Source organism: Paracoccus sp. DMF (assembly GCF_004407025.1).
GTDB lineage: Bacteria > Pseudomonadota > Alphaproteobacteria > Rhodobacterales > Rhodobacteraceae > Paracoccus > Paracoccus aminovorans_B.
In genome coordinates this window covers 1-57671 of the sequence record NZ_SOKV02000008.1, presented here as the reverse complement: position 1 = coordinate 57671, position 57671 = coordinate 1, and the positions used below count along the sequence as shown (strand labels likewise).

Annotated in this window: 48 protein-coding genes and 1 tRNA gene; 27 read left to right on the top strand and 22 right to left on the bottom strand. The window is 67.5% G+C overall.

Features of this window, described 5'->3' with window-relative positions:
• Positions 1–173: 173 nt before the first annotated feature.
• From E3D03_RS06685 to E3D03_RS06665, 5 genes are all read right to left on the bottom strand, one after another.
• A complete protein-coding gene (locus tag E3D03_RS06685; protein ID WP_263566315.1) occupies positions 174–1244 on the bottom strand; it encodes a patatin-like phospholipase family protein in 1071 nt (356 codons plus the stop codon).
• A 130-nt stretch (positions 1245–1374) separates the two neighbouring features.
• On the bottom strand, positions 1375–2502 hold the full coding sequence (gene prfB / locus E3D03_RS06680) for a peptide chain release factor 2 (RefSeq protein ID WP_062563715.1): 1128 nt from the start codon (positions 2500–2502) through the stop codon (positions 1375–1377).
• 145 nt (positions 2503–2647) lie between these two features.
• Positions 2648–5185: a penicillin-binding protein 1A gene (locus tag E3D03_RS06675; RefSeq protein WP_263566314.1), complete on the bottom strand. Its 2538-nt coding sequence runs from the start codon at positions 5183–5185 to the stop codon at positions 2648–2650.
• 71 nt (positions 5186–5256) lie between these two features.
• Positions 5257–6486, bottom strand: a complete 1230-nt coding sequence (locus tag E3D03_RS06670; RefSeq protein WP_263566313.1) for an N-acetylmuramoyl-L-alanine amidase — start codon at positions 6484–6486, stop codon at positions 5257–5259.
• Complete coding sequence (locus tag E3D03_RS06665) at positions 6483–7631, bottom strand: pyridoxal phosphate-dependent aminotransferase (protein WP_263566312.1); 1149 nt, start codon at positions 7629–7631, stop codon at positions 6483–6485. The genes E3D03_RS06670 and E3D03_RS06665 overlap by 4 nt, the downstream gene beginning before the upstream one ends.
• 157 nt (positions 7632–7788) lie before the next feature.
• Between E3D03_RS06665 and E3D03_RS06660 the strand changes: the two genes are divergently transcribed.
• Entirely contained in the window at positions 7789–8535 is a 747-nt protein-coding gene (locus E3D03_RS06660) for a DsbA family protein (RefSeq protein WP_263566311.1), read from the top strand.
• Between the two features lie 73 nt (positions 8536–8608).
• On the opposite strand, the gene ispG is transcribed toward E3D03_RS06660, so the two are convergent.
• The 3 genes from ispG to hemA all read right to left on the bottom strand — a co-directional run bounded on the left by ispG (position 8609) and on the right by hemA (position 12418).
• A complete protein-coding gene (gene ispG, locus E3D03_RS06655) occupies positions 8609–9733 on the bottom strand; it encodes a flavodoxin-dependent (E)-4-hydroxy-3-methylbut-2-enyl-diphosphate synthase (RefSeq protein WP_263566310.1) in 1125 nt (374 codons plus the stop codon).
• 114 nt (positions 9734–9847) lie between these two features.
• Entirely contained in the window at positions 9848–11083 is a 1236-nt protein-coding gene (locus E3D03_RS06650) for a helix-turn-helix domain-containing protein (RefSeq protein ID WP_263566309.1), read from the bottom strand.
• A 105-nt stretch (positions 11084–11188) separates the two neighbouring features.
• A complete protein-coding gene (hemA, locus tag E3D03_RS06645) occupies positions 11189–12418 on the bottom strand; it encodes a 5-aminolevulinate synthase (protein ID WP_263566308.1) in 1230 nt (409 codons plus the stop codon).
• A gap of 170 nt (positions 12419–12588) precedes the next feature.
• Between hemA and E3D03_RS06640 the strand changes: the two genes are divergently transcribed.
• Both E3D03_RS06640 and E3D03_RS06635 read left to right on the top strand, forming a co-directional pair.
• Positions 12589–13974 (top strand): dipeptidase, encoded by a 1386-nt coding sequence (locus tag E3D03_RS06640; protein ID WP_263566307.1) that lies wholly within the window; start codon positions 12589–12591, stop codon positions 13972–13974.
• A 66-nt stretch (positions 13975–14040) separates the two neighbouring features.
• A complete protein-coding gene (locus E3D03_RS06635) occupies positions 14041–14862 on the top strand; it encodes an oxaloacetate decarboxylase (protein ID WP_263566306.1) in 822 nt (273 codons plus the stop codon).
• Between the two features lie 44 nt (positions 14863–14906).
• On the opposite strand, the gene E3D03_RS06630 is transcribed toward E3D03_RS06635, so the two are convergent.
• The 5 genes from E3D03_RS06630 to E3D03_RS06610 form a co-directional block, all read right to left on the bottom strand.
• Positions 14907–15416 (bottom strand): CarD family transcriptional regulator, encoded by a 510-nt coding sequence (locus E3D03_RS06630; protein ID WP_018000203.1) that lies wholly within the window; start codon positions 15414–15416, stop codon positions 14907–14909.
• 438 nt (positions 15417–15854) lie between these two features.
• Positions 15855–16193, bottom strand: coding sequence for a ferredoxin FdxA (gene fdxA, locus E3D03_RS06625; protein WP_018000202.1), 339 nt, complete (start codon positions 16191–16193; stop codon positions 15855–15857).
• A gap of 176 nt (positions 16194–16369) precedes the next feature.
• Positions 16370–16645 (bottom strand): RNA-binding S4 domain-containing protein, encoded by a 276-nt coding sequence (locus E3D03_RS06620; RefSeq protein ID WP_263566305.1) that lies wholly within the window; start codon positions 16643–16645, stop codon positions 16370–16372.
• The gene (locus E3D03_RS06615; RefSeq protein ID WP_263566304.1) at positions 16642–19557 is read right to left on the bottom strand and encodes a helicase-related protein; all 2916 of its coding nucleotides are present in this window, start codon (positions 19555–19557) and stop codon (positions 16642–16644) included. The genes E3D03_RS06620 and E3D03_RS06615 overlap by 4 nt, the downstream gene beginning before the upstream one ends.
• The gene (locus E3D03_RS06610; RefSeq protein ID WP_082724953.1) at positions 19557–20087 is read right to left on the bottom strand and encodes a tetratricopeptide repeat protein; all 531 of its coding nucleotides are present in this window, start codon (positions 20085–20087) and stop codon (positions 19557–19559) included. Before E3D03_RS06610 ends, E3D03_RS06615 begins: the two co-directional genes overlap by 1 nt.
• Before the next feature lie 238 nt (positions 20088–20325).
• On the opposite strand from E3D03_RS06610, the gene E3D03_RS06605 reads away from it, so the two are divergent.
• The 4 genes from E3D03_RS06605 (at position 20326) to E3D03_RS06590 (ending at position 23964) form a co-directional block, all read left to right on the top strand.
• On the top strand, positions 20326–20610 hold the full coding sequence (locus E3D03_RS06605; protein WP_062563704.1) for an SCP2 sterol-binding domain-containing protein: 285 nt from the start codon (positions 20326–20328) through the stop codon (positions 20608–20610).
• A gap of 4 nt (positions 20611–20614) precedes the next feature.
• The gene (locus E3D03_RS06600) at positions 20615–21559 is read left to right on the top strand and encodes an alpha/beta fold hydrolase (RefSeq protein ID WP_263566303.1); all 945 of its coding nucleotides are present in this window, start codon (positions 20615–20617) and stop codon (positions 21557–21559) included.
• An 81-nt stretch (positions 21560–21640) separates the two neighbouring features.
• Positions 21641–23494: a M3 family oligoendopeptidase gene (locus E3D03_RS06595; protein WP_263566302.1), complete on the top strand. Its 1854-nt coding sequence runs from the start codon at positions 21641–21643 to the stop codon at positions 23492–23494.
• Positions 23491–23964: a GNAT family N-acetyltransferase gene (locus E3D03_RS06590; protein ID WP_263566301.1), complete on the top strand. Its 474-nt coding sequence runs from the start codon at positions 23491–23493 to the stop codon at positions 23962–23964. Before E3D03_RS06595 ends, E3D03_RS06590 begins: the two co-directional genes overlap by 4 nt.
• 144 nt (positions 23965–24108) lie before the next feature.
• On the opposite strand, the gene E3D03_RS06585 is transcribed toward E3D03_RS06590, so the two are convergent.
• The gene (locus E3D03_RS06585; protein ID WP_263566300.1) at positions 24109–25740 is read right to left on the bottom strand and encodes an acyl-CoA synthetase; all 1632 of its coding nucleotides are present in this window, start codon (positions 25738–25740) and stop codon (positions 24109–24111) included.
• 226 nt (positions 25741–25966) lie between these two features.
• Between E3D03_RS06585 and E3D03_RS06580 the strand changes: the two genes are divergently transcribed.
• The 14 genes from E3D03_RS06580 to E3D03_RS06515 all read left to right on the top strand — a co-directional run bounded on the left by E3D03_RS06580 (position 25967) and on the right by E3D03_RS06515 (position 40778).
• Entirely contained in the window at positions 25967–27256 is a 1290-nt protein-coding gene (locus E3D03_RS06580; protein ID WP_263566299.1) for an efflux RND transporter periplasmic adaptor subunit, read from the top strand.
• Positions 27257–27289: 33 nt separating this feature from the next.
• Positions 27290–30415 carry an efflux RND transporter permease subunit gene (locus E3D03_RS06575; RefSeq protein WP_263566298.1) on the top strand — a complete coding sequence of 1042 codons (3126 nt, stop codon included), beginning with the start codon at positions 27290–27292 and terminating at the stop codon, positions 30413–30415.
• A 79-nt stretch (positions 30416–30494) separates the two neighbouring features.
• Positions 30495–31904: a LapD/MoxY N-terminal periplasmic domain-containing protein gene (locus E3D03_RS06570; RefSeq protein ID WP_263566297.1), complete on the top strand. Its 1410-nt coding sequence runs from the start codon at positions 30495–30497 to the stop codon at positions 31902–31904.
• On the top strand, positions 31904–32587 hold the full coding sequence (locus E3D03_RS06565) for a response regulator (RefSeq protein ID WP_263566296.1): 684 nt from the start codon (positions 31904–31906) through the stop codon (positions 32585–32587). Before E3D03_RS06570 ends, E3D03_RS06565 begins: the two co-directional genes overlap by 1 nt.
• A 3-nt stretch (positions 32588–32590) precedes the next feature.
• Positions 32591–33874 carry a helix-turn-helix transcriptional regulator gene (locus tag E3D03_RS06560; RefSeq protein WP_263566295.1) on the top strand — a complete coding sequence of 428 codons (1284 nt, stop codon included), beginning with the start codon at positions 32591–32593 and terminating at the stop codon, positions 33872–33874.
• 22 nt (positions 33875–33896) lie between these two features.
• Positions 33897–34253: a response regulator transcription factor gene (locus tag E3D03_RS06555; RefSeq protein WP_263566294.1), complete on the top strand. Its 357-nt coding sequence runs from the start codon at positions 33897–33899 to the stop codon at positions 34251–34253.
• The gene (locus E3D03_RS06550) at positions 34250–34504 is read left to right on the top strand and encodes a hypothetical protein (RefSeq protein ID WP_263566293.1); all 255 of its coding nucleotides are present in this window, start codon (positions 34250–34252) and stop codon (positions 34502–34504) included. The genes E3D03_RS06555 and E3D03_RS06550 overlap by 4 nt, the downstream gene beginning before the upstream one ends.
• On the top strand, positions 34494–37151 hold the full coding sequence (locus E3D03_RS06545; protein ID WP_263566292.1) for an ATP-binding protein: 2658 nt from the start codon (positions 34494–34496) through the stop codon (positions 37149–37151). The genes E3D03_RS06550 and E3D03_RS06545 overlap by 11 nt, the downstream gene beginning before the upstream one ends.
• Positions 37152–37301: 150 nt before the next feature.
• Positions 37302–38393, top strand: a complete 1092-nt coding sequence (locus E3D03_RS06540; protein WP_263566291.1) for a FliM/FliN family flagellar motor C-terminal domain-containing protein — start codon at positions 37302–37304, stop codon at positions 38391–38393.
• Between the two features lie 172 nt (positions 38394–38565).
• Complete coding sequence (infA, locus tag E3D03_RS06535; RefSeq protein ID WP_010397442.1) at positions 38566–38784, top strand: translation initiation factor IF-1; 219 nt, start codon at positions 38566–38568, stop codon at positions 38782–38784.
• Between the two features lie 13 nt (positions 38785–38797).
• A complete protein-coding gene (locus E3D03_RS06530) occupies positions 38798–39421 on the top strand; it encodes a Maf family protein (protein ID WP_062563788.1) in 624 nt (207 codons plus the stop codon).
• The gene (locus E3D03_RS06525) at positions 39418–40479 is read left to right on the top strand and encodes a ribonuclease E/G (RefSeq protein WP_263566290.1); all 1062 of its coding nucleotides are present in this window, start codon (positions 39418–39420) and stop codon (positions 40477–40479) included. Before E3D03_RS06530 ends, E3D03_RS06525 begins: the two co-directional genes overlap by 4 nt.
• Positions 40476–40625, top strand: a complete 150-nt coding sequence (locus tag E3D03_RS06520) for a DNA gyrase inhibitor YacG (protein WP_263566289.1) — start codon at positions 40476–40478, stop codon at positions 40623–40625. Before E3D03_RS06525 ends, E3D03_RS06520 begins: the two co-directional genes overlap by 4 nt.
• A 77-nt stretch (positions 40626–40702) precedes the next feature.
• A tRNA-Phe gene (locus tag E3D03_RS06515) sits at positions 40703–40778 on the top strand.
• 444 nt (positions 40779–41222) lie between these two features.
• Here the strand turns inward: E3D03_RS06515 and E3D03_RS21375 are convergent.
• From E3D03_RS21375 to E3D03_RS06490, 5 genes are all read right to left on the bottom strand, one after another.
• Positions 41223–41384 carry an ATP-binding protein gene (locus E3D03_RS21375; protein ID WP_411969800.1) on the bottom strand — a complete coding sequence of 54 codons (162 nt, stop codon included), beginning with the start codon at positions 41382–41384 and terminating at the stop codon, positions 41223–41225.
• A 223-nt stretch (positions 41385–41607) separates the two neighbouring features.
• Positions 41608–43107: an NCS1 family transporter gene (locus E3D03_RS06505; RefSeq protein WP_263566288.1), complete on the bottom strand. Its 1500-nt coding sequence runs from the start codon at positions 43105–43107 to the stop codon at positions 41608–41610.
• A 91-nt stretch (positions 43108–43198) separates the two neighbouring features.
• Positions 43199–44980 (bottom strand): hydantoinase B/oxoprolinase family protein, encoded by a 1782-nt coding sequence (locus tag E3D03_RS06500; RefSeq protein ID WP_263566287.1) that lies wholly within the window; start codon positions 44978–44980, stop codon positions 43199–43201.
• A gap of 1 nt (position 44981) precedes the next feature.
• Positions 44982–47057 (bottom strand): hydantoinase/oxoprolinase family protein, encoded by a 2076-nt coding sequence (locus E3D03_RS06495; RefSeq protein WP_263566286.1) that lies wholly within the window; start codon positions 47055–47057, stop codon positions 44982–44984.
• 86 nt (positions 47058–47143) lie between these two features.
• Positions 47144–47866: an isochorismatase family protein gene (locus tag E3D03_RS06490; protein ID WP_028718944.1), complete on the bottom strand. Its 723-nt coding sequence runs from the start codon at positions 47864–47866 to the stop codon at positions 47144–47146.
• 173 nt (positions 47867–48039) lie between these two features.
• Between E3D03_RS06490 and E3D03_RS06485 the strand changes: the two genes are divergently transcribed.
• Complete coding sequence (locus E3D03_RS06485) at positions 48040–48936, top strand: LysR family transcriptional regulator (RefSeq protein ID WP_263566285.1); 897 nt, start codon at positions 48040–48042, stop codon at positions 48934–48936.
• 3 nt (positions 48937–48939) lie between these two features.
• Here E3D03_RS06485 and E3D03_RS06480 read toward each other — a convergent pair whose 3' ends face one another.
• A complete protein-coding gene (locus E3D03_RS06480) occupies positions 48940–49848 on the bottom strand; it encodes a LysR family transcriptional regulator (RefSeq protein WP_263566284.1) in 909 nt (302 codons plus the stop codon).
• 145 nt (positions 49849–49993) lie between these two features.
• Between E3D03_RS06480 and E3D03_RS06475 the strand changes: the two genes are divergently transcribed.
• Genes E3D03_RS06475 through E3D03_RS06455 form a run of 5 tightly spaced genes read left to right on the top strand, consistent with a single transcriptional unit; the run spans position 49994 to position 54924 of the window.
• Entirely contained in the window at positions 49994–51058 is a 1065-nt protein-coding gene (locus E3D03_RS06475; RefSeq protein ID WP_263566283.1) for a PotD/PotF family extracellular solute-binding protein, read from the top strand.
• A 43-nt stretch (positions 51059–51101) separates the two neighbouring features.
• Complete coding sequence (locus E3D03_RS06470) at positions 51102–52010, top strand: ABC transporter permease (RefSeq protein ID WP_263566282.1); 909 nt, start codon at positions 51102–51104, stop codon at positions 52008–52010.
• The gene (locus tag E3D03_RS06465) at positions 52010–52822 is read left to right on the top strand and encodes an ABC transporter permease (protein ID WP_263566281.1); all 813 of its coding nucleotides are present in this window, start codon (positions 52010–52012) and stop codon (positions 52820–52822) included. Before E3D03_RS06470 ends, E3D03_RS06465 begins: the two co-directional genes overlap by 1 nt.
• Positions 52823–52833: 11 nt before the next feature.
• Complete coding sequence (locus E3D03_RS06460; protein ID WP_150350655.1) at positions 52834–53904, top strand: ABC transporter ATP-binding protein; 1071 nt, start codon at positions 52834–52836, stop codon at positions 53902–53904.
• Between the two features lie 18 nt (positions 53905–53922).
• On the top strand, positions 53923–54924 hold the full coding sequence (locus E3D03_RS06455; protein ID WP_263566280.1) for a dipeptidase: 1002 nt from the start codon (positions 53923–53925) through the stop codon (positions 54922–54924).
• Between the two features lie 155 nt (positions 54925–55079).
• On the opposite strand, the gene E3D03_RS06450 is transcribed toward E3D03_RS06455, so the two are convergent.
• Positions 55080–56498: a hypothetical protein gene (locus E3D03_RS06450; RefSeq protein WP_263566279.1), complete on the bottom strand. Its 1419-nt coding sequence runs from the start codon at positions 56496–56498 to the stop codon at positions 55080–55082.
• Positions 56488–57627, bottom strand: a complete 1140-nt coding sequence (locus E3D03_RS06445; RefSeq protein WP_263566278.1) for a hypothetical protein — start codon at positions 57625–57627, stop codon at positions 56488–56490. Before E3D03_RS06445 ends, E3D03_RS06450 begins: the two co-directional genes overlap by 11 nt.
• Positions 57628–57671: the final 44 nt, after the last annotated feature.

Here is a 57671-nt window from a genome sequence, read left to right as displayed (position 1 = left end):
GAGATCCGGGACGCAACCGGCAATTGGATGCAGACGAATGGAGGCGAAAGGCCGATCCGGTTCCATCGCCGCGCGGCATGCCGTGGCGCGTCTGAAAGCGCCGCAAGCGCCTGATCCGCAGCACCCGACCACCAAAGCCACGGCTCGACCGCGGCTTTGCAGCCCGCCCCCCGTCAGCGCCCCGAAACCGCCGTCGTCGGAAACAGCTGCGCCAGGTCATAGGAATCGCGGATGCCGATATTCTGGGCATTCTGCGCCAGGAACGCCTCGGCCGCGATGACGCCGGCGTCGTGCAGCCGTTCCAGCAGGCCCGGCGCCGGCACCAGCTTGGTCGCGGCGCTGAGCGAATTCATCAGCGCGTCGTCCATGATCGCATGCAGCAGCACGTTCTTCATCGGCCGCCCGGTCAGCCGGCCCTCGGCATGCAGCTTCTTGACGAAATTGATCGCGCGCAGCTCGGCCAGCAGCGCGGCGTTGAAGCTGATCTCGTTCACCCGGTCCTGGATCGCGGCCGGCGAGCGCGGCAGCACCTCGCGCAGCATCGGGTTGATGTTGACCACGACGATGTCGCGCGGCAGATCGGCGCGATACAGCGGGAACAGCGCCGGATTGGCGGAATAGCCGCCGTCCCAATAGGCCTCGCGCCGCCCGGTCAGCGGATCGTCGATCTCGACCGCGCGAAAGATCTCGGGCAGGCAGGCCGAGGCCAGCACCGTGTCCACCGTCACCTCGGCGCCGCCGAAGACCCGCACCAGGCCGGTGCGCACATTGGTCGCGGTGACGAAGAAGGCCGGCCCCTCCTCGCGGCCCAGGCGCGGATGCGGCATCTCGCGCAGGATGGCGGCCAGCGGGTTGGAATAGAACGGCCCGCTGTCATAGGGGCTGAAAATCCGGGTCAGCGAGCCAAGCCAGGCCACCGGAGAAAGCAACTCGGTCAGCCGCTGCCAGCCCCTGGGCGACGGGAACATCGAATGCAGCCAGCGCACCATGGCATTGTCGCTGACCTGTCCGACCTGCGACCAGATATAGGCCAGATTCTGCCGCGCCGCCTCGCGTCCGCGGCGGCCGGGACCGCAGGACAGGCCCGCCGCCAGCGCCGCGCCATTCAGCGCCCCGGCCGAGGTGCCGCTGATGCCGCGGATCTCGATCTCGGGCTCGTCGAGCAGCCGGTCCAGCACGCCCCAGGCAAAAGCGCCATGCGCGCCGCCGCCCTGCAGGGCCAGATTGATGTGCTTGACCGCCATGTCGCCTCCAGCGTTTCAGCCGCATTTTGCACATGCAGCATAACATGCCGCAGCGCAGCATGAAACCGCCCGGCTCCGGCTTTCTCTGTTTTGCAAATACCCCGCCGACCGGGCCACAGGCGCGGCCGGCTCAGTCCTCGGCCTGCGCCTCGGCCCGGCTCTTGCCGGCGACATCCAGCGCCAGGGTCGCTGCCATGAAGGCGTCGAGGTCGCCGTCCAGCACGCCCTGCGTGTCCGAGGTCTCATGCGCCGTGCGCAGATCCTTCACCATTTGGTAGGGATGCAGCACGTAGGAGCGGATCTGGTTGCCCCAGCCGGCATCGCCCTTGGCCTCGTGCTGGGCGTTGATCGCGGCATTGCGCTTGTCGAGCTCCAGCTGATACAGCCGCGCCTTCAGCGCCGCCATGGCGTTGGCGCGGTTCTGGTGCTGGGATTTCTCCGAACTGGTCACCACGATCCCGGTCGGCAGGTGGGTGATGCGCACCGCCGAGTCGGTGGTGTTGACGTGCTGTCCGCCCGCGCCCGACGAGCGATAGGTGTCGATGCGGATATCCTTGTCGGGGATGTCGATCTCGATATTGTCATCCACCACCGGATAGACCCAGACCGAACTGAACGAGGTATGCCGCCGCGCCGCCGAATCATAGGGCGAGATGCGGACCAGCCGATGCACGCCGGATTCCGATTTCAGCCAGCCATAGGCGTTCGGCCCCGAGATCTTGTAGGCGGCCGAGCGGATGCCGGCCTCGTCGCCGCCGGTCTCGCTGAGCAGCTCGACGGTGTAGCCCTTTTTCTCGGCCCAGCGGACATACATCCGCGCCAGCATCGAGGCCCAGTCGCAGCTTTCGGTGCCGCCGGCGCCGGCATTCACCTCGAGAAAGGTGTCGTTGCCGTCGGCCTCGCCATTCAGCAGCGCCTCGAGTTCCTTCTGCGCCGAAAGTTCGGCCAATGCCTTCAGCGATGCCTCGGCATCGGCGACGATCTCGGCGTCATCCTCGGCCTCGCCCAGCTCGATCAGCTCGGCATTGTCCTTGAGCTCGGTCTCGATGCGGCGATAGGTCTCGACCGCGTCCGAGAGCATCTGGCGGTCGCGCATCAGCTTTTGCGCGCGGGCCGGGTCGGACCAGATGTCGCCGGCCTCGATCATGGCATTCAGTTCCTCCAGCCGGTGCGGCGCGGTTTCCCAATCCATGCGCTGCGCCAGAAGCTTCAGCGACTTGCGGATCGCATCGATGGTGGCTTGGGTTTCGGCGCGCATGGGTCGGTCTCTTTCAGGTCGGAACCGCAGACAGATAGCGCGGGCGCGCGTCGCGGGCAAGGGATGCGCGCGGGGCACGGCCGGCGCCGGGGGCTGCCTGCCCCCGGACCCCCCGGGGGTATTTTCGGAGCAAAGAAAACCTGGGCTAGTAGAGGCCGCCCGAGGAGAGGGTGCCGAAATCGGCCTTTTTCGGGATCACCTTCTTCTTGCCGGTCGAGGTGGTGACCGCCTGGCCACCATCGCGGGCCGAGGTGAACAGCGGCAGCGTCGCCGGGTCGGCGCGGCCGAAGCCGCCGTCGACCAGGCCGAGACCGCTGAGATCCTGGCCGTCGCGGAAATATTCGGCGATGACATTGTCGCCCTTGGCGTCGGGGCCAAGGATGGCGCCGCTGAAGCGGTCGATGTTGACGAAATGCCCGCCCGGCGGAACGGCGAAGGCGGTGCCGCCGAATTCCTTGACCGCTTCCTTCATGAATTCGTTGAAGACCGGGACGCAAAGCGTGCCGCCGAAGGCGTTCGAGCCCAGCGTGCGCGGTTGGTCGTAACCCAGGTAGCAGCCGGCGACGAGGTTCGAGGTGAAGCCGATGAACCAGACGTCCTTGGCGTCATTGGTGGTGCCGGTCTTGCCGGCGACCGGCACCGGCAGGCTGACGCCGCGGCCCGAGCCGCGCTTGACCACGCCCTCCATCATCGAGGTCAGCTGATAGGCGGTGATCGCGTCCATCACCCGCTCGCGGTTCGAGACGATCTGCGGCGCGGCGCCGGCCGGCAGCGTCGCCTGGCCGCAGGTCACGCAGTCGCGGCGGTCGTGGCGATAGATGGTGCGGCCGCGGCGGTCCTGCACGCGGTCGACCAGCGTCGGCTCGACCCGCTCGCCGCCATTGGCGAACATGGCATAGGCGGCGACCATCTTGAACAGCGTCGTCTCCTGCGCGCCGAGCGAGTTCGCGAGGAAATGGCCGAGATGGTCGTAGACGCCGAATTTCTCGGCATATTTCGCCACCGTATCCATGCCGATGTCCTGGGCGATGCGGATGGTCATCAGGTTCCTGGACTGCTCGATGCCGGTGCGCATCGGCGTCGGGCCGTAGAACTTGCCCGAGGCGTTCTTGGGCGTCCACAACCCCTGCGGCGTGTTCACGGTGATCGGCTCGTCAACGATGATCGTCGCCGGGGTAAAACCCGAATCCAGCGCCGCCGCATAGACGAAGGGCTTGAAGCTGGAACCCGGCTGGCGCTGCGCCTGGGTGGCGCGGTTGAAAACCGAGCTTTGGTAGCTGAAGCCGCCCTGCATCGAGATCACCCGGCCGGTGTTTACGTCCATGGCCATGAAGCCGCCCTCGATCTCGGGCACCTGGCGCAGCGTCCAGCGGATCAGCGCGCCGGTCTTGTCGTCGGTCATCTGCCGGACCAGCACCACGTCGCCGACCTCGAGCAGGTCCGAGGCGACGCGCGCCTTCGGGCCGAGCTTGCCGTCCGAGAGCCGCTTTCGCGCCCATTGCACGTCCTTGGCGGGGATGGTCTGGGTCGCCTCGTGGTCCTCGATGCCGATGGTGGCGTCGGTGTCGCCGAGCGCCAGCACCACGGCCGGGAACCAGCCCTCGATGTCGCGCGGCACCTTGGTCTCGGCCAGGGCGGCGCGCCAGTCGGCCTCGGTGGCGAGCTGTTCGGCCGGGATGGTCACGCGGGTGCCGCGCCAGATGCCGCGGCCGCGGTCGTATTGCTCCAGCGCCTTCTGCAGCGCCCGGGCCGCGACCTTTTGCAGCCGCGGATCGACGGTGGCGCGGATGGCGAGGCCGCCCGAGAAGAACTCCTCGGCGCCGAACTGGGCCGAGAGCTGGCGGCGGATCTCGTCGGTGAAATAGTCGCGCGGCGGCAATTGCTGCTGGAAGGCCGGGAAATCGCCGTTCTGCACCGAGCGCAGCGGCAGTTTCGATTCCGCCTCCCAGGTCGCCTGGTCGATATAGCCGTTCTGCCACATCTCGCGCAGCACGTAGTTGCGCCGTTCCGTGACCCGCTCCTTGGCGCGGACCGGGTGATAGCGGCCGGGCGCCTGCGGCATGGCGGCCAGCGTCGCCGCCTCATGCGGGGCCAGTTCGGTCAGCGGCTTGTTGAAATAGGTCTGCGCCGCCGCGGCGACGCCGAAGCTGTTCTGACCCAGGAAGATCTCGTTCAGGTAAAGCTCCAGGATCTGGTCCTTGGACAGCGTCGATTCCAGCCGCGTGGCCAGGATCAGCTCCTTGATCTTGCGCTCGACGCTGCGGTCGCTGGACAGCAGGAAGTTCTTCATCACCTGCTGGGTGATGGTCGAGGCGCCGCGCACGTTCTGGCCGCGCGACTTCACCGCCTCGACCATGGCGCCGATCATGCCGCGCGGGTCGAAACCGTGGTGGTGGTAGAAGTTCTTGTCCTCGGCGCTGACGAAGGCCTCGCGCACCAGGGGCGGGATCTCGTCGATGGGGACGAAGATGCGGCGTTCCTCGGCGAATTCGTCGATGATCCGGCCCTCGCCGGAAAAGATCCGGCTGATGGTCTTGGGCGCGTATTGCGCCAGCTGCTCGTGGCTGGGCAGGTCGCGCGAATACATCCAGAACACACCCCCCACCGTCAAGGCGATGAAGAACACGGCCGTCACGAACCAGGAAAAGATCGCGCCGAAGAAGGACAGGACGAAACGCAGCAACGGGCAAGGCCTCTCGGGGAAAACAGGGCCTCTATAGACAGCGCCACCGCCCCCGTCAAAGCAACCTTGCGCTACTTGCGGGAAAGTGCCGCCCGCGCCGCGTCGTCGCGCGCCCAGAGGCTGGCTGCCTGGGCGATGGCCCCGGCCGTGCGCGCCCGCCATTCCGGGTCGAAGAGGTTCGCGCGGTCGCCGGGATCGGTCAGGAAGCCGAGCTCGATCAGCACCGAGGGGATGTCGGGCGATTTCAGCACCGAGAACGCCGCGCCGCGCATCGGGCGGCGGTGCATGACGATGCCGGCGCGGTTCAGTTCCGACACGGCAAACTTGGCGAAGGCCTCGGATCGCGGCTGGGTCTCGATGCGGGCCATGTCCATCAGAACGTCGGCGATCTGGTCGTCGATGCCGGCCAGGTCCAGCCCGGCCAGCAGATCGGTGCGGTCATGGCGCATCGCCAGTTCGCGCGTGGCGCGGTCGTCGGCCTGCGGGTTCCAGGTATAGATCGAGAGCCCCGCCGCCTCGCCGGCCGGCAGGGCATCGGCATGAAGCGAGATGAACAGGTCGGCCTGCCCCGCACGCGCCAGGGTCATGCGCCGCTCCAGCGGCACGAAGCTGTCGTCGCTGCGGGTCGGCACCACTTCGAAACCGGCACGGGTCAGGATCTCGGACAGCTCGCGGGCAAAGCCCAGCATCACCGCCGCCTCATAGATGGCGCCGACCTGGGCGCCGGGATCATGGCCGCCGTGGCCGGGATCCAGCGCGATGCGTAGCGGTCGGTCGGCGGCGCGGCGCGGCGGCAGCGGCGCCACCGCCGCCGGCGCCGGCAGATCCCACAGCGCCGAAAGCGCATTGCCGCGGGTGGCGAATTCGTCCTGCGGCACCGGCTCGATGCGCAGCTTGACCAGCGCACCGCCGGCGCCGCCCTCGGCCGGGCGCTGCACCGCCATGCGTAGCGCATAGGGGCCGGGCAGTTCCATCACCAGCCGCGACCAGCCCGGCCGGAACCGGCCCCAGCGCAGCGCCGGCACCAGTTCGCGCCCCGGCAGCGCCTGGGCGTCGGTGCCGGCAAAGTCGATCTCGCGGAAATCCACCACCAGCCGCGGCGGGCCGTCGAGGAAATAGACCCGATAGGGCACCGGCTGGCTGACCGCCAGTTGCAGCTCGAGCGGCCGCGGCTTGCCGCGGTCGCGCCCCTCGGCCAGCAGCGCGGAATGCGCCAGGTCGATCCGCGCCAGCGCCGAGCTGTCCTGCGCCAGTGCGGGCCAGGCGAGGCAGACCAGCAGCAGCGCGAAAAGCCACCTCATCGGGCCGCCCGGTATTCGTCCATGAAACCCGCAAGCCGGTCCAGCCCCTCGGCGATGTCGGCGGTCGAGCGGGCATAGCTGAAGCGCAGCGTCCGTGCCCCGCGCACGGGGTCGAAATCCAGCCCCGGTGTGACAGAGACCCCAGCCTTTTCAAGGATCTCGGCCGCGAAGTTCAGGCTGTTGTCCGTCAGTTCCGAAACATCGGCATAGATGTAGAAGGCGCCCTCGGGCGGGGCGATGCGGTCAAAGCCGATGCCGGGCAGCCGTTCCAGCATCAGGCGGCGATTTTCCGCGTAAACAGCCAGGTTTGCGTCGGCTTCCTCGACGCAATCCAGCGCTGCCAGCGCCGCGACCTGGCTGGCATGGGGCGGGCAGATGAACATGTTCTGGGCAATGCGCTCGACGGTGCGGATCATGGTCTCCGGCACCACCATCCAGCCGACGCGCCAGCCGGTCATGCTGAAATATTTCGAGAAGCTGTTGATGACGAAGACCTCGTCGGTGACCTCCAGCGCCGAATGGAAGCCGGCGCCGTAGTCGAGCCCGTGATAGATCTCGTCCGAAATGACATTCATCCCCAGTTCGGCGGCCCGCGCGGTCAGCGCCGCCAGTTCCTCGCGCCGCAGCACGGTGCCCGAGGGGTTGCCGGGCGAGGCCAGGATCAGCCCCCGCGCATCCCGGGGCAGGTCCTGCGGGCGCGGCTGATAGCGATCCTCGGCCCGGGTCGGGATGCCGACGGGCTGCAACGACATGGCGCGCAGGATCTGGCGATAGCTGGGATAGCCCGGCTCGCCCAAGGCCACGCGGTCGCCGGCATCGAACAGCGCCGCGAAGGCCAGGATGAAGGCGCCCGAGGAGCCGGGCGTGACCACGACGCGCTCGGCGTTCAGTTCGATGCCATACCAGCGCCGGTAAAGCCCGGCGATGCCGCGGCGCAGTTCCGGCAAGCCAAGCGCGACGGTATAGCCCAGCGGCTGGTCCAGCGCGGCGGCGAGCGCCCGGCGCGCACCCTCGGGGGCCGGGGTCGAGGGCTGGCCGACCTCCATGTGGATGATGTGGCGACCGGCGTCCTCGGCCTTGCGGGCCGCCTCCATGACATCCATCACGATGAACGGATCGACCTGCCCGCGCTGCGAATGTCTCATCTCTGCCTCATGGTTTTGGCCGGGTATCGGGCCTGGCGCCCCCCGGGTCAAGCGCCCGAGGTCAAGCCCGCGTGAAAGCGCGCCTGAAACCAGGGCCTGCCGCTTGCAACGGCGGGCGTGTCGGGCCAAGCTTTGCGGCAACTGGAAAGGACCACCTATGAAAGCCATTCTGACCGCCGCGGCTCTGACGGCGACCGCCCTGCCCGCCCTTGCCTTCGACCCGGCGAACATGAGCGAGGCCGAGAAGGCCGCCTTCGGCGAAGCGGTGCGCGACTATCTGATGGCCAATCCCGATGTGCTGGTCGAGTCGATCAACGTGCTGGAAGAGCGCCGCGTGGCCGACGAGGCCAAGAACGACAAGCTGCTGGTCCAGAACAACAAGGACGCGATCTTCGACGACGGCCACAGCTGGGTCGGCGGCAACCCCGAAGGCGACGTGACGCTGGTCGAGTTCATCGACTATCGCTGCGGCGTCTGCAAGAAGGTGAACCCGGACCTGGAGAAGCTGATCTCGGCCGATGGCAATATCCGCTGGATCCTGAAGGAATTCCCGATCCTGACCCAGGAAAGCGACCTCGCTGCGCGCTTTGCCGTGGCGGTGCAGCAGGAGGCGGGCGCGGATGCCTATAAGAAGGCGCATGACGCGCTGATGGAATCGCGCGGTCCGGTGAACCTGGAAAGCCTGACCGCGCTTGCGGGCGAGCTGGGCGTCGACGACAAGGCAGTGCTGAACCGCATGAACACCGAGGAAGTCTCGGCGGTGCTGCGCAAGAACCGCCAGCTGGCCGAGCAGATGAGCGTGATGGGCACGCCCACCTTCATCATCGGCGGCGAGATGCTGCGCGGCGTGCCGGCCGACGGGCTGCAGGGCGCGATTGCGCGGGCGCGGGCGGAAAACGGCTGAACCGGCGCGCCGGCGTCGCCTGGGTATTTGCAGAGCAAAGAAGCATGGGGGCGGTCCGGCGGGCCGCCCCTTTTCATTCGGCGGCGGCGGATTGCGCGGATTCGATCTCGGCGGCGCGTTTCTCGACCAGTTCGACGATGTGATCGACCATCTGGTCGTTGGTCATCTTGTGGTTCTGCTTGCCGGCCAGGTAGACCATGCCGGCACCGGCGCCGCCGCCGGTGAAGCCGATGTCGGTCATCAAGGCCTCGCCCGGGCCGTTCACCACGCAGCCGATGACCGACAGGCTCATCGGCGTCTTGATGTGTTCGAGGCGTTTTTCCAGCGCTTCCACGGTCTTGATGACGTCGAACCCCTGTCGCGCGCAGCTGGGGCAGGAGATGATCTGCACGCCGCGGGTGCGCAGGCCCAGCGATTTCAGGATCTCGAACCCGACCTTGACCTCTTCGACCGGGTCGGCGGACAGGCTGACGCGGATCGTGTCGCCGATGCCCATCCACAGAAGGTTGCCCAGACCGACGGCGGATTTCACCGTGCCGGCCATCAGCCCGCCCGCCTCGGTGATGCCCAAATGGATCGGCGCGTCGGTCGCCTCGGCCAGCTGCTGATAGGCGGCGGCGGCGAGGAAAACGTCCGAGGCCTTCACGCTGATCTTGAATTCGTGGAAGTCGTTGTCCTGCAGGATCCTGATGTGGTCGAGACCGGATTCCACCATCGCATCCGGGCAGGGCTCGCCGTATTTTTCCAGCAGGTGCTTTTCCAGGCTGCCGGCGTTGACGCCGATGCGGATCGAGCAGCCGTGGTCGCGGGCAGCCTTGATGACCTCGCGCACCCGGCTTTCGTCGCCGATATTGCCGGGGTTGATGCGCAGGCAGGCAGCGCCGGCCTCGGCGGCCTCGATGGCGCGCTTGTAGTGGAAATGGATGTCGGCGACGATCGGCACCGGGCTTTCGCGGCAGATCTCGCGCAGGGCGCGGGTCGAGGCCTCGTCAGGGGTCGAGACGCGCACGATGTCGGCGCCGACATCGGCGGCGCGCAGCACCTGGTCCAGCGTCGCCCTGACGTCGCTGGTGTCGGTGTTGGTCATGGTCTGCACGCTGATCGGCGCGTCCCCGCCCACCGGCACCTTGCCGACCATGATCTGGCGCGACTTGCGCCGGTCGATGTTGCGCCAGGGGCGGATGGGGTTATGCGACATGGCGGCGGCCTTTTCCTGCGCAAGAGGCGGGTTCGTCCCCGACAGATAGGCGCATGCGGCCGGGTCGGCAAGCCACCCCTCCGGCGATGTCGCATCCGTGACCGGCGAAGACGGCTATTCCTGCACCGGCGCCGGGGCATCGCCCGGGGTCGCGACCATGGCCACCATCTGCGCCAGTTCGGGATCCTTGGTCAGGTCGGCAAAGGCGAATTTGGCGGTCAGCGCCGTCGGCGACAGTTCGACGTTCTTGACCACCTTGGCGCCCGGCGCGGCCGGGCCATAGGTGCGGCCGTTCACCGCGAAATAGACCGCGCCCGAGTTGCCGGCGCGCAGGATCGGCGGCGCTTCCAGCTTGGGCAGGGCGAAGCGTTCGCCGGCGTCCATGGTCTTTTCCAAGAGCACGGTGCCGTCGGCCGAGGTGACGCGGACCCAGGCCGGGCGGGCGGCCAGGATCTCGATCTCGGCGGCGTCGGGGGCGATGGTGCGCACGGCCAGCTGCTCGGCCGGCATCTCGGGGCCAAAGACGCGCTCGGCCTGGGCGGCCTGCCCCGGGGCGGTGACAGCCTGGGCGATGGCGGCCTCGGGTTGCGCCGCGACCGGGGCGGCCAACCCCGGGTCGATGGCGGCGATGGGCCCGTCGCGGGCCACCAGCACCGGCACCTCCAGCGCCTGCGGGCGATAGGTGCGGTCCAGCCCCTCGGGGCGCGGCAGGTTGACCTGGGCCGATTCCACGGTCTCGGGCTCGGCCGCCTCTTGCACCGGGTCCAGCGCGGCGATCATGCCGGGCGCCTGGTCGCCGGGGGTCAGGTTGACCTTCTGCACCTCTTGCAGCACGGCCCAGCCGCCATAGCCCAGCCCGCAGGCCAGCGCGACCATGACCAGCAGCGAGCCGATGGCACGTGGCTCGATCGAGGACCACATGCTTTCCGGCTTGGGCAGGAAGATCGGATGCGGATTGGCCAGCGCCTCGGCCGGGTCCGAGGGCCGGCGCTGCGGCTTCGGCCCCGAGGCGGCCGGCGCCATGCCATGCGTGGGCTGGAAACCGGATTCCTGGCAGAAGCGGTGGAAGGTCCAGTCCGAATCCATCCCCAGGTAGCGCGCATAAGAGCGGACGTAGCCGGCGATGAAGCTCGGCGTGTCGAAGGCCGAGATGTCGCAATTCTCGATGGCGGCGACATAGGAGGCGCGGATGCGCAGCTCGCGCTGCACGTCCAGCAGAGACTTGCCCAGCGTGGCGCGTTCGCCCCGCATCAGGTCGCCCAATCTGATATCAGGATCGTCGAAGCCATGCGGCAAAGCCGCAGCCTCGTCATGGCCATGCGACGGGGGATTCCCCCTCAGCCCGATCATCACGCCTGCCCCATTCTCTTCTGCCCTCCCGAATCGGGAGATTCTCACGGATTGATTAAAGCAAGGTTATCACGGGCGCGAGAGCTGTTCACCCTGAAACCGAAATCAGGCCGCAGAAGTTGAACGATTGAGCTTGCACTGGGACCACAGGTTGTCCATGGCGCGCACCAGCTGGTCGATCTGGCGCGGATCATGCACCGGCGAGGGCGTGAAGCGCAGCCGCTCGGTGCCGCGGGGCACGGTCGGGAAGTTGATCGGCTGCACGTAGATGCCGAAATCGGCCAGCAGCATGTCCGACAGCGCCTTGCAATGCACCGGATGGCCGACATGCACCGGCACGATATGGCTGCCATGGTCCATGATCGGCATGCCCAGGCCGCGCAGGCGCATCTTCAGGATGCGGGCGTTCAGCTGCTGCTGGTCGCGCAGCACCTGGCCCTCGGCCGTTTTCAGGAAGGCGATCGAGGCCGCCGCACCCGCCGCCACCGCCGGCGGCAGCGAGGTGGTGAAGATGAAGCCCGGCGCATAGGAGCGGATCGCGTCCACCATCTTGGCCGAGGCGGCGATATAGCCGCCGAAGACGCCGAAGGCCTTGCCCAGCGTGCCGTTGAAGATGTCGATGCGGTCCAGCAGCCCGTCGCGTTCGGCCACGCCGCCGCCGCGGGGACCGTACATGCCGACGGCATGGACCTCGTCGAGATAGGTCAGCGCGCTGAATTCGCGCGCCAAGTCGCAGATCGCGGCGATGGGGCCGAAATCGCCGTCCATAGAATAGATCGATTCGAAGGCGATCAGCTTCGGCGCCTCGGGATCGTCGGCCTCCAGCAGCTCGCGCAGATGCGCGATGTCATTGTGGCGGAAAATGCGCTTGGCGCCGTCGAAACGCTTGATCCCCTCGATCATCGAAGCGTGGTTCAGCGCGTCGGAATAGATGATCAGGCCGGGGAACAGCTTGCGCAGCGTCGAAAGCGTCGCGTCATTGGCGATATAGGCGCTGGAAAACACCAGCGACGCCTCTTTGCCGTGCAGGTCGGCGATCTCGGCTTCCAGCTTCTTGTGATAGACCGTGGTGCCCGAGATGTTGCGCGTCCCGCCCGAGCCGGCACCGGTCGAATCCAGCGCCTCGTGCATGGCGGCAAGCACCACCGGATGCTGGCCCATGCCCAGGTAGTCGTTGCCGCACCAGACGGTGATCTCGGTCTCCGAACCGTCGGGCCGGGTCCAGATCGCCTGGGGATAGGCCCCCTTGCGCCGCTCGATGTCGATGAAGGTGCGATAGCGCCCCTCCTCGTGCAGCTTCCCGATGGCTTGATCGAGGGCGGCTGAATAATCCATCTGCGGTCCCTTGCCTTGCTTGAACTTGCTCGCTTGGGGGATCATGGTCCGATCCCGCGGGTCATGACTTGATACGTGTCAATTCAGAGAAAATATAGGGCAAAATTGTCGCATTGCGACCATCGAACCAGCCGAAATCTCTGAGCAAATCATTCAGGAATAGGGAAAAGATGGCTGACAGTACCCGAATCGACGAAGTTCTTTCAACGCTGGACGCGGAATTGCCGCAGGCGCTGGAGCGGCTGAAGGCGTTCCTGCGCATCCCCTCGATCTCGACCGATCCGGCGCATCGCGGCGACGTGCGCCGCGCCGCCGAATGGCTTTGTGCCGAACTGGCCGGGCTGGGCTTCGAGGCCTCGGTCCGCGACACGCCCGGCCATCCGATGGTGGTGGCGCATTCGCCGAAGGGCACGCGCCGGCCGCTGCTGTTCTATGGCCACTATGACGTGCAGCCGGTCGATCCGCTGGCGCTGTGGGACCGTCCGCCCTTCGAGCCCGAGGTCCAGGACACGCCCGAGGGCCGCGTCATCCGCGCCCGCGGCGCCGCCGACGACAAGGGCCAGCTGATGACTTTCGTCGAGGCCTTCCGGGCCTGGAAGGCGGTGCATGGCGCCCTGCCCTCGGACCTGGTGCTGCTTTTCGAGGGCGAGGAGGAATCCGGCTCGCCCAGCCTGCAGCCCTTCCTGCGCGAGAACGCGGACGAGCTGCGCGCCGGCATCGCCATGATCTGCGACACCGGCATGTATTCCGACGGCCGCCCGGCGATCACCACCCAGCTGCGCGGATTGCTGGGCGAGGAAATCGTGGTCCGCGCCGCCGACCGCGACCTGCATTCGGGCAGCTTCGGCGGCCTCGCCGCGAACCCGATCCAGCTGCTGGTCGATGTGCTGGCGACGATCAAGGATGCCGACGGCCGCGTCACCCTGCCCGGCTTTTACGACGGCGTCGAGGAACTCAGCGACGAGCTCGCCGCCGACTGGGACGCCCTGGCCTTCGACGCCGGCGACTTCCTGTCCCGCGTCGGATTGCGCCTGCCCATCGGCGAGACCGGCCGCACCGGGCTCGAAATGGTCTGGAACCGCCCGACCTTCGAGATCAACGGCATCACGGGCGGCTATACCGGCGAGGGCTTCAAGACCGTGCTGCCGACCGAGGCGCGCGCCAAGGTCAGCTTCCGCCTGACCGGCACCCAGAACCCGCAGGCGATCCGCGAGACCTTCCGCGCCCATGTCCGCGCCGCCATCCCCGCCGATTGCACGGTCGCGTTCCACGGCCATGGCGCGAGCCAGGCCAGCCGCATGGACATCCGCGACCCGGCCTTTGCTGCGGCGAAGCAGGCGCTGTCGCAGGAATGGGGCCGCGAGGCCGCCTATATCGGCGCCGGCGGCTCGATCCCCATCGCGGGGGATTTTAAAGCGATCCTCGGCATGGATTCGATGCTGATCGGCTTTGGCCATGACGACGACCGCATTCATTCCCCGAACGAGAAATACAATCTGGAGAGCTTTGCCAAGGGCGCGCGCAGCTGGGCGCGCATCCTCGCGGCGCTGGCCTGACGCAAACGCTGTTCCCTTTCCGTTCCGATCCGCTAGACTGGCGGCGGCATCGGCAAGGGGGCGGCAATGGCGGATCAGACAGCGAAGTTCCAGCAGTTCAAGGCGCTGCATGCGCAACCCGGGGCCTTCGTCATCCCGAATCCCTGGGATGCGGGTTCGGCCAGGCTGCTGGCGAGCCTTGGCTTTCCGGCCTTGGCGACGACCAGTGCGGGCCTGGCCTTCTCGCGGGGCCGGCCGGACGATCCGGGCGCGCTGGGGCTCGAGGCGGTGCTGGCCAATGCGGCGGAAATCGTGGCCGCAACCGGGTTGCCCGTCTCGGCCGATCTCGGCAACGGCTTTGCCGCCACGCCCGAGGGCTGCGCCGAGACCATGCGCCGCGCGGCCGCAACCGGGCTGGTCGGCGGGTCGATCGAGGATGCGACCGGCGATCCCGCCGCGCCGATCTTCGACTTCGCCGAGGCCGTGGCGCGGGTGCGGGCGGCGGCCGAGGCGGCGCGCGGCCTGCCCTTCCTGCTGACCGCGCGGGCCGAGAATTTCCTCTGCGGCCGCCCGGACCTCGACGACACCATCCGCCGGCTCCAGGCCTTTTCGCAGGCCGGCGCCGATGTGCTTTACGCGCCGGGCCTGCCCGACCTCGCGGCGATCCGCCGGGTCTGCGCCGCGCTCGACAAGCCGGTGAACGTGGTGATGGGGCTGCGCGGACCCAGCTACAGCCTGGCGGAATTGGCCGAAGCCGGCGTGCGCCGGGTCAGCGTCGGCGGCTCCTTCGCGCGGGCAGCACTTGGCGGGCTGATGCGGGCGGCGCGCGAAGTGCGCGACTTCGGCACCTTTGCCTATGCCCGGGACGCCCTGCCGGGGGCCGAGATCGAGGCGATCATGCGGGCATGAAAAAGGGCGCCCCAAGGGCGCCCAGCAGATCTTGCCGTGCCGGATCAGGCCGCGCGGGCGGTCAGCACCGTCTCGACCTTCTTCTGCGCGCCGGCCTCGTCCATGCCGGCCACGGCGGCGACTTCGCGGGTCAGCCGGTCCAGCGCCGATTCATAGAGCTGACGCTCGGAATAGGACTGCTCGCGCTGGTCGTCGCTGCGGTGCAGGTCGCGCACCACCTCGGCGATGGAGATCAGGTCGCCGGAGTTGATCTTGGCCTCGTATTCCACGGCGCGGCGCGACCACATCTGGCGCTTGACGCGGGCCTTGCCCTTCAGCGTGTCCAGCGCGCGCTCGACCAGGTCCGGGGTCGAGAGGCCGCGCATGCCGATCTCGGAGGCGCGGGCGGTGGGCACGCGCAGGGTCATCTTGTCCTTTTCGAACGAAATCACGAACATCTCGAGGCGCAGCCCGGCGACCTCCTGCTCTTCGATCGAGACGATGCGTCCCACGCCATGGGTCGGATAGACCACGAAATCATCGGGACGGAACTCGGTCTTCTTGACTTTCGACATTGGGCTTCCTTCGCAGTTGCGCCGCGCTGCGGCACAAAAAACCCCAAGGCGGGACGATCCCCCCTTACGGGCCAATTCATCGTTTTCGCGGATCTGGCCGGATTGCGGACAGAATAGGCAGCAACGCCGACCAAGCCACCAAGGCGGCCTGATCGGCGCGATATGCCGGCATCATATCATAAAATACGCCGCGATTCAAAGCCTCGCTGCAAAGCGGCATCGGTTCCGCCGTCTGTGAAAAACCATCGTAAAATCAGGAACTCGCAACCCTTCACCGGCAGAACCGATGCGTGGACGGGGACGAATCGCTCGTCCTTGTCCACAAAGCGCCATCTAACGATTCCCGCCGCCTTACGCTACGTCCTTGCAGACAAATGCGACGATTTATGCCCATCGACCACAGTCGCCGCAGCGCAGCATGACCGGTCGGGCGCGGGCTCAATCCCCCTCGCCGGGCGCTTCCGAGAAATATTTCTCAAGCTTGCCGGGCTGGCCGTCCATCTCCTCATAGCCGGGCATCGGGTCCTTCTTGCGGGTGATGACCGGCCAGAGTTCGGCATATTTGCGGTTGAACTCGACCCAGGTCTCCATGTCCGGCTCGGTATCGGGGCGGATGGCGTCGGCCGGGCATTCCGGTTCGCAGACCCCGCAGTCGATGCATTCGTCGGGGTGGATGACCAGCGTGTTCTCGCCCTCGTAGAAACAGTCGACGGGACATACCTCGACACAATCGGTGTATTTGCACATAATGCAGTTATCGGTGACGACGTAGGTCATGGGGCGCTGTTTCCTGCTTTCCTGAGCGGGTAGTTACGCCTGACGCGATCATCATTCAAGGCCGGCGCCGGTGAAAAGACGGGCATCACAGGCAAGGCCGGGGCCGCGGGACGACATTCCAGACCAGCGCGCGGGCGCGGAACGGGGTTCCGGGAATGCCGCGCCGCAGCGCCGAATCAGGGGCCGATTTCCTCGTAAAGCGTCGCGGCCTCGGTTGCCGGGCCGCGTCTTTCGCCACAGTTCAGCACCCGCAGCGCCCGGACCCGGCCATGGGCCGAGACGGTGACCGTGTCACCATGTCGCACCGGCTGGGCGGGCTTGCTGCAGGGCTGGCCGTTCAGCCGGATTCCCCCGCCGACGATGGCATCGGCGGCAAGGGTGCGGGTCTTGAACACCCGGGCGAAATGCAGCCAGCGGTCCAGCCGGACCGTGTCCGCCCCCGCCTCGCTCACGGTTTGTTCTTGAGCGAGGCCAGGATGGCGAAGGGGCTGTCGGGATCGATCGGCTTCTCGGCGCGCGGCGGGCGGGCCTCGAAGCTTTTCGGGCCCTCGTGGCGGGGCTTGCCCTTGTCGAAGCGCGGCTTGCCCTTGGGTCCGCGCTCGCCGCGATTGTCGTCGCCGCGGCGCTTGCCCTCGAAGGGCTTGCCGCCTTCGCGCGGCTTGTCGCCGTCGCGGTCCCGGCGCGGGCCGCGCTCCCCTTGCGGCCGCGGCGCGCGTTCACCCTGCGCAGCCTGGCCCTGACGCTCGCCGCGCTCGGGGCGGCGATGGCCACCGCGCGGACGCGGCGCCCAGGTGAAGGTGTAGAACACCTCCATCTCGGGCGCGGCTTCCTCGGCCGCCTCGCCCGCCGCCTCGGCCTCGGCGGCCTTGCGGGCGGCCTGCTCGGCCTCCCACCTGGCGCGGGTCTCGGCGGCCAGCGCGCTTTCCTCCTCGGTCAGCGGATGCTCGTGATCGGCCGGCTCGGGCGCGGGCGCGGGCGCCGGCGCCTCGGCGCGGGCCTTGGGGCGCTCGCCGCGCTCGGCGCGATAGCCGAGGCCGCCCATCAGCCCCGAGAACTGTTCCAGCGTCATGCCGGTGATCGACAGCATGTCCGGGGTCGCCTCGAAGCCGCCGCGGCTGTCCTGGCCGCGCAGCATGTCGGCCAGCCGTTCCAGCATGTCGATGCGGATCGCGCGTTCACCCGCGGGGTGATAGCCCGAAAGCGTGTAATAGCCCTTGGGCACGTCCGGCAGGTTCGGGATCGTCACCAGCCCCGGGGGCGGGCTTTCCGGGAACTCCGCCAGCCCCTGGTCGAGGCCCCAGAGCACCAGCCGCAGCCGGGTCGGCGCCGGCTTCAGCAGCGCCGGCTGGAAGATGGTGAACTGGCCGAAGCGCACGCCATGCTTGCGCAGCAGGCCGCGCGCCTCCTGGTCCAGCTCCTTGACCTCGTTCGCGACGCCCTCGCGCGGCAGCACGCCCAGCGCCTCGACCAGGCGGAAGGCAAAGCCGCGGGCCAGGCCGGTCAGCGTCTCGTCATTCTTCAGCGCCTGCAGCGGCTCGAAGGCGGTGGCGATCTTGCGGTCGATGAAATGCTGCAGCCGGCGGCGCACCTTCTCGGCGATGTCCGGGCCGGCCTCTTCGTCGACGAAGGCCTCGACGCCGGGTTTCAGCGGCTCGGCGCCCTTGACCAGCTTGCCGACGGCAGACGAACCCCACATCAGGCCGCCCTGCTCGGTAAAGTCCAGTTCGGTGTCCGGCGCGTTGTAGAAGCGATCGGCCCGCAGGTGGAACTCGGGCCTCAGGGCCTCATAGGCGGCGCGGGACAGCATCTTCGCCTCGTCCCCGGTCGCATTCGGATCGGCATGGAAGCGGAAGCCTTCCAGTCGGCCGGCGAATTCGCCCTCGACCGTCACTTCGCCCTTGTCATTCACCTCGGCCAAAAGGCTCTCCTTCTGCTTGAGCCGGCGCAGCAGCACAGAGGTGCGCCGGTCCACGAATCTTTGCGTCAGCGCCGCGTGCAACGCGTCCGACAGTCGATCTTCTACCGCGCGCGTCTCGGCGCGCCAACGACTTTCGTCGGAAACCCACCCCGAACGCTGCGCGACATAGGTCCAGGTCCGGATAAATGCCAATCGTTTCGACAATGTGTCGATATCGCCCTGGGTCTTGTCGATGCGCTCGATCTGCTTGCGCAGCCAGTCGCCGGGCACCGTGCCGACCCGCAGGAAGCCGAAGATGCGCGCCAGCAACGTCGCATGCTCCGCCGCCGAGATCGAGCGGAAATCCGGGATCCGGCACACGTCCCACAAGAGCCGCACATCCTTGGGATGCGTCAGCATGTCGCGGATCTCGGGCATCGAGGTCAGCGTCTTCAGCGCCCGCAGGTCGTCGGCCTCGCGCCCGCGGCTCAGCCATTCCGACTGCGGCGCGGCCTCGAGGCTGGCGATCAGCCGCTCGACCGTGCCGAATTCCAGCGCCGCATTGCGCCACATCAGCCGCGCGATGGGCTGGAAGCGGTGGTTCTCGATCGCCTCGATCAGCCCCTCGTCCAAAGGCGAGGCGTCGCCGGTGACGCCGAAGGTGCCCGGCTCGGTATGGCGCCCGGCGCGGCCGGCGATCTGGCCCAGCTCATGCGGGAACAGCGGCCGATAGCGGCGGCCGTCGAATTTCTCGGTGCCGGAAAAGGCGATGTGGCGGATGTCGAGGTTCAGCCCCATGCCGATGGCGTCGGTGGCGACCAGGAAATCCACCTCGCCGTTCTGATACATCGCGACCTGGGCGTTGCGGGTCCGGGGCGACAGCGCGCCCATGACCACGGCGCAGCCGCCCTTCTGGCGGCGGATCAGCTCGGCCGTGGCATAGACCTCATCGACCGAGAAGCAGACGATGGCCGAGCGCGGCGGCATCCGGCTGATCTTTTTCGAGCCCGCCCAGGACAGGGTAGAAAACCGCTCGCGCCGCATGAACTGCACGCCCGGCACCAAGGCGGCGATGGCCGGGCGCATGGTGTCGCTGCCCAGCAACAGGGTTTCGTGCAGGCCCCGCATGTTCAGCAGCCGGTCGGTGAAGACATGGCCACGCTCGGGGTCGGCGCAAAGCTGGATCTCGTCGATGGCGACGAAATCGGCGCCGACCTCGGGCATGGCCTCGGTGGTGGCGACCCAGTATTGCACGCGCTCGGGGACGATGCGCTCCTCGCCCGTGACCAGCGCCACGACCGAGGGGCCGCGCGCCTTGACGATGCGGTCATAGACCTCGCGCGCAAGCAGGCGCAGCGGCAGGCCGATGACCCCGGTGCGATGCGCCAGCATCCGGTCGATGGCATAATGGGTCTTGCCGGTATTGGTCGGGCCAAGCACCGCCGTGACCCGGGATCTGTCGTTCATCAGGCGTCCGTGCCTTGCAATTCCTGTTCGATGCGCGTCACCGCATCCTGCGCGTCCTGCTGGTGCGGGTGGATCTTCAGGCTGGCCTGGAACGCCTCCAGCGCCCGGCGCTTGTCGCCCAGCTCCTCCAGCATGGTGCCAAGCTGGGTCAGCGCGCCGAAATGGCGCGGCTCCAGCCGCAGCACCTGTTCGATATCGGCGATCGCGGGGCCATAATCGCCGTCCAGGTAGAAGGCGACCGAGCGCAGATACCAGCCGGCGGCGAAATCCGGCGCGTGATCGGTCAGCGCCGTCAGGTGGCCGATGGCCGTCGCCGTGTCGCCCGCGTCCAGCGCCGCCTCGCCGCGCTTGTAAAGCAGGTCCATCGCGGCCGAGCCCGAGCGCGACCAGATGCGCAGGATGTCGGTCTCGGCCCGGGCCCAGGCCTCGCCCTCGGGCTGGGCCAGTTCGGCGAACAGCAGGTCCAGGTCCTCGCGGTCGCGGGCCAGCGCCGCAACGGTCGGCTCGGCCGGGGCGGCGGGCTCGGCCAAGGGGTCCGCGGCGGGCGGATCGCTCTCTTTTTCAGGAGAATTCTCTTGCGGGGCCGCATCCTGAACCGGTATCGCCCGAAAGGCGCCATCCGGCCATGCCGGGGCCGCGCCGGGGACCAGCAGCCCCAGGAAAAGCCCTGCCGCGACGGCATGATGGAAATCAGGGACTGGCCAACGCATATTCCCCATGTAAACCTCCCACCCAACCAATACCAGAGACGAGAACAGGAGATATGGAATGAGCAAAGTGGTCGAGGCCGCCGTGGCCGCGCTGGACGAGAAAGCCAAGGGCTTCGACGGCACCGCCAAATTCGTCATCGAGGGCGAAGGCTCGGTCTATATCGACGCGAACGGCGCCCGCGCCGCGGATGACGAGGCCGAGGTGACGCTGACCGCCAGCCGCGAGACCTTCGAGGGCATCATCGCGGGCGACGTGAACCCCACGACCGCCTTCATGACCGGCAAGCTCAAGGTCGACGGCGCCATGGGCACCGCCATGCGCCTGGGGGCGCTTCTGTCCTGACGCGATGAACCCGGCGCCCTTCAACACGCTTCCGGGCGACCCGCTGCCGCTCGTCCGCGCCTTCTGGCTGCGGGCCGAGGACGGGGTGCGGTTGCGGGCGGCGCATTGGGCGGCGGGCGGCGCCTCGGGGACGGTGCTGCTGTTCCCCGGGCGCACCGAATATCTGGAAAAATACGCCGCCGTAGCGGCGGACCTGAATGCGGCGGGCCTTGACGTGCTGTCGATGGACTGGCGCGGCCAGGGCATGTCCGACCGGCTGCAGGACAACAGCCGCCCCGGCCATATCGGCGCCTTCTCCGACTACCAGCGCGACGTGGTCGAGCTGGTGGTGGCGGCGCAGGAACTGGACCTGCCGCAGCCCTGGCACCTGCTGGCGCATTCCATGGGCGGGGCCATCGGGCTTGCGGCGCTGGACGGCGGCCTGCCGGTGGCGAGCGTGGTGTTTTCCTCGCCCATGTGGGGCATCAACCTGCGCGGCATCCCCGAGCCGGCGGCGCTGGCGCTGGCCACGCTGCTGTCGCGGCTGGGTCGCGGCGGCCATCCCGCGCCCCGCACCGGCGGCGAGGAAAGCTTCGTGCTGCTGGACCCCTTCCACGACAACCTGCTGACCCATGACGGCCAGCGCTGGGGCCGGCTGGTGGCCGAGGCCGCCGCCTGGCGCGACATCTCGGTCGGCGGCGCCAGCAACGACTGGCTGCGCGAGGCGATCCTGGAATGCCGCCGCCTGGCCACGCTGCCGCCGCCCGGCCTGCCGGCACTGATCGCGCTTGGCGACGGCGAACGCATCGTCTCGCCCCAGGCCATCCGCAGCCGCGCCGCCGCCTGGCCGAGCGCCCGGCTTCTCGAACTTGCGCAATGCCGGCACGAGCCGATGATCGAGCGCGATCCCGTCCGCGACCTGTTCCTGCAGGCGGCGCTGGCGCATTTCGCGGCGGTGATGACGGCCTAGGCCGCGGGCCGGGCGGTGCCTCTGGGACTTGCGCCCCGGCGCAGCAAAGGTCACATGATGGGCCAGAGGAAAGGACCGATCATGACGATTTCTGCCTGCCACCCCCTGCCCCTCCGCGCCCTGCCGCGGGACGAGAACGCGCTTCCCGTTGCCGCCGACGCCCCCGAACTGGGCCAATTGCCGGAATGGGATCTGAGCGATCTCTACCCGGCACCCGACGCGCCGGAACTGACCCGCGATCTCGAGGCGGTCGAGGCGGCCTGCTCCGCCTTCGCGCGCGACTATGACGGCAAGCTGGTCGCGCTGGGGCCGGACAAGATGCTTGAATGCATCGAGCGCTACCAGGAGATCGACGTTCTGGCCGGGCGGATCATGTCCTATGCCGGGCTGCGCTATTACCAGAACACCACCGACGCGGCCCGTGCCAAGCTGATGGGCGACATGCAGGACCGCATCACCACGGCGACGACCAAGCTGGTGTTCTTCAGCCTGGAATTCAACCGCATCCCCGACGCCCGCTATGCCGAGGTCTTCGCGGCCCCGAACGGCCCGGCACGCTACAAGCCGGTGTTCGACCGCATGCGCGCCATGCGCCCCTATCAGCTGTCGAACGAGCTGGAACGCTTCCTGCACGACAATTCCGTCGTCGGTGCCGCCGCCTGGAACCGGCTCTTCGACGAGACCACCGCCGGGCTGACCTTCAACGTGGACGGCGAAGAGCTGGGCATCGAGGCGACGCTGAACCTGCTGACCGACCACGATCGCGCCCGGCGCGAGGCCGGAGCCAAGGCCCTGGCCGCGGTCTTCGGCAAGAACATCAAGCTTTTCGCGCGCATCCACAACACGCTCGCCAAGGAAAAATCCATCGAGGACAAGTGGCGCAAGATGCCGACGCCGCAGACCGCGCGGCACCTGTCGAACCATGTCGAGCCCGAGGTGGTCGAGGCGTTGCGTAATGCCGTCACCGCCGCCTATCCGCGCCTGTCGCATCGCTACTACCGGCTGAAAGCGCGCTGGCTGGGGCTCGACAAGCTGCAGGTCTGGGACCGCAACGCCCCGCTGCCGACCGAGACGCCGCGCCTGATCGCCTGGCCCGAGGCCGAAGCGACCGTGCTCGACGCTTATGCCGGCTTCTCGCCGAAACTGGCCGAACTGGCGCAGCCCTTCTTCGAGCGGGGCTGGATCGACGCCGGCGTCAAGCCCGGCAAGGCGCCCGGCGCCTTTGCGCACCCGACCGTCACCACCGTGCATCCCTATGTGCTGCTGAACTATCTCGGCAAGCCGCGCGACGTGATGACGCTGGCGCATGAGCTGGGCCACGGCGTCCACCAGCGCCTGGCGGCCGGACAGGGCGAACTCCTGGCCTCGACGCCGCTGACGCTCGCCGAAACCGCCTCGGTCTTCGGCGAAATGCTGACCTTCCGCGCGCTGCTGGCGAAAACCACCGACAAGGGCCAGCGCAAGGCGCTGCTGGCCGGCAAGGTCGAGGACATGATCAACACGGTCGTGCGCCAGATCGCCTTCTACGATTTCGAATGCAAGCTGCACGCCGCCCGCGCCAAGGGCGAGCTGACGCCCGAGGACATCAACGATCTCTGGATGTCGATCCAGGCCGAATCGCTGGGCGATGCCTTCGAGTTCATGCCGGGATACGAGACCTTCTGGACCTATATCCCGCATTTCGTGCATTCGCCCTTCTACGTCTATGCCTATGCCTTCGGCGACGGGCTGGTGAATGCGCTCTATGCCGCCTACGAGGACGGGCTGCCCGACTTCCAGGAAAAATATTTCGCCATGCTCTCGGCCGGCGGCGCGCAGCATCACAAGGAGTTGCTGGCGCCCTTCGGCCTCGACGCCTCGGACCCGGCCTTCTGGGACAAGGGCCTCGCGATGATCGAGGGCTTCATCGACGAGCTCGAGGCGATGGAGGCGTGATCACGCTGGAACCGCTGGGCCGCGACGGTTACGACCGCGTGGCTCATATCGCCGTGACGCCGCAGCAGGAACCCTTCTGCGGCACCATCGCCGGCCATTTCCAGGCCGACGAGCCAGGCTGCGACTTCCACCTGATCGCCCGCGACGGCCGGCCGGTCGGCTTCTTCAAGATCGACCGCGCCTATGCTGCGCGCTACGACTTCGCCGCGCCGGACGAGCTGGGCCTGCGCGGCGTGATGGTGGACGCGCGCGAGCAGGGCAAGGGCAGCGGCAAGGCGGCGATGCGGGCGCTCGGCCCCTATGTCGCGCGCCGCTATCCCCAGGCCCGCGCGCTGGTGCTGACGGTGAACGAGGCCAACCCCCTGGCCCGCGCCGTCTATCTGGCGGCGGGTTTCCGGGATACCGGCGCGCTCCACCACGGCGGCCAGATCGGCCCGCAGCATATCCTGCGCCTGCCGCTGCGCGGCTGACGCCAGCACCCGACGCCTCCAGCCTTCACTGTTTTCCAAATACCCCGCCGACCACGCCACGAACCCGGCCCGCGCGCGCGCTCCGCGCCCGAGCCTTCTTTGTTTTCCAAATACCCCGCCGACCGCGCGCCGGGGCACCCGGCTTCACCCCAGGGCGCGCGCCCGGTCCCGCAGCACGAACTTCTGGATCTTGCCGGTCGAGGTCTTGGGCAATTCGCCGAACACCACCGTCTTCGGCACCTTGTAGCGCGCCATGTTCTGCCGGCAGAACGCGATCAGCGCCTCGGCCTCGACCGCGCGGCCGGGCTTCAGCGTCACGAAGGCGCAGGGCGTCTCGCCCCAGGTCTCGTCCGGCCGGGCGACCACCGCGGCCTCCAGCACGTCGGGATGCTTGTAGAGCACGTCCTCGACCTCGATCGAGGAGATGTTCTCGCCGCCCGAGATGATGATGTCCTTGGAACGGTCCTTGAGCTCGATATAGCCGTCGGGATGCATCACGCCCAGGTCGCCCGAGGCGAACCAGCCGCCCCGGAACGCCTTTTCCGTGGCCGAGGGGTTCTTCAGATAGCCCTTCATCACATTGTTGCCGCGCATGAAGACCTCGCCCATGGTCTCACCGTCGGCGGGCACCGGCGCCAGCGTCTCGGGGTCGGCGACCATCAGCCCGTCCAGCGCCGGGTTGCGCACGCCCTGCCGCGATTTCATGCGGGCGCGCGCCTCGCCCTGCAGCGCGTCCCATTCCGTCTTCCAGGCGCAGACGACCGAGGGGCCATAGGTCTCGGTCAGGCCATAGACATGGGTGATCTCGATGCCCATGGCCTCGACCGCGGCGATGACCGAGGCCGGGGGCGGCGCGCCCGCGACCATGGCCTTGACCGGATGGTCGAAGTCCTTCAGCGCATCGGGGGCATTGGCCAGCATGTTCATCACGATGGGCGCGCCGCAGAAATGCGTCACCCGCTCGTCGCGGATCAGGCGGAAGATCGGCTCGGCCCGCACCGCGCGCAGGCAGACGCAGACCCCGGCATTGGCGGCGATGGTCCAGGGGAAGCACCAGCCGTTGCAATGGAACATCGGCAGCGTCCACAGATAGCGCGCATGATGCGGCATCTGCCACGAGGTGATGTTCGCCAGCGCATTCAGCGCCGCGCCGCGGTGGTGATAGACCACGCCCTTGGGATCGCCCGTCGTCCCCGAGGTATAGTTCAGCGAGATCGCGTCCCATTCGTCGGCCGGCATCTGCCAGTCGAAGTCCGGATCGCCCTCGGCCAGCAGGTCGTCATAGCTCAGCGCGCCCACGCGGCTGCCGCCCGGGTAGCTGGGATCGAGGATGTCCACCACCAGGATCTCGCGGCCCCGCGCGATCTTGACGGCGCGCTCGGCCAGTTCCGAAAACTCGGGATCGACCAGCAGCACGCGGGCCTCGCCATGGCTGAGGATGAAGGCGACCGCCTCGGCATCCAGCCGGGTGTTGATCGCGTTCAGCACCGCGCCGGTCATCGGCACGCTGAAATGGCTCTCGAACAGCTCGGGGATGTTCGCGGACAGCACCGCCACCGTGTCGCCCTTGCCGATGCCGCGCGCGGCGAGCGCCCCGGCGATGCGGCGGCAGCGCGCATAGGTCTCGGCCCAGTTGCGGCGCACGCCCTCGTGCACCACGGCCAGCGCCTGAGGATGGACCTGGGCGGTATGCTCCAGGAAACGCAGCGGCGAAAGCTGCGCGTAATTCGCCGGACAGATGTCCAGGCCCTGGCTGTAGATATCGTAATGCGGCACTTGCCCCTCCGTCGCGATCGCGCGCCCGCGACTAAGCCAGTCGCGGCGGGTTTTGCCAAGGGGGCGATTGACAGCGCCCGGTGGCGCGGTCCGGGTGGGTATTTGGAGAACGAAGAAAATCCAGGGTAAGAATCCGGGCGGCGCATTCCGGGCGGATTTGGGATTGATAATCGCCGGCCAAACTGTTCGTTATCGGAGCGTGACCAGACTGCCCGGAGCAAGAACGATGTCAGCGCCCGCGCGCCGCATGGCGATTTCCCTGTTTCTGCCCGTCGTGGCGGGACTCATGCCCGCGCTGGCCCTGGCGCAGGATCCCGGCCAGCAGCCGCCGACCCCGGTCACGGTGGTCACGCTGCGGGCCCAGGACGTGCCCCTGACCACCACCCTGCCCGGCCGCGTCACCGCCTCGGCCGAGGCCGAGGTGCGCCCGCAGGTCAACGGCATCGTCACCGAGCGCCTGTTCGACGAGGGCAGCCACGTCAAGGTCGGCGACCCACTGTTCCGCATCGACGCCACCACCTACCAGGCCGCCGTGGCCCAGGCCGAGGCCGCCGTGGCCCAGGCCCGCGCCCAGGCCGAGAACGCCCGGCGCGAGGCCGAGCGCGTCGGCGCGCTGCGCGACCGCCGCGTCGCCTCGGAAAGCTCGACCGACAGCGCCATCGCCGCGCGCGACGCCGCCGAGGCCGCGGTCAAGGTCGCCGAGGCGCAGCTGCAGACCGCGAATATCGAACTGGAGCGCACCACCATCCGCGCCGAGCTGGACGGCGAGATCGGCCTGGCGCAGACCAGCCAGGGCGCGCTGGTCACCGCCAGCCAGGCGACGCCGCTCGCGGTGATCCGCAAGCTGGACCCGGTGCATGTCGATGTGACGCAATCGGCGGCCGAGGTCATCCGCTTCCGCCGCACCATGGCCGCGCAGAACGAGGGCGCCAAGCATGTCGAGCAGAAGGTGACGCTGCGCCTGGCGGATGGCACCGAATTCGACCAGGAGGGCACGCTGACCGCCGCCGAGCCCTATGTGAACGAGACGACCGGCGTGGTCACGCTGCGGCTGGCCTTCGCCAATCCCGACCGCATCCTGCTGCCCGGCATGTATGTGCAGGCCGTGGTGCAGCAGGCCACCGCCAGGGACGTGGTGCTGGCGCCGCAGGAAGGCGTCAGCCGCGACCGGCGCGGCCAGCCCATCGCGCTGGTGGTCAATGACCAGGACGTGGTCGAGCAGCGCCAGCTGACCGTGCTGCAGGACCACGGCAACCAATGGGTCGTCAGTGAAGGTCTGGACGACGGCGACCGCATCGTGGTCGAGGGCGTCCAGAAGATCGCCCCGGGCATGACCGTCGCCCCCGAGGAACGCAAGGCGGCCGAGGGCGGCGATGCTGCCGCCGGACAGACCGCAGAGCAGCCCGCAGCCGAACAGCCGGCCGAACAAGCCGCCGACGACGCCGCGCCGGCCGAAGGCGCCGCGCCCGCCGAGGCCGCGCCGGAGGCGGCGGACCAGGCCCAGCCCGCGAACTGACCGCGACACCGCGAGGAAAGACAGGAACCGCATATGGCCCGCTTCTTCATCGACCGTCCGGTGTTCGCCTGGGTGATCTCGATCCTGATCATGGGTCTGGGGATCCTGTCGATCCTGTCCCTGCCCGTCGCGCAATATCCGCAGATCGCGCCGCCCACGGTGACGATCCGCGCCACCTATCCCGGCGCCTCGGCCGAGACGGTGGCCAATACCGTGACCCAGGTGATCGAGCAGCAGATGACCGGCCTCGACGGGCTGCGCTATTTCAAGTCCAGCTCGACCTCCTCCGGCAGTTCGCAGACCGAGCTGACCTTCGAGACCGGCACCGACCCCGACATCGCCCAGGTCCAGGTGCAGAACAAGTTGTCCCAGGCCACCGCGCTGCTGCCGGAACCGGTGCAGCGCCAAGGCCTGACGGTCGAGAAATCCGCCTCGGGCTTCCTGATGGTCATCGGCCTGACCTCGCCCGACGGAAGTTTCGAGCAGGTGGACCTGTCGGATTACCTGATCTCGAACCTGGTCAACGACCTCAGCCGGATCGAGGGCGTGGGCTCGATCCAGGTCTTCGGCGCGCAATATGCCATGCGCATCTGGCTCGACCCGTCGAAACTGGCCGCTTATGAGCTGACGCCGGGCGACGTGGTCTCGGCGGTCTCGGCCGAGAACGCGCAGATCTCGGCCGGCAGCTTCGGCAGCCAGCCGGCGCCGCAGGGCCAGATGCTGAACGCCACCATCACCGCGCAATCGCTGCTGTCGACGCCCGAGGATTTCGAGCAGATCGTGCTGCGCGCCGAACAGGACGGCGGGCTGATCCTGCTGAAGGACGTGGCCCGGGTCGAGATCGGCGCCGAGGATTACATGACCAACGCCCGCTACAACGGGCAGCCGGCCTCGGGCCTGGCGATCAGCCTGGCCTCGGGCGCGAACGCGCTCGACACGGCGGAACGGGTCAAGGCGCGGATGGAGGAATTCGCCCGCTTCTTCCCCGAGGGCATGGATTACGTCATTCCCTTCGACACCACGCCCTTCGTGCTGATTTCCATCGAGGAGGTGGTGAAGACGCTGGTCGAGGCCATCGTGCTGGTGTTCTTCGTCATGCTGCTGTTCCTGCAGAACTGGCGCGCGACGCTGATCCCGACGCTGGCGGTGCCGGTGGTGCTGCTGGGCACCTTCGGCATCCTCGCGGCCTTCGGCTTTACCATCAACACGCTGACCATGCTGGCCATGGTGCTGGCCATCGGGTTGCTGGTCGATGACGCCATCGTCGTGGTCGAGAACGTCGAGCGCATCATGGAGGACGAGGGACTTGAGCCGCGCGAGGCCACCCGCAAGTCCATGGGCCAGATCACCGGCGCGCTGATCGGCATCGCGCTGGTCTTGTCGGCGGTCTTCGTGCCGATGGCCTTCTTCGGCGGCTCGACCGGGGTGATCTACAAGCAGTTCGCCGTGACCATCGCCAGCGCCATGGGCCTGTCGGTCGTCGTGGCGCTGTCGCTGACCCCGGCGCTGTGCGCCACCCTGCTGAGAAACGAGCACGGCCACAAGACGCGCGGGCTTTTCGGCCTGTTCAACCGCGGCTTCGACAGCACCATGCGCGTCTATGGCGGCGCGGTCGGCTGGATCATCCGCCGGCCGCTGCGCATGATGCTGATCTATGCCGCCATCGGCGCGGCCATGGTATTCCTGTTCCTGCGCACGCCCACCGGCTTTCTGCCCGACGAGGACCAGGGCATCATGTTCGCGCTGATCCAGGGGCCGACCGGCGCCACGCAGGAACGCACCGACGCGGTCATCGACCAGATCCAGCATTACTTCGCCGAGAACGAATCCGAGAATGTCGACAGCTTCTTCGGCGTCTCGGGCTTCAGCTTCGCGGGCTCGGGCCAGAACATGGGCATCGCCTTCCTGCGGCTGAAGGACTGGGACGAGCGCCCCGGCGCCGACCAGTCGGTGCAGGCCATCGCCGGCCGCGCCTTTCCGGCCTTCATGGGCATCCGCGACGCCATGGCCTTCCCCATCGTGCCGCCCTCGGTGATCGAGCTCGGCAACGTCTCGGGCTTCGACTTCTATCTGCAGGCCCGCGCCGGCCAGCCGCATGAGCAGTTGCTGGACGCGAGGAACCAGCTTCTGGGCATGGCGGCGCAGGACGGCCGCATCGCCCAGGCGCGGCCAAACGGGCTTGAGGACGCATCCGAATACAAGCTCGACATCGACTGGCGCAAGGCCGGGGCGATGGGGGTCTCGGCCTCGGACGTGGGCAGCCTGCTGTCGGTCGCCTGGGCCGGCAGCTATGTCAACGACTTCATCGACCGCGGCCGCATCAAGCGAGTCTATGTCCAGGGCGAATCGCAGTCGCGCGCCGTGCCGACCGACATCGACAAATGGCGGGTGCGGAACAGTGCCGGCGGGCTGGTGCCCTTCTCGAACTTCGCCGAGGGGCGCTGGAGCTATGGGCCGCAGGGCCTGTCGCGCTATAACGGCGTGCCGGCGATGAACATCCAGGGCAACCCGGCGCCCGGCGTCTCGTCGGGCCAAGGCATGGCCGCCATCGAGGAGCTGGCGGCGCAGCTGCCGCCCGGCTTCGACGTGGCCTGGACCGGCCTTTCGCTGGAGGAACAGGCGGCCGGCAACCAGACCATGCTGCTTTACGGGCTGTCGCTGGCGGTGGTGTTCCTGTGCCTGGCCGCGCTTTACGAAAGCTGGTCGATCCCCTTCGCGGTCATGCTCGCCATGCCGATCGGCGTCCTGGGCGCGCTGGTCGGGGCCTGGCTTGGCGGCTTCGACAATGGCGTGTTCTTCCAGGTCGGGCTGCTGACCGTCATCGGCCTGACCGGTAAGAACGCCATCCTGATCGTCGAATTCGCCCGCGAGCAGGTGGAGCAACACGGCAAGCCGCTGTTCGAGGCGGTGATCGAGGCCGCGCGCCAGCGCTTCCGGCCGATCATGATGACCTCGGTCGCCTTCTCGCTGGGCGTGCTGCCGCTGGTGCTGTCGACCGGCGCCGGCGCCAACGGCCGCAACACCATCGGCGCCACGGTGCTGGGCGGCACCGTCTCGGCCACGGTGCTGGGGGTGCTGTTCGTGCCGCTGTTCTTCGTGCTGGTGCGCCGGGCGCTCGGCCGGCCCGAGGCACCCGAGCCGGGCGCCGCCCGCACCTGACCTGGCCTGCCCGCGCCAGCCCGCTTGCGGGCTTTCGCGCGCCGGCCTAGTCTTTCGCCAAGGGGCCGCAGGAGGGGACATGGAGGCGACCGGCCAGATCGCAGGGGTGCGGCAGGCGGATGAGGCACGCCCCCGCCCGCATGGCGTGGCGCTGCGCCCGCTGGCGCTGGGGGGCGCGACGCTGGCCTGGCTCGCGATCTTTGCCATCGTCGTCTCGGTGCTGATGCTGAACGCCCGCGCCGCCGTGCGCGCCGAGACCGAGGCCGCCTTCGGGCTGGCCAATGCCTTTGCCACCATGCGCCTGCCCACCGCCTTCGAGCGTCGCGACATGATGGCCGAGGCGCGCCAGATCGCCGCCGACATCGAATCGCAGCGCCATGTCTCGGCCGAGCTGCGCGACGCCACCGGCCGGCCGGTGGCCTTGCCACTGGCGCCGCAGCCCCCGCGCGACCCGCCGCCGGGCTGGTTCGCCGCCCTGCTGCGCCCGGCCCCGCGGGCCGACCTGATCCCGGTCTCGCAATATCCGAACGTGCTGGGCGTGCTCGAGATCCGCACCGATCCCGGCGACGAGATCGCCGAGGCCTGGGCCGATTTCCGGCTGATGCTGCCGCTGCTGGGCGGCATGGCGCTGGCGGTGCTGGGCGTGACCATGGCAATCACCGGGCTGGTGCTGCGCCGGCTGGGGGTGCTGGGCGCGGCGCTGGCGCGGATGCGGGCGGGGGACCTGGCCGTGCGGGCGCCGCAGACCGGGCTGGCCGAGCTGGGCCAGCTCAGCGACGGGGTGAATGCGTTGGCCAGCCATCTGGCACGCGAGCGGGCCGAGAACCGCCGCCTTCAGGGCCGGATGATGACCCTGGCCGAATCCGAGCGCGCCCGCATCGCCAGCGACCTGCACGACGGCGTCGGCCCGCAGCTTTTCGCGCTGCAAGCCGCCATCGACCAAGCCGGGGAACGCGCCGGCGGGGCCGCCGACCCGGCCCTGGCGGGGGCGCTGGCGGCGGTCTCGCGCCATGCGGCGGCGATCCGGGCCAGCGCGCGCGCCGCCATCGACGACCTGCGCCTGTCGCCGGCCGAGGGCGCGAGCTTGGCCGAAATGCTGCAGGAGCTGCTGTTCGAATTCGCCGACATGGCGCCCGAGGTCGAATTCGCGCTCGATGCGCCGCAGGACCTGCCCGCGGCCGACGAGGCGGCGCGGGTGGCGCTGTTCCGCTTCGTGCGCGAAAGCGTGCTGAACGCGCTGCGCCACGCCCGTCCGACGCGGGTCGGGGTCGCGCTGGCCACGGCACCCGGCGCCGCGCTGCTGGCCCGGGTCGAGGACGACGGCGCCGGCCCCCGGCCCGCCGGCCGCAAGGGGCTGGGCCAGGCCGGCATGCGCGACCGCGCCAGCGCGCTTGGTGGAGACTACACGCCGCCCCGCCGCGACGGCACCATGACCGTGACGGAATGCCGGCTGCCGCTGGCCGGACCACAGGACCAGGAAACCGATTGATGAACGCCAGCGCCCCTGCCGCCGATGCCGAGCCCGCCGCCCTGCGGGTGCTGATCGTCGACGACCACCCGGTGGTGGCCGAGGGCTGGGAATGGATCACCAAAGGCCGGCTGGACTGCCGGATTACCGCGGCGGCGACGCCCTTGCAGGGCTGGCGGGCATGGCGGCGCGCGGCCCCGGACCTGATGGTGATCGACCTGACCATGGGCGAATCGCGGCTGGCCGGGGTGCGGCTGATCGAGCGGCTGCGCGCCGCCGGGGCCGAACTGCCGATCCTGGTCTTTACCATGCATCGCAGCCCGCTCATTGCCCGGCGCGCCTTGCAGGCCGGCTGCAACGGCATCGTGATGAAGGATTCGCCCTCGGCCGAGATCTGCGAGGCGCTGCGCGAACTGGCCGCCGGGCGCGATTACGTCCCCGCCGACCTCGCCCGCAAGATCGCGCTGATGGAGCGCCCCGGCGCCGCCCCCGCCCGCCCGCGCCTGACCCCGCGCGAGCTGGAGATCCTGCGCGCCATCGCCAGCGGCCTCAGCTATCGCGACATCGCCGCCCGCGCCAATATCAGCTACAAGACCGTCTCGAACGTCAGCCAGACGCTGAAGGACAAGCTGGGCGCCACCAGCCTGGCCGATCTGGTGGTCAAGGCCGTGCGCCATCTCGACGAAAGCCGGGACGAGGTCTGAGCCATGGCGCGCCCGCCCGCCTCGCACCGCTCGCCCCATGCCCGGCCGCTGATCGGCACCCGCATCCGCGAGCGGCGCCTGTCGCTCGGCCGGCGCCAGACCGAGGTGGCGCAGCGGGCCGAGATCTCGGCCGCCTATCTGAACCTCATCGAGCACAACCGCCGCCCGGTCGGCGAGGCGCTGCTGACCCGGCTGGCCGAGGCGTTGGAGATCGACGCGACCGAGCTTGCCTCGGACCGCGAGGAGGCGCTGATCGGCGCCCTGCGCGAGGCGGCCGCGCGCGCGGGCGAGCAGCCGGTCGAGCTGGACCAGATCGCCGAATTCGCCGCCCGCTTTCCCGGCTGGGCGGCGGTGCTGGCCCTGGCCGTGCGCCGTGCCGACGCGCTGGAACGCCGGCTGGTCGCGCTGTCGGACCGCATGACCCGCGACCCCTATCTGCTGACCACGCTGCACGAGGTGCAATCGGCGGTGACGGCGCTGCGCGCGACCGCGACCATCCTGGCCGAGACGCCGGAAATCGAAAGCGAATGGCGCGACCGCTTCCACGCCAACCTGGACAGCGACAGCCAGCGCCTGTCGCGCACCGCGCAATCGCTGGTGGCCTATCTCGACAGTTTCGAGGACGAGGCCGTGCCGATGTCGCCGCAGGAAGAGGTCGAGGCCTGGATCGCCGCCGGCCAGCCCGACCCGGCCGATGCGCCCGAACTGGCCTCGGACGCGGCACGGGTGATGGCGCGCGACCTGCTGGTGGCGCAGGCCCGCGACCGCGCCGCCCTGCCCGACGCGGCGCTGGCGGCGGCGGTGGACGAGGCCGGCGAGACCGGCGACGACCCGGCGCTGATCGCGGCGCGGCTGGGCCGGCCGCTGGATCTGGTGCTGCGCCGGCTGGGCATGCTGCGCCCCGGTCCCTGGGCGCAGGCCGGGCTGATCGTCTGCGACGGCTCGGGCGCCACGCCTTTCCGCCACGCCGCGCCCGGCTTCGAACTGCCCCGCCCCGGCGAAGGCTGCGCGCTCTGGCCGCTGTTCGAGGCCCTGGCCCAGCCGCAGCTGCCGGTCGCGCGGCTGATCGAGACCGCCGGCGGCCGCCGCTTTGCCGCCTGGGCGGTGGCAGAGCGGCTGCTGCCGATGGGCTTCGACGGCCCGGTGCTGAGCCGGGCGCAGATGCTGATCCGCCCCGCCGGGCCCCAGGACGCGCGCCCGGCGCTCGGCGTCGGTCCCGCCTGCCGGATCTGCCCCCGCACGGTCTGCCCGGCGCGGCACGAACCCTCGATCCTGGGCCCGGCATGAGCCCCATCCCGGAGAACCGCGCATGAGCGTCGACGTGCTGCTGATCGAGGACGAGCCCAGCATCGCCGAGGCGGTGCGCTTCATCCTGACCCGCGACGGCTGGGGCTGCGAGCAATGGCCCGAGGGTGGCGGCGCGTTGGAGCGCATCCGGGCGCTGGCGCCGCGCATGCTGATCCTGGACCTAATGCTGCCCGGCCGGTCCGGCGCCGAGATCCTGGCCGACCTGCGCGCCGACCCTGCCCTCGCGGCGCTGCCGGTGCTGCTCCTGTCGGCGCGCGGCACCGCCAACCTGCCGCCCGGCGCCGACCGCGTGCTGCCCAAGCCCTTCGCCAATGCCGATCTGCGCGCCGTGGTGCGCGAGCTGCTGGAGCAGGCATGAGGCTGCGCCCGCCCCGCCTGTTCCTGGGCCGCACCGCCTATCGCCGCCGTCGGCTGGCCGAGGCGACCCGGCTGGTCCCGGTGCTGTTCGCGGCGCTGGTGCTGATCCCGCCGATCTGGCTGCCGCAGCATTTCAGCTATGCCCGCGGCGCGGTCTGGCTGGCGGTGGCCTGGGCGCTGGCCATCGTGGCCACGGCCGCGCTGCATCGCGCGCTGGGACGTGCCTCGGCGGAGGACGAGGATGACGCCTGAAACCCTGGTCGCCGCTTCGGTGGCCTATGTGGCGCTGATGTTCCTTCTGGCCCATGCCGCCGACCGTGCCGCCGCCGCCGGGCGCTGGCGCTGGATGGACCGGCCGGTGATCTATACGCTGTCGCTCTCGGTCTATTGCTCGGCCTGGACGTTTTACGGCGCGGTGGGCTACGCCAGCCGCTCGGGGCTGGAATTCCTGACCATCTATCTTGGTCCCGGCATCGTGTTTTCCGGCGCCTGGTGGGGCTTGCGCCGGCTGGTGCGGGTGGCGCGGATGCACCGCGTGACCTCGATCGCCGACCTGATCTCCAGCCGCTTCGGCAAGTCGGCGGGGCTGGCCGCGCTGGTCACGCTGATCGGGGTGATGGCCGCGACGCCCTATATCGCGCTGCAATTGCAGTCGGTCTCGATGGCGCTGTCGGCCTTTGCCACGCCCGAGCACGCGCTGCCGCGCAATGTCTCGGTCTGGGTGGCGCTGGGGCTCGCGGCCTTCGCCATCCTGTTCGGCACCCGCAACCTTGCGGTGGACGAGCGCCACCACGGCGTGGTCATCGCCATCGCCGTCGAGGCGGTGGTCAAGCTCGCCGCCTTCGTCGCGGTCGGGGTCTTCGTGATCTGGGGCATCGCCGACGGCCCCGCCGACGTGCTGGCGCGGATCGACCGCATGTCCGTCTCGGCCGGCGGCGAGGGCTGGCCGATCAACCCCGAGCGCTGGTTCACGCTGATCCTGCTGTCGGGCGCGGCGGTGATGGTGCTGCCGCGCATGTTCCACGTCCTGGTGGTCGAGGCCAGCGACGAGGACCGGCTGCGCCAGGCCGGCTGGGCCTTTCCGGCCTATCTGGCGCTGATGTCCTTCCTGGTGCTGCCCATCGCCGTGGTCGGCGCCGACATCCTGCCCAAGGGCGCCAATCCCGACCTTTACGTGCTGGACCTGCCGCTGTCGCAGGGCCGCGAGGCCCTGGCGACGCTGGTCTTCCTGGGCGGGTTCTCCTCGGCCATGTCCATGGTCGTGGTCAGCGCCATCGCGCTGTCGACGATGATGGCCAACCATTGGCTGGTGCCGCTGTGGCTGCGGCTGCGCCAGGCCGCGCTGGCCGAACCGGCGCGCGCACCCGAGGATCTGGGCACGCTGATGCTTAACGCCCGCCGGCTGGCGATCCTCGCGATCATCGGCGCGGGCTGGCTTTACCACCGCATGTCGGGCGGCACCTCGGCGCTGGCCGCCATGGGCACGGTGGCCTTTTCCGGCATGGCGCAGGTGCTGCCGGCGCTGGTCGCGGGGCTTTTGTGGCGCGGTGCCACGCGGCGCGGCGCCATCGCCGGCGTGGTCGGCGGCACGCTGATCTGGACCCTGCTGGTATTCCTGCCCTCGCTGGGGCTTCTGGCGCAGCCGGCGATGCCGGCCGGCATCGACCCTTTCGCCAGTGCCGTGCTGCTGGCGCTGGCGGTGAACCTGCTGCTTCTGGTGCTGATCTCGCTGATGGATTTCCCCGAACCGGCCGAGCGGCTGCAATCGCTGTCCTTCGTCCACGCCGTCGCGCCCGACGCCGCGCCCGGCGACGGCGCCCCGGCCGTGCAGCCCGAGGCGCTGCTGACGCTGGCCGGGCGGCTCTGGGGCAACGATCATGCGCTGGAAACCTTTCGCCGCGCCGCCGAAAGCCAGGGCAAGGGCGGCTACCTGCCCGACCTGACGCCGCGCTTCCTCGCGGATTTCGAGCGGTTGCTGGCCGGCACCGTCGGCGCCGCCACCGCAGCGGCGCTGATGACCCGCGTCGGCGGGCGCGGCGGGGTCACCGTTTCGGACCTGATGGAGGTGGCGGGCGAGGCCAGCCGCGCGCGCGAGGACAACCGGCGGCTGGAAAACACCTCGGCCGAACTGGCAAGAACCGCCGCCATGCTGCGGGAAAGCAACGAGAAACTGACCGCGCTTTCCGCGCAGAAGGACGCTTTCCTTGGCCAGATCAGCCATGAGTTGCGCACGCCGATGACCTCGATCCGCGCCTTTTCCGAATTCCTGATGGAGCCGGATCTTCCGGCCGAGGATCGCGCCCGCTTTGCCGGCATCATCCATGACGAGGCCGGCCGCATGACCCGTCTCCTGGACGACCTGCTGGACCTTTCCGTGCTCGAGGCCGGCAAGGCGCGGCTGAAGCCCGCCGTCTTCAACCTGCATGACCTGATCGAGCGCGCGCTCGCCTCGGCCGGCGCCGCGGCTTCCGGGCGCGACTTCGCCATCCGCCGCAATATCGCCGCCGAGCACCTGCCTGTGATCACGGATCAGGACCGGCTGCTTCAGGTCCTGATCAATGTGATCACGAATGCGCGCAAATATTGCAGCGCCGAGGCGCCGCAGATCCGCATCGACTGCCGCCGCAGTCCGGACGGCGGCACCGAGATCGACATCGCCGACAACGGCCCCGGCATCAGCGCCGGCAACCAGGCGCTGATCTTCGAGAAGTTCGCCCGGCTGAACGATCCCGCCAGGGCCGGCGGTGCCGGGCTGGGCCTGGCGATCTGCAAGGAAATCATGGAGTTCCTAGGCGGCTCGATCGCTTACCTGCCCGGCCAAGGCGGCGCCTGCTTCCGCATTTCGCTGCCGCCGCGTCCCGCGCGCCGGGCGGAAAATGATGAAAATGCGGCGCGTTAAACCATTTGGCAACCTGTGCATGGCATGTTGCGCGAAAGTCGTTATGGATTCGCGTGGGTTATGAACAGCGCAGCAACGGAACAGGCGGGTGGCCCCGACAGCACCGGACCGGCAGCAGGCAGCGGGCCCGCGCTTGCGGCGGGTGCCCCCGTGCTTCACCGCTGGATCGCGGCGCGCGGCAGCGCCCGCGCCCAATCGGCAATCGCGACGCCGGCCGAGTTTCGGCTGGAGCGGGCGGCCGCGACCGCGCTCGGCCGGGCGGCGGAACGCCAGGCCCAATTGCCGGTCTTCGTCGAAAAGGTCGAACTGGCGCGCATGACCCTATCGGAATTGCCCGAAATCCTGCCGGAACGCGCCCTGCTCGCCGTGATCGAGGGGCGACGTGATGCCATCGGGGTTGCCGCGATCTGCCCCAATCTGCTGGCCTCGCTGATCGAGATGCAGGCGATCGGCCGTGTCACCGCCCGCCCCGCCCCGGCGCGCAAGCCGACGCGCACCGATGCCTCGATCTCGGCCGATTTCGTCAATGCGCTGCTCGGTGAGCTGGGGCGCGAATGCCAGGGCCAGGACGCGCCAAATTTTGCCGCCTTCCGCTATGCCACCTATATGGACGATCCCCGCCCGCTTTCGCTGATGCTCGAGGATGGCGACTTGGTGCGACTGACACTGCGCTTTCGCATCGGTCCGGGTGGACAGCGCGACGGCACGCTGGTGATCGCACTGCCGCTGGAACGCGACATGCGCATCCCGCCGCCCGAAGCGGCCCGGCCCGCCGCCGTTCTGCCCGGCATCAGCCCGGTCGCGCCGGTCGAGCAGGCGCCAGGGGCCTCGCTCGCCGAGGTGGTGCAGCAGGCTCCGGTCGCCCTGGTCGGCATCCTGTGCCGGCGCAAGGTCAGCCTGCAGCTCTTGCGCAACCTGACCCCCGGGGCCTTGATCCCCCTGCCGACCAATGTGCTCGACGACGCGCGCATCGAAACCACCCAAGGCCAGTTGCTGGCGCGCGGCCGGCTGGGCGAGGCCGAAGGCTTTCACGCCATCCGCCTGCGCGATCTGTCGCAGGAGACGGCCTCGCGGACCGCTCCTCCGCCATGGCCGGCCGGTTCCCTGGCCGCCACCTCGGCCGTTACAACGTCGCTTCCGCCCGATCCGCAGGAGCCGCCCTTGCAGGACTATCACGAAGCCGACCCGTTCCGCGGCGCCGAGCCCGCCCCTGACGCGACGCCGGTCCGCTTTGCCGGCTAAGCAGCGAGGTCGCATCCGGTCCGGCGGGGGCTTTTGCGACAATTTGAGGGCTTTTGCCGCCCGCAAAACCCGGCAACGGCCTCCAGAGGCCAGATTCCCCTTGAAAAGCGCCCCGTCTGGACGCATGTAGCTTGCGCCCGCCAAGGCGCGGGTCACCCCTACAGGAGAAGACATGGCCAAGGAAGAAATGCTCGAATTTCCCGGCGTCGTGAAGGAACTCCTGCCGAATGCGACATTCCGGGTCGAGCTAGAGAACGGCCATGAGATCATCGCACATATGGCAGGAAAGATGCGCAAGAACCGCATCCGCGTCCTTGCCGGCGACAAGGTGCAGGTGGAGATGAACACCTACGACCTGACCAAGGGGCGGATCAATTACCGCTTCAAATGATACCGTGGCCGGCATGACGGCCCCGGACCTGCCCCCCGCCCCCGGCGCGTCCTCGCGCTTGCCTGAACTGGTCCTTGGTTCGGCCAGCCCGCGCCGGCTCGAACTGCTGCGGCAGATCGGCATCGTCCCGGACCGCGTCCTTCCGACCGAGATCGACGAAACCCCAAGGCGAGGCGAGGCGCCGCGCGACTATGTCCAGCGCATGGCCCGCGAAAAGGCAATGGCCGGCGAGGCCCTCAGCCCGCATGCCGCCCTGCTTTGCGCCGATACTGCCGTCGTCGCCGGGCGCCGCATCCTGGGCAAGCCCGCCGATGCCGCCGAGGCGCGCCGCTTCCTTGAGCTTCTGTCGGGGCGGCGCCACCGCGTGCTGACCTCGGTCGCGCTGGCCTGTGCCGGCCGGCTGCGCGAGCGTCTGGTCGAGACCACCGTGCGCTTCCGCCCGCTGACCGCGGGCCAGATCGACGCCTATCTCGCCTCGGGCGAATGGCAAGGCAAGGCCGGCGGCTATGCGATCCAGGGCCGGGCCTCGGCCTTCGTGGTCTGGATGCAGGGCTCCTACAGCGCGGTGGTCGGCCTGCCGCTGGCCGAAACCGCCACGCTGCTCGCCGCAATCGGAATTCGGGAACGAACGGAATGAAGGGTCGCCAGATCGTCCTTGGCCAGGTCTTTGGTCGCAACGCCGCCGCGCTGATGCTCGACGGCCAGCTCGAGGATCTGATCCTCGACCCCGCCGGCGCCACGCCGCTGGTGCCCGGCTCGATCTGCCGGGCCCGCGTCGACCGGCTGGTCAAGGGTCAGGGCGGCGTCTTCCTGCGCCTGCCCGCGGGCGCGCGCGGCTATCTGCGCGACCGCGGCGGCCTGCGCGAAGGGCAGTCGCTGGTCGTCCAGGTCAGCGGCAGCGCCGAAGAGGGCAAGGCCATCCCGGTCTCGTCGCGGCTGAATTTCCGCGGGCGCACGCTGATCGTCACCCCCGGCGCGCCCGGCGTGAACGTGTCGCGCCGGATCCGCGACGGTGCCCTGCGCGAAGCGCTGGTCCAGCTTGGCGAGGCCGCGCTGGCCGGGCTGGACGAGCCGCCGGGCCTGGTCTTCCGCAGCATCGCTGCCGAAACCCCCGAGGACGAGATCGCCGCCGAGCTTCAGGAATTGCTGGCCCTGGCCCGCGCCGTCGCCGCCGATCGCGACGGTGCGCCCGAGCTGTTGCTGGACGCCCCCGAGCCGGCCGAACAGGCCTGGCAGGACTGGGCCGATCCCGCCCCCGACAGCATTGCCGAGGGTGAGGACGCATTCGAATCGACCGGCGCGGCCGATGCCGTGCGGCAACTGCTGCGACCCCGCCTCGACCTGGGCGGCGGCGCCTGGGCCGAGATCGAGGCGCTGCGGGCCCTGGTTGCCATCGACGTCAATACCGGCAGCGACCACTCGCCCGCAGCGGGGCTCAAGGCGAATATCGCGCTGGCCCGCGACCTGCCGCGGCAATTGCGACTGCGGGGCCTGGGCGGTCAGATCGTCGTGGACTTCGCCCCCTGCCCCAAGCGCGATCGCGGCACGCTGGATCAGGTGCTGCGCGCCGCCTTCCGCGCCGAATCGGCCGAGACGGTGCTGATCGGCTGGACGGCGATGGGGCTTTACGAGATCAGCCGCAAGCGCGACCGCCTGCCGCTTTCACGCCTGGCCGAGACGGAGTCGCCGGCATGAAATGCCCGATCTGCGGCAAGCCTATTTCCGAGCGTTACCGACCCTTCTGCTCGCGGCGTTGCGCGGATGTCGATCTGGCGCGCTGGTTTCGCGGCGATTACCGCATCCCCGGCGCGCCGCTTCCGCAAAGCGACGAGGAAGAGTGAAAATTTCGCTTTTCGCTCTGGACAGCGCGGCGAGCCTGGCCTAACTACGCGCCAGTCCGAAGCAAGATAGCTCCGGCGCCCGGATAGCTCAGTTGGTAGAGCAGCGGATTGAAAATCCGCGTGTCGGCGGTTCAAATCCGTCTCCGGGCACCAGTTTTCTCCAAAGACAACAGCGACTTAGGACGTCTGCCTCATTCGATTACGTTGCGAAATAGCATTTGGGGACACTTTGGGGACACCGGGACATTTTGCACATCGTTTCCAAAGCGAACCCTGCCGCCGGTGATCGGTTACCGCGTCTTCTAGACCGAATCTTGAATCGAAGAATTTCCACTCTGCATTGTCATTCTCACCCATCGTTCCGCATGCGCTTGGCTGATCCACCAGTTCAGGAGCTTTGCTGCCAAGCTTCGCACGGCGGGCGCGATCACCTTACCTGTCAACTGGGGCGCAAAAGTCGGCATGGGCGGAGGCATAAAGCCAGGGCAGCTGGATGGGTATGCGGCACGGCGGCGGGTGCGCTTTCCACATAGTTGGCGCGTGCTGTGGCGCGCTGGGCTCGTCAGGACCAATCGCGGGCAGTTTTCTGGATGGGGATCAGCGCTGCTTGCGGGCTGTGCTGTTGGCAAGGCGGTAGCTTTCGCCATTCATATCGAGGATGCCGACATGGTGGGTCAGTCGGTCGAGCAGCGCGCCCATCCGACGCTCGGAGCCGCAGGTTTTGGTCCATTTGTCGAAGGACCGATTGCTGGCGACCAGGGTTGATCCGCGCCTCTAGCGCCGCGAAATCAGATCGAACAGCAACTCGGCCGGTCTTCGATAGAAGCCAAATTCCTCAATGATAAGGATCTGGTATCTGGCCAACTGCTTCTAGAAGCGCAGCAGGCTGTGTTCATCGCAGGCGTCCATCATCTCGCTGACCAAGACTGTGCTGCGTTGGTGAAGCCGACCGAAAGCCTTGCCCCACCGGCCGTCCCGTCATCTACAGGTCTTCGCGATCGCCCGCGTTACCCGATCCACAGGGCATGCGGGCAAAGCGCCCGCCGCCCAGATGCACCCAGTCCATGCCGACCGAGGCGGCCAGATAGTCGTCCGATCCCCGCGACGCCAGCTCGGCCTGGCCAAAGCGCGACAGCACCAGCCCGCGCATCAGCGCCAGATACAGCAGAAAGCCCAGCGGGAAGCCGATCACGAAGGCATAGACCGACCACCAGGCCGCGACGGCGCCCGCCAGCACCCAGGCGATCAGCCCTGCCGGGTTGAAGCCGCGGCCATAGCGATACTGGCCCTCGGGGTCGTAAAGCGCCGGGACGTTCAGGCGACGTCGGCGGATCACATAGTAATCCGCGACCATGATGCCGCCGATGGCCGAGAGAAAGGCGCCGTAATAGCCTAGAAAGACAAAAAGATTGTCGAGGATCTGCCAGGGAAAGCACAGCGTTCCAACAATTCCGGCTATGACGACGGCCATCCGGTAATTGATGACGCGCGGGGCCAGATTGACGAAGGTCAGCGCAGCCGGGATCAAGTTGGCCGAGTTGTTCGTCGACCATTGGGCCAGCACGACCAGCACCAGCAGGACCAGCAGCGCGATGCCCTGCGCATCGCCCTGAATGACCTCGACCGGGTTCCAGTTGCCGGTGGCAATGAATGAGACCGCGCCGATCCCGGCAATCATCGCCTGCGTTACGGGCAGTGCGACCAGCTGCGCCAGAAAGATCGCGCGGTTGCGACGCAAGAAGCTGCGGGTTCCGGGTTGCGTCTTCACGAAACGCGTGAGATTCGGAATGTCGATCGCCATCGTTGACCAGAAGCTCATGTTGGCGATGAACAGCACGATCAGCGAGGCCTGCCCCTCGGACCGAAAGGTCCAGATGTTCAGACCCTTGGTCTGGGCGATGCCGTCCAGCGTGAAATACATCCAGGCGGAAATCGCGATGATCGCCGGGGCGGCCAGCGAGGCCAGCCGCTCGACCGACTTGATGCCCAGCATGGTATTGGCGACCTGCAAGGCGGCGAAAAGCGCATACCACAGGAACCAGTTGGAAAAGCCCAGGTAGTATTCGCCGATCCCGTTCAATGCCAGCGCGCCCAAATAGGTCTGGATGCCGAACCACATCGCCGCCACGATCCCGCGCGAGACGGCGGGCAGATGCGTGCCGTGCAATCCGAAGGGCGCGCGCAGATAGACCGCGAAGGGCAGCCCGTGCTCGGTGCCGATATCGGCGGTCAGCAGCATCAGCGCGCCGATGGCCAGGTTCGCCACCAGGATCGTCAGCGCAACCGCGCCCAAGCTGAACCCGCCCTGGATGCCGGTGGCGCCCAGCGAATAGGTGGCGATTATGACCGCGATGCCGACCCAAATCCAGGCATAGCCCAGCATGCCGATGGGCCGCTGGTTGGCTCGGGTGGGCAGGATGCTTTCCTCGATCAGGGCGGTGCGGTCGCGCCCCGGGGCCAGCCCGTCTTGTGTCAGTGACATTGTGCTTATCCCTGTGTGTTGGATTCATGCGGCCGTCGTGCGGCCGTTCTTCTCCGGATATGGAAAGGGCCGCGCGATGCGGCCCCCTTGGTCAGTCCTGGCGCTGCATCGCGAGGCGCAGCTTTTCGGTGGCGGCAAGGTCCACCGTCTCGGCCTCGAGGTCGATGGCGACGCCATAGACCTCGCGGGCGTCCTTGAGGGTGCAGAACCCGTCCAGCACGTCCTCGAGCACCTTGCGGGGCGCGCGGTTCAGCGGATTGCCGTAGCCGCCGCCGTTCGGGCTGTAATAGGTCATCACGTCATCGGCGCCGACCGACAGGCCCGAGAACTTGGAATGCATCTCCTGCTCCTGTCCGGGCTTGGAAGGGTTGCTGATCGTGCAGCGCCCCACGGCGCCGTCCTGTCCGCCGAAGATGCCCCAGGGCGCATCGGTATGGCGTTCGGATTCGTGGGTGATGAAGGCCGGCGTCAGCACCCGCTGCGCCTTGACGACCCCGATGCCGCCCCGGAACTCCCCTGCGCCCGGAGGCGCGTCGTCGCGCAGCTCGTAGCGGTCGCAGATCATCGGGATATGCATCGCCAGGTCTTCCAGCGGGTTGTTGCGGGTGTTGGCCATCAGGTTGTCGATGCTGTCCGGCCCGTCGCTGCGCGGCCGCCCGCCATAGGCGCCCTCGTTCACCTCGAGAAACACCCAGTAATCGCCCGAGGGCCGCACGCCGGAATATGCCGCGAAGCTGATCGAGGCGGACGACCCCGCGATCACCTGCTCCGGCATCACCGGGGCCAGCGCGTGGATGATCAGGTCGATCATGCGGTTGCACTGGGTAAAGCGGGCTTCGGCCGAAGCGGGGGCGCGGGGGTTGAAGATCGACCCAAGCGGCGCCGTGACCTTGATCGGGCGGAACGAGCCCTCGTTCGACGGCACCCGAGCGTCAGAGGTGGCGGCATCCAGCAGCAGCTTGCGGAAGCCGGCATAGGCCGCCACCTTGGTCGAGCCCTCGAAGGGCACGTTATAGGCGGTGGGGGTCTGGTCGGCCGAGCCGGTCAGGTCCACCTCGACCTCGTCCCCGCGCACGCGGACCGTCACCTTGACCTTCAGGCGCTGGTCGCGGTTGCGGCCGTCGTCGTCCAGCCAGCCCTCGGCCGTGTAGTCGCCGTCGGGGATTTCGCTGATGCGCTGGCGGGTCATGCGCTCGGCGTAATCCATCAGCTGATTGGCGGCGCCGAAGACCGTCTTCTCGCCATATTTCTCGAGCAGTTCGACGAAGCGGCGCGCGCCCAGCCGGGCCGAGGCGATCTGCGCCTCGATATCCGCGACCAGCTGCCCGGCCGCACGGGAATTGCGGCGGATGTAGTTCCACATGGCGTTGTTCGGCTCGCCCTTGCGGTAAAGCTTGGTGCCCGCGAACAGCATGCCTTCGGCATAGACGTCGGGCACGTCGATGATCAGGCCCGGCGTCGCCGCGCCGATATCGACATGGTGCGCCGTGTTCCCGGCAAAGCCCACCAGCCGGCCCTGGAAGAAGACCGGCACGACGATGGCCAGGTCGGGGGTGTGGGACGAGCCGTGATAGGGATGGTTGTGGACGACCGCGTCGCCTTCATACCATTCGCCATCCTCCAGCGTTTCGGCGATGCCGCGCAGATAGCCGGGGATCGAGCCGATATGCATCGGCGTCGATTCCGACTCGCAGAGCGTGTTGAAATCGGTGTCGAACAGGCCCGCGCCCAGATCCTGGCTTTCCCGGATGATCGAGGAAAACGACATGCGGTAAAGCACATGGCCCATTTCCTCCGCGATGGTCTCGAAGGCGCCGCGGACGACTTGCAGCGTGATCGGATCGACCTCGGTGATCTTGCTCATCTGGTTCATCTCACGCCCCCTTGCTGATGCGCGTGTTGCCGTAATCCAGCGTCTCGGCGACATAGCCGGGCGGGACCAGGGTGGTGGAATTGTGCTGGACCAGGATCGCCGGCCCCGGAACGCGGTCGCCCGCGAGAAGTTTTGTGCGGTCGTAGCGCGGCGTTTCCAGCGTCCGGCCGCAATCGAAGGTGGTCGGGCGCACGAACATCAGCGCCCGGTCGATGGTTGATCCGTCGGTGGGCTGCACCTTGGGGATCTCGATCCGGCGCACGCTGGCCGAGCCGATGACCCGCAGCGTGATCAGCTCCACCTCGGCCTTGCGATAGGCATAGCCGTAGTCCTGTTCATGCGCGTCGTGGAAGCTGTCGATGATCACCTGCTTGTTCTCCTGCGTCAGCGGCCCGTCGGGGAAATCGGCACGCAGCTCGAAGCCTTGGCCCTGATAGCGGCATTCGGCGACGATCTTCAGATCCTGCGCCCCGCGCGCGATGCCGTCCGCGTCCAGTTCCTCATGCACGGACTGGCGCAGCTTTTCGACATGGCCGTTGATGCGAGCGAGTTCCGCGTCGCTCGCCGAGTTCAGGATCAGGATCCCTGCCTCTGTATGTTCATATTGCAGGTCGGTCTTCAGCAGGCCCACGGCGGCGGTGATGCCCGGCGCCACCGGCACGACCACGTCGCGGGCGCTGACCGCCTCGGCCAGGGCCACGCCATGCAGCGGCCCCGCGCCGCCGAAGGGCATGATGGAAAATTCGCGCGGGTCGATACCGCGCGCCACCGAGTTCGAGCGGATCGCCAGCGCCATGTTGTTGTTAATGATCCTGATGATCCCCAGCGCCGCGTCCCTGACCGACAGGCCCAGGGGCTGGGCGATCTTTTCCTCGACCGCCTTGCGGGCCAGGTCCGCGTCCAGCCGCAGGTCGCCGCCAAGCGCCATGTCCGGGTCGAGACGGCCCAGCACGATCTGCGCATCGGTCACTGTCGGCTCATCCCCACCGCGGCCATAGCAGGCCGGTCCCGGCTCGGACCCGGCGGAACGCGGGCCGACGTTGAAGCCGCCGGCTTCGTCGATGAAGGCGACCGAGCCGCCGCCCGCGCCGATGGTCACCAGATCGATCATTGGCGTCAGCACCGGATAGCCCGAGACATAGGTGTCGCGCTGGTTCATGATCTTCAGCTGGCCGCCGGGGATGGTCGAGATGTCGGCCGAGGTGCCGCCGATGTCGACGGTGATGATGTTGGGCGTGCCGGCCATCTGGCCTTCGGACGCGCCGCCGATGACGCCGCCGGCGGGGCCGGACATCAGGATGCGGATCGGACGCCGCGCGCAGGATTCCACGGTCGAGACACCGCCGTTCGACTGCATGATCCGCAGTTTGGAGGTCACGCCCGCTTCGCGCAGGCGGGCATCCAGGTCGCGAAGGTAATAGGCGGTCTTGGGGCCGACATAGCAGTTCATCGCGGCGGTCGAGAAGCGTTCGTATTCCCGCATGACCCGCGCCAGTTCCGACGACATGGTGACATAGGCGCCGGGAATTTCTTCCAGCACGATCTCCTTGGCGCGGGCCTCGTGGGCGTCGTTCAGGAAACTGAACATGAAGCCGATCACGACCGAGCCGATGCCGCGCTTGCGAAACAACGCGCAGGCGTCGCGCACGGCCTGTTCGTCCAGCGGCTCGGCGATTTCGCCCGTCGGCGGCAGGATGCGCTCGCGCACGGCGATGCGGTTGCGGCGCTTGACCAGCGGCTGGCTTTGCCAGGGCACGTCGAAGTGCAGGCTGAAGTTATAGGGCCGCTTGTGGCGCCCGATATGCAGGATATCGCGGAAGCCGTGGGTGGTGATCATCCCGCATTCCGCGCCGTTGTGCTCGATGGTGATGTTCGTCGCGGTGGTGGTGCCGTGGACGATGGTCTCGACCTCGGACGGGTCGATCCCCGCCTGGTCGCAGATGCCCCTGACGCCCTGCACCACGCCGATCGACTGGTTCTTCAGCGTGGTCGGAACCTTGTGGTAAAAGACCCCCTTTGCGCATTCGAGGACAAGATCGGTATTCGTCCCGCCCACATCGACGCCAATCCTGGCCATGTGACACCTCTCTGTTGGTTGGCTCGCGCCCGTCTTCGCGGCGCTGAAAAAAGGCGCCGGCCGCAAGGGACCGGCGCCAGTTGGGGTTATTCCGCCGCCATCTTCTGGGCGCCGAGGCCGTCGATATAGGCCACGCATTCATCGACGGTGTGGACGTCGCCGAACTTGGCGTCGATGTCGAACAGGTTCCAGGCCACCGCGCCCGGCACACGGTCGCCGATGGCTTCCTTGACCGCGATGGTGCGGAAGCCGTCCGCGATACCGTCGCAGATCGTCTGGCGCACGCAGGCGCAGGCGGTCACACCGGTGACCAGGATGGTATCCACGCCGTTCGCGCGCAGGATGCCCGCCAGCTCGGTGCCGTGAAAGGACGAGGCGCGCTTTTTCAGCAGCGTGTATTCGCCGTCAATGGGCGCGATGCGGCTGTCGATGGCCCACAGGTCCTTGTCCTTGATGTCCACCACATCGACCGGGATCTTGTTGTGCCACAGGCCCATGTCGGTGAAATCGGCGTTGCGGTCGGTGATCTCGTAGGCCGTGGTGACATGGACGACCGGCAGGCCGGCGGCGCGGAACGCCTTCAGCAGCTTCTGCATGCCGGGGATGATCTCGTTGTCCATCTTCTCCTGGTCGCAGGTGAAGGGGTTGCCCGGGCGGGTCCAGGCATTCGCCAGATCGACGCTGACCAGGGCCGGACGCTTTCCGAAGCCGACGCGGCGCTGGAAGCCGCGCTCCTTGTAAAGTTTGGTCGCGGTGTCGAAGGCTTCCTGCAGCAGGCGGTCCAGTTCCTTGGTGTCCACTTCGCTCATGATCGAGATCCTTGTCTGGGTAAGAAAGGCGCAGCGCTGCGCCGGGTATCCGAGCCGCCGGCATCCATCGTCCGCCGCTCTGAGGGGCATATTCCGCGTTTCCTTGACCCGGGGGAAATGGCGTGTCAGCAATTATTCATGCACCAGATGCATCAATTGTAAGGCGCCGTTTCATGAGCGATCATTCCGGCATCGAGAATGTCCATTCCTTCATCACCCTCGCCCAGGAACTCAGCTTTCGCCGCGCCGCCGAGCGCCTGCATCTGGACCAGTCGGCGCTGAGCCGACGCATCCAGAAGCTTGAAGTTACACTAGGCTTTCGGCTTTTAGAGCGGACCACGCGTGAGGTCCGGCTGACCCAGGCCGGGCGCAGCTTCTATGACGACAACGCCGACCTGCTGCGCGGCTACGAATCGTCGATCCAGTTGGCCCGGCGCATCGCCGAGGGCAAGCTGGGCGCGCTGAACGTCGGCTATATGGCCTTCGCGGCCACCGAATTGATGCCTGCCGCGGTGGCGCGGTTCCGACAGGCGCATCCCGAGGTCGACCTGAAGATCCGCTATATCCGCACCCAGGGCCAGAAGATCGCCCTGGCCAATGACGAGATCGACCTGGGCTACATGATCGGGCCGTTCGATCACTCGGATTATCACAGCCTGACGCTCTCGCTCGAACCGCTCTATGTGGTGACGCCGCGCAACCATGCGCTGCTGCGCCTGCCGGTGGTCACGCCCGCGGACCTGGCGAGCCAGGACATTATCCTGGGCGATACCCATGAATGGGAGGAATACCGCTGGCGCCTGGCCAATCTGTTCAGCGCCGAGGGCATATCGCTGAACATCGCCATCGAGGCGTCGAATACCTTGGCCCTGCTGGGCTTGGTCGCGGCCGGGCTGGGGGTGACCGTCTATCCCGAAAGCCTGATCGGTTTCCTGGGCCGCAGCGTCGAGGTGCGCCCGATCATCCACCCGCAGTTCCGCATCAGCACCGTCCTGGCTTGGAAACGCTCGAACCGGTCGCGCCAAGTCCGCGAATTCGTGGAGGTCGCCAAGCTGGCCGGGATCCACTAGCGCTCAGGGAAGAGCCGGGACGCTGTTCCGGCCCTGGGCGCGCAGGAATCTCAGGAAGGTTTCCAGCACCTCGGACCTGTTCGTGCGGTCCCAGACCGCCGTGACCGGCAGCTTGTTCGTCACGTCCCGCAGAGGGCGCACAACGACGCCCAGGCGAGGCAGATTTCCGACGCAGCTGGAATAGATCGTGACGCCCACCCCTGCGACCACCAGCCCGAAGATGCCTTCGCTGTTTGACGCCTCCAGCACGATGTTCGGAAAGAAACCCCGGCTGCGGCATTCCGCAAACAGCCTGCTGCGGAACGCGGCCCAGTTGTCGCCGGTGCCCAACACGAAAGGCTCGTCCGCCAATTGCGCCAGCGTCAGGGACGGTTGGGCGCAAAGCGGGTGGGAACTGGGCAGCAGCGCGACATAGTCGTCCTGGTCAAAGATCATCTGCCGAGTCGTCTTGTGCTCAAAAGGCCCGATCATGAAGCCGATGTCGATGCTTTGCTGCAGCAGCGCGACGTGCTGGAGAGTGGTCGGCATGAAGATCAGGTCCAGCCGGATGTCGGGATGCGCGCTGGCGAAATCGCGCAGCACATGGGGCAGGTGACCGTTGATGGCGAAATCGGTATAGGCGATTCGCAATTCGCCCCGGATGCCGCGCGCGGCATGACGGGCGCTGTTGATGGCGCGGTCGATCTGGCTTTCCACGGTCGCGATCTCGGACAGAAAGGCCTTCCCCGCTGCCGTCAGTTCCACCCGGCGGGTGGTGCGCAATAGCAGGGGCACGCCTACCTCTGCCTCAAGCTGCTGGATGATCTTGGTCAGGGCGGGTTGCGCGATATGCAGCGCATCGGCCGCGCGGCCGAAATGCAGCTCGTTTCCGACTGCCGAAAAAGCGCGCAGATGGCGAAGTTCCAAGCCCATGACATGGCTCATCATTGATAACTGACAGGAAATAATAAAATGCAAATTGATATTTTACAAATGGCGAATCGTCCTGCATCGTTTGCGAAACCTCCAAAAGACGCAGGGCCAACGAAGCCCGCCATACAACAGGGAGATTGCCATCATGGCAAGCCGTATCATCAATTCCGGAAGACTTTCGCGCCGCGGCACGCTGGGCCTTTTGCTCGGCGGCGTGGCCGCAGCCGCCATCGCGCCGCACCGGGGCTGGGCCGCCGGCGGCACGGTCGTGGTGTCGAACTGGGGCGGCGACTGGAACGACCGCACGGTCCGTTACGTCGAAAAGCCGCTGCTCAAAGACAAGGGCTTCAGCATCGTCCGCGACCTGGGGACCGAACCCGAGCGCAAGGCCAAGCTGATCAGCGAAAAGCGCATCCGCCGCGCCTCGGCCGACGTGATCCATATCAACAGCTCGGACGCCTTCGAATTGCAGAAGCAGGGGGTGGTCGCCGAACTGGATACAGCGCGCATCCCGAATTACGCCGATACCGCCCCGGAACTGCAAAGCCCCTATTTCGTCCCTTGGCTCTATAGCGGCGTGGTCATCATCTATGACACCACCAAAGTATCCGAGCCGCCGAAATCCTATGCCGAGCTTTGGGATCCGAAATGGGCGGGCAAGGTCGGACTGACCAACCAGCTTTACTTCAACTACATGATGATGGCCGGGCTGGTCGAAAAGGGTGACATGACCAGTGTCGAGGATGGTAAGGCCCGCCTGGAACGTCTGGCCGCGGACAGCAAGCCGCGTCTTTACGCCGCCCACCAGCAGTTGCAGGCCGGGCTGGCCAACGGCGAGGTCGAGATCGCCGTGAACTACAAGGCACGCGGGCTGCAATGGGCGCATGACGGGCTGCCGTTGGCTATCCAGTATCCCGAGGAAGGCGCGATTGCCGTGACCTTCGGGGCCTGCCTGACGCAGTTCGCCGCCAACCCCGACGCGGGTTATGCCTATCTGGACGCCATGCTGGATCCGCAGGCCATGGCGGGCCTGGCCGAGGCCAGCTTCTATGCCCCCGCCAACACCAAGGCCGCGCTGTCGGATGACTTGCGCCAACTTGTCGATTTCTCGGCCGAGGAGCGGGCGAAGATGCGTTTCCTCGACTTCGACTATGTGGCGCAGAACACCGCCGCTTGGCTGGAATGGTGGAACAAGTCCTTCGCCGTCTGAACCGCACGCTTGCTCCAATCCGCCCTTGCATGAGAGAACCTGCATGAGCATGACCGAGATGGCAGTAGATCCGGCCCCGCCGCCCACCCCTGCCCGCACGCCCCGGCGGCTGGGGGCCCCCTGGCTCAGCGCACCGGCAATGATCTTCGTGGCGCTTGGCCTGCTAGCACCTCTGGCCCTGATGCTACGCAACAGCCTGAACCGCTATGATCCGGCCGAGCTGATGATCAGCGCGGTCACGGCCGAGAATTACACCAAGTTCTTCGGCGATGCTTTCTATCAACAGGTGCTGTGGCGCACGATCGGCATATCGGCCCTGTCCACGGCGATCTGCCTGGCCGCCGGAATTCCGCTGGCCTATTTCCTGGCACGCCATGTCGCGCCCGGCACCAAGCGCCTGCTGCTGCTGGCGATCCTGGTGCCGCTGTTGATCGGGAACGCGGTCAGGACATCGGCCTGGATGCTGATCCTGAACGACCAAGGCGTGCTGGCGGCCTTTCTGCGCCTGTTCGGCTGGGACGGGCAGCTGGGGCTGATGTATTCCTCGGCGGGGGTCACCATCGGCCTGGTCTCGGTCCTGTTGCCGTTCATGGTCATCACCCTGAATAGTGTCTTCGAATCCATCGACCAGAACCTCGAGGACGCGGGTCAGAGCCTGGGCGCGGGCCACCTGACGGTGATGCGCCGGATCGTGCTGCCGCTGGCGATGCCCGGCATCCTCGCGGGCAGCGTCCTGTGCTTCATCCTGTCGATGAATGCCTATGCCACGCCCGTGCTGATCGGCGGGCCGACATTCCACATGATGGCGCCGACCGTCTATCAGCAGATCGCCAAGGTGATGAACTGGCCCTTCGGCGCGGCCCTGGCCTTCATCCTGATGGCCGTGACGCTGATCCTGACAGTGGGCGTGTCGGTCCTGGTCCAGCGCCGCTATCGGAAATGGAGCGAGTGATGCCCGCACAGTCACGCGCCATCCGCCGGGGTTACGCCGCCTTTGCCGTGCTGGCCATCGGCTTCATCACCCTGCCTTTGGTCTTCATCGTCTGGATGAGCTTCTTTTCCAACAAGATCCTGTCCTTTCCGCCGCAGGGCTATACGCTGGACTGGTATCTGCGCGCATGGGAGCTGTCGGATTTCCGCAACGGCTTCTTCCTCAGCATCCGGACCAGCCTGATCGCCACCGGCATCGCCTTGGTCCTGGGCCTGCCGACCAGCTTTGCCCTGGCGCGGACCCGCTTCAAGGGGCGCGAGGCGATCAATACGGTGCTGATGTCGCCGATGATTGTGCCCGGCATCGTCGGCGGCAGCGCGCTGTTCGTGTTCTTCCTGGAGGTGGAGTTCCTGACCGGCTGGCGCATCGCCGGGACCAGCGCAGGCCTGCTGGTCGCCCACGGACTGATCGCGCTGCCCTGGATGACCAGGCTGGTCACCACAGCGCTGATCTCGGTCAACCCTTCCGTCGAAGAGGCGGCGCGCAGCCTGGGGGCGGGACCGTTGACGGTATTCTGGCGCATCACCCTGCCGGTCATCAAACCGGGCGTGATCGCCGGGTCGCTGTTCGCCTTTATCAACTCTTTCATCGATCTGGAAAAATCGCTGTTCCTGGTCGGACCTAACAGCACGACCTTGCAGATCGCGCTGATCAACTACCTGGAATGGAATTTCGACCCGACCATCGGCGCCGTCGCCACCGTGCAGATCGCCCTGGTGACGGCCCTGCTGATCGTCACCGACCGCTACGTGAAGCTCAGCCGCGCCTTCTGAAAGGATAAGCCATGTCTGACGTCGTTCTTCAGGATGTCGCCAAGCATTACGGCACCGCCATCGCGGTGGAAAACATGACGCTGCGCATCGCCGATGGCGAATTGGTGGCGCTTCTTGGGCCTTCGGGCTGCGGCAAGACCACCACCCTGCGCATGATCGGCGGCTTCGTCGATGCGACCAAGGGGCGGATTACGGTGGGCGGGCGCGACGTGACCGGCCTGCCGCCAAACCGGCGCAACATGGGCTTCGTGTTCCAGAACTATGCCCTGTTCCCGCACATGACCGTGGCGCAGAACGTGGCCTTCGGGCTGGAGATGCGCAAGGTGAACAAATCCGACGCCGCCCGCCGCGTGCGCGAGGCACTGGCGCGGGTGCGCCTGTCCCAATACGCCGACCGCTTGCCCAAGCAGATGTCGGGCGGCCAGCAGCAGCGCGTGGCCCTGGCCCGGGCGCTGGTGATCGAACCCGACGTGCTGCTGCTGGATGAACCGCTGTCGAACCTGGATGCCTCGCTGCGCCAGGAGATGAAGCTGGAGATCCGCCAACTGCAACAATCGCTGGGTCTGACCACGGTCTTCGTCACCCATGACCAGGACGAGGCGATGAGCACCTCCGACCGCATGGTGCTGATGTATAATGGCCGGGTGGAACAGGTTGGCGCGCCCGACCAGATGTATACTCAGCCGCGTTCCGCCTTCGCCGCAGCCTTTCTCGGCATTCCGAACCTGCTGCGCGGACGCATGGCGGCCGATCACGGCAGCTTCGTGACCGATGCGGGGCCGGTCCTGCGCCTGGCAGGGCAAGCGCCCGTCGCCGGCCCCGCCTGCCTGGCACTGCGCCCCGAGGTAGTGGCGATTGTGACCACGGCGCCCGACGAAGGGGTCAATGCCTTGGCGGGCCGGGTCGAGGTGATGAGTTTTCACGGTGCGGCGGTGGAATACCAGATCGCGACCGAGGCCGGCCTGCGCATGACCGCGCGCACCACAGCACCCGGTCTGGGCGGCGCCACGCCGGTGCCGCAGGGCAGCCGCATCTGGCTGTGCTGGTCCCCCTCTGCCGGCGTGATCGTCAGCGAACACTGAACCGAACAGGAGAAGACGATGAACGACCTGCCCCCCGTTTCCGGGGCCGATGTCCTGCATGCCCGGCTGACTGTCGTGGACGGGCTGATCGTGTCCGATTTCAACCGCGCGATCTTCCAGGACATGCGGCGGGGCGGCATCACGGCCGCCAACTGCACCTGCTGCATCTGGGAGGGTTTCACCGGCACGATGCGCAACATCATGCAGTGGAAGCAGTGGTTTCGCGACAATGACGACCTGATCCTGCAAGTGCACAGCACCGCCGACATCCGCCGCGCCAAGGCCGAGGGCAAAACCGGCATCATCCTGGGCTGGCAGAACATCACCGGCATCGAGGATCAGATCGGCTATCTGTCGCTGTTCAAGGATCTGGGTGTCGGCATCATCCAGATGGCCTACAACACCCAGAACCTTGTCGCGACGGGCTGCTATGAGTCCAGGGACGGCGGGCTGTCGGATTTCGGCCATGAGGTGGTGGCCGAGATGAACCGCCTGGGGATCCTGTGCGATCTGTCCCATGTCGGCGCGCAAAGCAGCCGCGACGTGATCCTGGCCTCGCGCCAGCCGGTCGCCTATTCCCATTGCTTGCCCGCCGGGCTGAAGGCGCATCCGCGCAACAAGACGGACGAGGAGTTGCGCTTCATCATCGACCACGGCGGTTTCGTGGGCGTAACCATGTTCACGCCCTTCATGGCGCGTGGGACCGATGCCACGGTCGACGACTATATCGATGCGATGGAATACGTCATCAATGTCTGCGGCGAGGAGCGGGTGGGCTACGGCACCGACTTCACCCAGGGTCACGGGCAGGAGTTCTTCGACTGGATCAGCCATGACAAGGGTTATGCCCGCCGTCTGACCGATCTTGGGACGATCAAGAATCCGGCCGGCCTGGATTCGATCGGCCATACCGGCGCGCTGACCGCCGCCATGCAGCGCAGGAACTGGCCCGAGACGCGGATCGAGCGCATCATGGGCGGAAACTGGGTCGACGTGCTGGCCGAAGTCTGGCGGGCTTGAGCCGAACTTGGCTGTATTCCCACATTGTTGTATTACAATGACCCTCAGCACATTGGTTCGCCGCCAGGAGGCCCTGGCGGTGGACATACCTTAGACGTGGCCGCTTTACGATAGCGCCACAGGGAGTTTAAGAGACGGTCCTGCAGGAAGCCTGATCAGCTGAAAAACTCCCGCCATTCGGCATCGGTGATCTCCCCGACCATATCCGTATGAGCCTTCTCGACAGCCAGCATCTGGAAGGCACGGGTGCGGTATGCCTCGGCGGTCTTCTCGCCGCGCTGTCCGCAAGCCCTCATGGCAAGGTCCACGCCGCGCGACCCCAAGCGTCCGAACTCATCGTGGAGTTTCGTCCGCGCAGCATGGCTGCCCGTGCCGAGAACCTGCTTCCAGAGATGGCTAACATAGCGCGGATGCGGAACCCTCCCCTCATAGGTGACAAACAATGGGCGCCTCACCTGGAAACACTCCGCGCGCAAGTCAGCGAGGTGTGCGGGGCCGGAGCCCTGCAAGATCAATTGGTCGATGAAGAACCCGAATACCGGAAGGATCGGTGCAGTATAGGATCGCTTGCTCTTCGACAACGCAATGTCGAAATGATACATCTGCCCGTCCCAAGTGATCTCGCGGCCGAAGAACATCGCAGTATCTGCCATTCGCAGTGGAAACGGGCAGAACAGGGTCATGGCGACGGCGGCGTTGCGCTTGAACTGGGCCTGCTTTGCATTTTTGGTCTCGTCGGCTTCTCCGAGAAGGTCGAAGGCCATGCCGAAGATTTCCCTGTAGGACGGCAGAGCCAAAACCTTGGCCTCCTTGAGGGGCGTATATCCATTTGCCCGGCGTTCGTGATACCGAACCCTATCGGCGAGATGCGCCAGCACATCATCAGGCGCACCGAGATACCGGGCGAAATCCCGCACTTGGCGGATCGCGGATTTGATGGTAACCGGGGACAGCGCCCGCTCCCTGCCGAGCAGAGATTTCTCATAGGCCGTCGTGGCCAGGACACTCATCTCCTCCGGCACCCCGGCTTTTCGCGCCGCCAGGATGCACTCACAGAGCTTGGTGCGCATGGTCACCAACATCGGCGCTGAAGGGGGCGCCTGACGCTGGCCATCGTTCAAAGCCACTCCCGGAATGCCATCCGCCATCCTTTCCAGCGCTATCTTCCAGCCATGCGGGAGTTCCTCAGGCGGAACAGAGAGGCGGCGTGCCCGCGTCTTGTAGCTGGCATACTTCGTGGTGGCCGGCTGAACCCGCTCCGCGATCAGGGCGTCCAGGTCTCGCAGCAACGGATGACCCTCGTAGACCGCCCACATGCCACGGCGCAGGCTATGCAGTTTGCCGATGCCCCAAGAGTCCAACAAATCAGACAGCGGCAGCCTAGAACCCCCGTTCTGACCGGCCGCATACCGGGTAAGAAACTTGTTCAGGGCATGAAGCTCATGAGACGCGATCCGGCCGTCGAGGAGCATCTGCACGATATCCTCGGCATTGAGATTCCCCCAGTGCTCCGCCTGAAAGATATCGCAAATCCGCGCCAGTCCCCACCCCGTGCTCGGGATATTACTGCCCATCGGGATCCTCCTCATCACTGATCCGGAACCCGGCCTGTCTGGCCAATTCCGTCTGGACGTTCACCATTTCTGCGTCGTGATCGATCCACGCGTAATGCGCCCTGACGGTGGCCGGGGAGTTGCACAGCAGACGGGCAGCGCCGCTGTAATCGCCAGGACGACTGCGCAGCCACAGCGAGGCCAAGCCATGCCTGAAGTTATGCGGTGACATAGGAATGCCGAGGTCGCGGGAATGGCTCTGGAGCCAATTTCGCAGCGATTTGTCGCTAATCCTCTGACCCGCATAGCCGGGAAACAAGTATTCCGAACGGTCCGCCCAAGGCAGTCGAGGCCGGATATGCTCAAGATACCATTCGACCACTTCCAGGCCGCGCGTCGGCCCCTCAGCCAGATGCGCGTTGATATCGATCCGGTTTTTGACCACCTCTTTCGGTATCTGAATCCTGGCCTTCTGACGTGCGCGCTGAGGCAACACGAGATTCGGACGCGGACCGAGATGCCGCAGGCTCCGCATGTTCTCAATGCGCAACGGCAGCCCCCAGAGGGCAATCGCCGAATAGGCGGCCAAGGTGCCGAACTGGACGGCTTGCTCCTCCGTAAAGCCGGTCACCTGCTCTTTGCCGGCAATCAGCCTCTCAGCCCTCTCCCGGAAGCGCAGGTGCATCGACCTGAAGATCATTTCCTTTCTCCGATCCCGCAGCAGCGCGGCGCAAAGCTCCCGGGTCGCCCGCGGCATGGTCTTTTGCTCTTCGCGCCCTTGCTTCAGAGTCGCGTTATGCCGGAGGCTGTCCTTTATGAAGTCGACCGACATCCCGAGCCTGGATCCCAGAATCATCCAGATGCCAACATACTGACGCAGGCTTCGGGCCGTGATCCGGCGTGCCGGGGCCGTCTCCCGGCTCAGCGCCCGGACGACCCTGTAGAAGACATCCGCATCGAAGGCCTGCTTCAGGTCATTACAATCGAAAGGGATGATGCCATGGGCGACTGCGGCCCCCAGATACTTGCGCAGGGCCGCCCGACGGACCGCAAGGGTCTCAGGTGCCAGGCGATCGGTCCAGACCTCCTCGATAGGGTCATAGGAGCCCGCCCCGCTTTGTTCGAGCAGTTCGCCCGCCAGACGTGCCAAGGTCTGCCCTTCCTACCAATTTTGGACCATCTAAAGCCGGAGTT

Excerpts from the sequence above, each read along its gene's own strand:
- E3D03_RS06685 (WP_263566315.1), bottom strand. The coding sequence starts at position 1,244 with ATGGCGGTCAAGCACATCAATCTGGCCCTGCAGGGCGGCGGCGCGCAT.
- prfB (WP_062563715.1), bottom strand. The coding sequence starts at position 2,502 with ATGCGCGCCGAAACCCAAGCCACCATCGATGCGATCCGCAAGTCGCTG.
- E3D03_RS06670 (WP_263566313.1), bottom strand. The coding sequence starts at position 6,486 with ATGAGGTGGCTTTTCGCGCTGCTGCTGGTCTGCCTCGCCTGGCCCGCA.
- E3D03_RS06665 (WP_263566312.1), bottom strand. The coding sequence starts at position 7,631 with ATGAGACATTCGCAGCGCGGGCAGGTCGATCCGTTCATCGTGATGGAT.
- E3D03_RS06660 (WP_263566311.1), top strand. The coding sequence starts at position 7,789 with ATGAAAGCCATTCTGACCGCCGCGGCTCTGACGGCGACCGCCCTGCCC.
- ispG (WP_263566310.1), bottom strand. The coding sequence starts at position 9,733 with ATGTCGCATAACCCCATCCGCCCCTGGCGCAACATCGACCGGCGCAAG.
- E3D03_RS06650 (WP_263566309.1), bottom strand. The coding sequence starts at position 11,083 with ATGATCGGGCTGAGGGGGAATCCCCCGTCGCATGGCCATGACGAGGCT.
- hemA (WP_263566308.1), bottom strand. The coding sequence starts at position 12,418 with ATGGATTATTCAGCCGCCCTCGATCAAGCCATCGGGAAGCTGCACGAG.
- E3D03_RS06640 (WP_263566307.1), top strand. The coding sequence starts at position 12,589 with ATGGCTGACAGTACCCGAATCGACGAAGTTCTTTCAACGCTGGACGCG.
- E3D03_RS06635 (WP_263566306.1), top strand. The coding sequence starts at position 14,041 with ATGGCGGATCAGACAGCGAAGTTCCAGCAGTTCAAGGCGCTGCATGCG.
- E3D03_RS06630 (WP_018000203.1), bottom strand. The coding sequence starts at position 15,416 with ATGTCGAAAGTCAAGAAGACCGAGTTCCGTCCCGATGATTTCGTGGTC.
- fdxA (WP_018000202.1), bottom strand. The coding sequence starts at position 16,193 with ATGACCTACGTCGTCACCGATAACTGCATTATGTGCAAATACACCGAT.
- E3D03_RS06615 (WP_263566304.1), bottom strand. The coding sequence starts at position 19,557 with ATGAACGACAGATCCCGGGTCACGGCGGTGCTTGGCCCGACCAATACC.
- E3D03_RS06605 (WP_062563704.1), top strand. The coding sequence starts at position 20,326 with ATGAGCAAAGTGGTCGAGGCCGCCGTGGCCGCGCTGGACGAGAAAGCC.
- E3D03_RS06600 (WP_263566303.1), top strand. The coding sequence starts at position 20,615 with ATGAACCCGGCGCCCTTCAACACGCTTCCGGGCGACCCGCTGCCGCTC.
- E3D03_RS06595 (WP_263566302.1), top strand. The coding sequence starts at position 21,641 with ATGACGATTTCTGCCTGCCACCCCCTGCCCCTCCGCGCCCTGCCGCGG.
- E3D03_RS06580 (WP_263566299.1), top strand. The coding sequence starts at position 25,967 with ATGTCAGCGCCCGCGCGCCGCATGGCGATTTCCCTGTTTCTGCCCGTC.
- E3D03_RS06575 (WP_263566298.1), top strand. The coding sequence starts at position 27,290 with ATGGCCCGCTTCTTCATCGACCGTCCGGTGTTCGCCTGGGTGATCTCG.
- E3D03_RS06570 (WP_263566297.1), top strand. The coding sequence starts at position 30,495 with ATGGAGGCGACCGGCCAGATCGCAGGGGTGCGGCAGGCGGATGAGGCA.
- E3D03_RS06565 (WP_263566296.1), top strand. The coding sequence starts at position 31,904 with ATGAACGCCAGCGCCCCTGCCGCCGATGCCGAGCCCGCCGCCCTGCGG.
- E3D03_RS06560 (WP_263566295.1), top strand. The coding sequence starts at position 32,591 with ATGGCGCGCCCGCCCGCCTCGCACCGCTCGCCCCATGCCCGGCCGCTG.
- E3D03_RS06555 (WP_263566294.1), top strand. The coding sequence starts at position 33,897 with ATGAGCGTCGACGTGCTGCTGATCGAGGACGAGCCCAGCATCGCCGAG.
- E3D03_RS06550 (WP_263566293.1), top strand. The coding sequence starts at position 34,250 with ATGAGGCTGCGCCCGCCCCGCCTGTTCCTGGGCCGCACCGCCTATCGC.
- E3D03_RS06545 (WP_263566292.1), top strand. The coding sequence starts at position 34,494 with ATGACGCCTGAAACCCTGGTCGCCGCTTCGGTGGCCTATGTGGCGCTG.
- infA (WP_010397442.1), top strand. The coding sequence starts at position 38,566 with ATGGCCAAGGAAGAAATGCTCGAATTTCCCGGCGTCGTGAAGGAACTC.
- E3D03_RS06530 (WP_062563788.1), top strand. The coding sequence starts at position 38,798 with ATGACGGCCCCGGACCTGCCCCCCGCCCCCGGCGCGTCCTCGCGCTTG.
- E3D03_RS06525 (WP_263566290.1), top strand. The coding sequence starts at position 39,418 with ATGAAGGGTCGCCAGATCGTCCTTGGCCAGGTCTTTGGTCGCAACGCC.
- E3D03_RS06520 (WP_263566289.1), top strand. The coding sequence starts at position 40,476 with ATGAAATGCCCGATCTGCGGCAAGCCTATTTCCGAGCGTTACCGACCC.
- E3D03_RS06505 (WP_263566288.1), bottom strand. The coding sequence starts at position 43,107 with ATGTCACTGACACAAGACGGGCTGGCCCCGGGGCGCGACCGCACCGCC.
- E3D03_RS06500 (WP_263566287.1), bottom strand. The coding sequence starts at position 44,980 with ATGAACCAGATGAGCAAGATCACCGAGGTCGATCCGATCACGCTGCAA.
- E3D03_RS06495 (WP_263566286.1), bottom strand. The coding sequence starts at position 47,057 with ATGGCCAGGATTGGCGTCGATGTGGGCGGGACGAATACCGATCTTGTC.
- E3D03_RS06490 (WP_028718944.1), bottom strand. The coding sequence starts at position 47,866 with ATGAGCGAAGTGGACACCAAGGAACTGGACCGCCTGCTGCAGGAAGCC.
- E3D03_RS06485 (WP_263566285.1), top strand. The coding sequence starts at position 48,040 with ATGAGCGATCATTCCGGCATCGAGAATGTCCATTCCTTCATCACCCTC.
- E3D03_RS06480 (WP_263566284.1), bottom strand. The coding sequence starts at position 49,848 with ATGGGCTTGGAACTTCGCCATCTGCGCGCTTTTTCGGCAGTCGGAAAC.
- E3D03_RS06475 (WP_263566283.1), top strand. The coding sequence starts at position 49,994 with ATGGCAAGCCGTATCATCAATTCCGGAAGACTTTCGCGCCGCGGCACG.
- E3D03_RS06470 (WP_263566282.1), top strand. The coding sequence starts at position 51,102 with ATGAGCATGACCGAGATGGCAGTAGATCCGGCCCCGCCGCCCACCCCT.
- E3D03_RS06465 (WP_263566281.1), top strand. The coding sequence starts at position 52,010 with ATGCCCGCACAGTCACGCGCCATCCGCCGGGGTTACGCCGCCTTTGCC.
- E3D03_RS06460 (WP_150350655.1), top strand. The coding sequence starts at position 52,834 with ATGTCTGACGTCGTTCTTCAGGATGTCGCCAAGCATTACGGCACCGCC.
- E3D03_RS06455 (WP_263566280.1), top strand. The coding sequence starts at position 53,923 with ATGAACGACCTGCCCCCCGTTTCCGGGGCCGATGTCCTGCATGCCCGG.
- E3D03_RS06450 (WP_263566279.1), bottom strand. The coding sequence starts at position 56,498 with ATGGGCAGTAATATCCCGAGCACGGGGTGGGGACTGGCGCGGATTTGC.